The organism is Kitasatospora sp. NPDC087315 (assembly GCF_044744345.1).
Lineage (GTDB): Bacteria > Actinomycetota > Actinomycetes > Streptomycetales > Streptomycetaceae > Kitasatospora.
The window spans coordinates 43001-100671 of sequence record NZ_JBIUYD010000014.1 but is presented as its reverse complement, the minus strand read 5'-3'; the positions used below and the strand labels follow the sequence as shown (position 1 = coordinate 100671).

The following is a 57671-nucleotide window of genomic DNA, read 5'->3' as shown; positions in this document are numbered from 1 at the left end:
CGCCGACGGGCCCGTTCCAGGTCCTCCCAGGTGTCGCAGTCCTCGGTGACGCCGTCCGGATCCGCCAGCCGCAGGGTGCGCAGCCCGCCGGTCAGCCGGCGCAGCGGCAGTCCGGCGGGGTCGCCGACGGCGGCCAGCGCGGTGCGCAGGGCGGCCGCGCGGTAGGCGGCGGCGAGCGGCTGGTCGCGGCCGACCCGGTCCACCAGGACGGCCGCCCCGGTGTCCGGTCCGGCCCCGGTGAGGGCGGTGACCAGGCGGTGCACGGTCCGCCCGTCGAGGAACGGCAGGTCGGCGGCGAGCAGCAGCACCACCTCGGCCGTGGTCTCGGCGAGGCCGGCCGCGACGGCCGCGACCGGGCCGCCACCGGGCGGCTGCTCACGGGTCCAGCGCACCCCGGTGCGGGCGGTGGAGCGTGCGGGGCCGACCACCACGGTGGTACGGGCGTCCGCGCAGGCGGCGAGCACCCGGTCGAGCAGGGTGGCCGCACCGACGGTCAGGCCCGGTTTGTCGGCACCGCCGAGGCGCCGGGCGGCCCCGCCGGCCGGGACGATCGCGTCGTACGGCGTCATGCCGTCAGTATCCCGCCCTAGTCGGCCGGCTCTTCCGCTCCCCCCGGGGCGTCCGCCGCCGGCTCCTCCCCCGCCGGGTCCGCCGGGGCGCCCGCCCGGGCCGTGTTGGCGGCGGCGCTCAGCTCCAGGATGGCTGGCAGGGTCAGCTCCCCGTACCGCTCGCTCATCGCGCCGACCAGCGCCTCCGGGTCGTCCGGGTGCTCGGCCAGCAGCCGGTCGAAGTCCTGCAGGTACTCACCGGTGAAGGCGAGCACCCGGGCCGCCTCGTCGCCCTGTTCGGGCGCCCGGTGGCCGGCGATCACCCGCTCCGCGCCGAGTCCGGCGATCCGCCCGAGGTTGCCCGCCCACGCGGTCCGCTGCCCGGGAGTGGTGTCGGCGGTCCAGACATGGGTGCCGTTGTAGACGAAGTCCCCGGCGATGACCGTCCGGATGCTGGGGACGTGGACCACCGTGGAGGCGCCGCAGTCGCCCTGGCCGAGCAGCAGCACCGGGATCACCTGGCGGTCGATCATCAGCGGCTGGGGCAGCAGCGGGGCGGGCACCAGCGGATGGTCGGGGATGTCGTCGCCGTACACCGGCTTCCACTGGGCGACCTTGGCGGCGGCGGTGCGCAGGATGCCGTCCACCACCGGCGGCGCGGCCAGCAGCTGCGCCTCGGGGAAGAGCCGCAGCACCTCCTCGGCGCCGAAGTAGTGGTCGGGGTGCTGGTGGGTGATCACGATGGCGAGCAGCCGGCGGCCCTTGCCGGCCACCCACTCGGCGAGCTCCCGGCCCGCGCTGCGGGTCAGCTGGGCGTCCACCAGGATCGCCGTGCGCTCACCGAGGATCAGTGTGGAGGTGGCGAAGAAGGCCGACTCGGGGCCGGTGAAGACGGCGGTCTCCAGGGGCCGGACGGGCGGGGCCGGCACGGCGCCCGCGGCCTCGGCAGCCTCCGCGTCCGCACGCTCCGCGCCGGCGCTCTCCTCGGGCGGGGACGACGTCACTGGCTGCTCCCTCTGGTCGGCGGTCGGATTCCCTGCGCCCTACAGCATGGGAGTACGACCCGCCGAATGCGCGGAAGGCGCGCCCGGCGGGGGGCGCCTTCCCGACTGCTCGTACGGAGCGGTCAGCCCCTGCCGGTGCTCAGCGCCGGCCGGCGGTCAGCCGGGCCATCCGGTCGGCGACACCCCAGGAGGTGACGCGCCAGAGTGCCTCGATCACGATGCCGCGGCTCATCTTGGAGGCGCCCAGCTCGCGCTCGACGAAGGTGATCGGGACCTCAGCCACCTTGAAGCCGGCCTTCACCGTCCGCCAGGCCAGGTCGACCTGGAAGCAGTACCCGGCCGAGGCGACCTCGTCCATCCCCAGACCGAGCAGCGTCTCCTTGCGGAACGCCCGGTAGCCGCCGGTGACGTCCCGGATCGGCACCCCCAGCATCAGCCGCGAGTAGGTCGAGCCGCCGCGCGAGAGCAGCAGCCGTGACTTCGGCCAGTTCACCACCCGGCCGCCCGGCACCCAGCGCGAGCCCAGCACCAGGTCGGCGCCGCGCAGCGCGCCCAGCAGCCGGTCCAGCTCCTCGGGCTGGTGCGAGCCGTCCGCGTCCATCTCGACCAGGACGTCGTAGCCCTGGTCGATGCCCCAGCGGAAGCCCGCCAGGTAGGCGGCGCCCAGGCCTTCCTTGCCCTTGCGGTGCAGGACGTGCACGTGCGGGTCGTCGGCGGCCAGCTTGTCGGCCAGCTCCCCGGTGCCGTCCGGGCTGTTGTCGTCGGCCACCAGGACATGTGCCTCGGGCACGGAGGCCCGGACCCGTCCGACGATCCGCTCGACGTTCTCCGCCTCGTTGAACGTCGGAATGATCACCAGCACCCTGCCGAGATCAGCAAAACTCTGCTGGTTCACGGTCACGTACAAACCTCTCGGCCGGTGGCGGGGACCAGTCACCGTTGCCCGCACTCTGAAACGCAGCCCCGGTCGGCATCCCGCCGACGTGGCAACCACGGTGGAAACCACTGCGTCCTGGCATCCTACTACCGCGTCTCCCGACCACCGGTACGACTGCGGCACTCCCCGGGTACGCCCGTCGTTTCCCTGCTGACGGCACCGGTCGGCTAGGGTCGATGCCCAGCCTTTGCCCGGACCGCCCGCAACGCCGGGGCCGTCTCCCGGCGATCCGGCACACCCGCCACAGCAGCAGAGGAGCAGGACCGCGCGCATGGACAGGCTCGTCAACACTGTCCGCCCGTACGCCTGGGGGTCGGTCACCGCAATCCCCGCGCTGCTCGGACGGGAACCCACCGGCGAACCGCAGGCCGAGCTGTGGATGGGCGCCCACCCCGGCGCCCCCTCCCGCGCCGACCGGGGCGACGGACCCCGCCGGCTCGACGAGTTGATCGCCGCCGATCCCGAGGGCGAGCTGGGTGCGGCCACCGTCGCCCGGTTCGGCCCCACGCTGCCGTTCCTGTTCAAGGTCCTCGCCGCCGGTATCCCGCTCTCCATCCAGGCCCACCCCACCCTCGACCAGGCCCGGGCCGGGTTCGCCGCGGAGAACGCCCTCGGCCTCCCGCCGGACGCCCCGGAACGCAACTACCGCGACGCCAACCACAAGCCCGAACTCATCTGCGCGCTCGACGAGTTCGACGGCCTCTGCGGCTTCCGCCCGCCGGCCGGGGCGGCCGCCCTGCTGGCCGGGCTGAAGGTGCCCGCGCTCGACCCGCTGATCGCCCTGCTGCGCACCGGCACCGAGTCCGAGGCGCTGCGCCGGACCCTGGCCGCCGTCCTCACCATGGCCGACGCCGACGCGGCCGCCGCCGTCCGGGACACCGCCGAGGCCGTGGACAAGGCGGCCGCCGACGACCCCGCCGGGCCGTACGCGCCGTACACCCGGATCGCCCGCGACTTCCCCGGCGACCGCGGCCTGATCGCCGGCCTGCTGCTCAACCACATCCGGCTCCGCGCGGGCCAGGCGCTCTACCTCGGCGCGGGCGTTCCGCACGCCTATCTGCACGGCATCTGCGTCGAGTTGATGGCCAACTCCGACAATGTGCTGCGGGCCGGGCTCACCCCCAAGCACATCGACGTCCCCGAGCTGCTGAAGGTGGTCGGCTTCACCGCCGGCGCCCCCGAGGTGCTGCGGCCGGAACCGGTCGCCGGCACCCCCGGCGAGGAGCTGTACCCCGTCCCGATCGACGAGTTCCGGCTCTCCCGCTTCGTCCTGGACGGCCGGGACCGGCTGGTCGACGGCCGTACCCCGCAGATCCTGCTCTGCACCGCCGGCACCGCCCGGCTGACCGCCGCCGACGGCACCGCGCTGGACCTGACCCGCGGCGGGTCGGTCTTCCTGCCCGCCGCCGGCACCGGCACCGTGCTGTCCGGCGCCGGCGCGACGGTCTTCCGCGCCACCGTCACGCTCTGAAGCGCTCCGGGCCACTCCCGGATCCGCAGGCCCGCGACGGCTTGCAGGGCCCGGTTTCCCGGGCCGGCGCCGCCGGACGTGCGGAAGCCACCGTGTCGTCGGTCCAGATCATCGGGGGGCGGTTCCGTCCGGGTGCGGCGACGGGTTCCTCGCCGGGCGTAAACGGTCGGCGAGGGAACATGCCGGCGTACCGGGACCTGCACGGGTCTCCGTCAGTCCCTCGTCATGTCGACGAAGCGCGAGTAATGCCCCTGGAAGGCAACGGTGATGGTGGCGGTCGGGCCGTTTCGGTGCTTGGCGACGATCAGGTCGGCCTCGCCCGCGCGCGGGGACTCCTTCTCGTAGGCGTCCTCGCGGTGGAGCAGGATGACCATGTCGGCGTCCTGCTCGATCGAGCCGGATTCACGCAGGTCGGAGACCATCGGCCGCTTGTCGGTGCGCTGTTCGGGACCACGGTTCAGCTGGGAGAGCGCGATCACCGGCACCTCCAGCTCCTTGGCCAGCAGCTTCAGGTTTCGCGACATGTCCGAGACCTCCTGCTGGCGGTTCTCGGCCCGGCGCGAGCCACCGGACTGCATCAGCTGGAGGTAGTCGATGACCACCAGCCTGATGTCGTTGCGCTGCTTGAGCCGACGGCACTTGGCGCGGATCTCCATCATCGACAGGTTCGGCGAGTCGTCGATGAACAGCGGCGCCTCGCTGACGTCCGGCATCCGGCGGGCGACCCTGGTCCAGTCGTCGTCCGTCATGTTGCCGGAGCGCATGTGGTGCAGCGCCACCCGTGCTTCGGCCGAGAGCAGACGCATGGCGATCTCGTTGCGTCCCATTTCGAGCGAGAAGATCACGCTCGGCAGCTTGTTCTGGATCGAGCAGGCCCGGGCGAAGTCCAGTGCCAGGGTGGACTTACCCATGGCCGGGCGGGCCGCGATGACGATCATCTGGCCGGGGTGCAGGCCGTTGGTCAGCTGGTCGAAGTCGGCGAAGCCGGTCGGCACACCGGACATCTGGCCGTTGCGGGAGCCGATCGCCTCGATCTCGTCGAGGGCGCCCTCCATGATGTCGGAGAGCGGCGCGTAGTCCTCGTTGGTGCGCTGCTCGGTGACGGCGTAGATCTCCGCCTGGGCGGCGTTGACGATCTCGTCGACGTCGCCCTCGGCGGCGTAGCCCATGCCGGCGATCCGGGTACCGGCCTCGACCAGGCGGCGCAGCACCGCGCGCTCGTGGACGATCTCCGCGTAGTACTCGGCGTTGGCGGCGGTCGGAACGGAGTTGACCAGGGTGTGCAGATAGCCCGGGCCGCCGACCCGGGTCAGCTCGCCGCGCTTGGTCAGCTCGCCGGCCACGGTGATCGGGTCGGCCGGCTCGCCACGGGCGTAGAGGTCGAGGATCGCGCCGTGGATCAGCTCGTGCGCGGGCCGGTAGTAGTCGGCCGGCTTGAGCACCTCGACCACGTCGGCGATGGCGTCCTTGGAGAGCAGCATGCCGCCCAGGACGGACTGCTCGGCCGCGAGGTCCTGCGGGGGGACGCGCTCGAAGCCGTCCACGGCCTCGGAGCGCTCGCCCTCGTCCTGACGCTGCTTGCCGCCCTTCTGGAAGCCTCCGCCCGAGCCCTTGCCGCCCTGGAACCCGCCGCCCTTCTGGAAGCCGCCACCCTGGCCGCCGCCCTGGCCGTTGCCCCGACCGCGGGAGACCGGGAGCCGGTCGCCGGGGCCGTCCGGGAAGGGCGTGTCGGCGAAGGCACCGGCCGGGAAAGGGTCGTCAGCGGTCTGCCAGTCATCCTCCGGCGGCGGGGCGTCGTGGTCGTCGTACTGGGGGCCGGTCACGCGTGTTCCCCGATCAGCGAGTGGTGCGAGTTGGAGCGGGCCTTGCCGGTGGCTGGGTGGAGCGGAGCCGCGTCCCTCTTTCTACGCCACCGGGCCGACATATCGGACGCCGGGGCGGATGGGAGTGTCGGCCGGGTGACCCACGCTAAGGCGCCGGGCTCCGTTCAGCCAAGGTGGTTATCCACAGGGGGTGTGGACGACGGGCCCCAGGCTGTGGAGAAGTGCCGCAAACCTGTGGACGCCCCTGTGGAAAGGTCTGTGGATAACCAGACAATCAACCCACCGTCAACCCGCTGACCTGGGAGTACCTCGCCCCGGGGCTGTGCATGAGAAATTCTTCACACACGGCCGGGTGGCCATGGACACACACCGGCCCGCCGCGGTCGCTCAAGATTTCGAGTAATAGGCCTAACCCACTGGCAGTCATTACCTGTGGATGAGTAGCCTTGGGCGCATGACCGCCCCCACCACCGACCGCCGCCGGCACGACCGGGAGATCCTCGCTCTCGCGGTCCCGGCCTTCGGCGCCCTGGTCGCCGAGCCGCTCTTCCTGATGGCCGACTCGGCCATCGTGGGCCACCTCGGCACCCCGCAGCTGGCCGGTGTCGGTGTCGCCTCGGCCGCGCTCACCACCGCCACCGGGGTGTTCGTCTTCCTCGCCTACGCCACCACCGCGGCGGTCGCCCGCCGGATCGGCGCCGGGGACCGCCGGGCCGCCGTCCAGCAGGGCATCGACGGAATCTGGCTCGCCCTGGCACTCTCCGTGGGCGTGGTCGCCCTGACCCTGCTGCTGGCACCCTGGGTGGCCGATGTCCTGGGCGCCTCGGACACCGCGGCGCCCCATGCCGTCACGTATCTGCGCATCAGCGCGCTGGGCATCCCGGCGATGCTGATGGTGATGGCCGCCACCGGCGTGCTGCGCGGACTCCAGGACACCCGGACGCCACTGCTGGTGGCGGTCGCGGGCTTCGCCGCCAACCTCGGCCTGAACATCGGCCTGGTGTACGGCGCCGGGCTCGGCGTGGCCGGCTCGGCCTGGGGCACGGTGCTCGCGCAGACCGGGATGGCCGCCGTCTACCTGGTCGTGGTGGTGCGCGGGGCCCGTCGGGAGCAGGCCTCGCTGCGACCGGACGCGACCGGGATCCGGGCCTGCGCCCGGGCCGGCGGTCCGCTGATGGTCCGCACCCTGAGCCTGCGCGCGGTCCTGATGATCGCCACCGCGGTGGCCGCCCGGCTGGGCGACGACGAGGTGGCCGCGCACCAGATCGCCATGACGCTGTTCAGCTTCCTGGCCTTCGCGCTGGACGCGATCGCGATCGCCGGCCAGGCCATCATCGGGCGCTACCTGGGCGCCGAGGACGTACCGGGGGCGAAGGCGGCCACCCGGCGGATGGTCGAGTGGGGCGTCGGCTCCGGTCTGGTGCTCGGCCTGCTGCTGGTGGCGGCCCGGCCGCTGTACGTCCCGCTGTTCACCCCCGACCCGGCGGTGCAGGCCCAGCTGAACACCGTCCTGCTGCTGCTCGCGCTCTGCCAGCCGGTCTCCGGTCTGGTCTTCGTCCTGGACGGGGTGCTGATGGGCGCAGGGGACGGCCCGTACCTGGCCTGGGCGATGCTCGCCACCCTGGCGGTCTTCGCACCGGCGGCCCTGGCCGTACCGGCGCTCGGCGCCGGGCTGGCCGGGCTCTGGTGGGCGATGAACCTGTTCATGCTGGTCCGCGGGGTCTTCCTGGGCCGGCGCGCCCGCGACGGCAAGTGGCTGGTCACCGGCGCCGTCCGGGCCTGAGCCGAACGGCGCCGGCCCGCGTCCGGCCGGACCAGGCCCGGAAACGACCGAGGGCCGGTCTCCCCCGGAACGGAGGAGACCGGCCCTCGGGCCACTGCTACGGAACTCAGGCAGCGACGACGGCGACGTCGAGGTTGGCCTGGACGTCGGCGTGCAGCTTGACCGAGACCTTGTGGGTGCCCACGGTCTTGATCGGCGAAGCGATCGCGACGGCGCGCTTGTCCACGGCCGGGCCGCCGGCGGCCTTGATGGCCTCGACGACGTCGGACTGGGTCACCGAGCCGAACAGACGGCCGGCCTCGCCCGAACGAACGGCCAGCTTGACCTGGACGCCCTCGAGCTTGCCCTTGACCTCGTTGGCGGCCTCGAGGGTCTGGATCTCGTGGATCTTGCGGGCGCGACGGATCGCGTCGACGTCCTTCTGGCCGCCCTTGGTCCAGCGGATGGCGTAGCCACGCGGGACCAGGTAGTTGCGGCCGTAGCCGTCCTTGACCTCGACGACCTCGCCGGCGGAGCCGAGACCCGGCACCTCGTGCGTGAGGATGATCTTCATTACTTGGTCACCCTCTCTTAGCGCGCGGTGCTGGTGTAGGGCAGCAGCGCCATCTCACGGCTGTTCTTCACGGCCGTGGCGACGTCACGCTGGTGCTGGGTGCAGTTGCCGGTGACCCGGCGGGCACGGATCTTGCCGCGGTCGGAGATGAACTTCCGCAGCAGGTTCGTGTCCTTGTAGTCAACGTAGTTGACCTTGTCCTTGCAGAAGACGCAAACCTTCTTCTTCGGCTTGCGAGCAGGCGGCTTCGCCATTGTGTGCTCCATTTGGGGTTCACGGCCCGGCGGGCGTCTCTCGACGCCCGTGGCCGGGCCGCACGAAATCTGTCAGCTCTTAGAACGGGGGCTCTTCCGAGAAGCCGCCACCGGACGGGGCTCCCCAGCTGCCGCCACCCTGGTTGCCACCAGAGGGAGCGCTGGACGCCCACGGGTCGTCGGACGGGCCGGACTGGCCGCCGCCGGAGTTTCCACCCCAGCCGCCGCCGCCCTGCTGGCCGCCACCGCCGCCCCAGTTGCCGCCCTGGCCGCCGCCCTGCTGGCCGCCGCCGAAGCCGCCGCCACCGGGGGCACCGGACCGGTTGGCCCGGGTGACCTTCGCGGTCGCCGAACGCAGGCTCGGGCCGACCTCGTCGACCTCGACCTCGAAGACCGTCCGCTTCTCGCCTTCCTTGGTCTCGTAAGACCGCTGGCGCAGCCGGCCCTGCACGATGACCCGCATGCCGCGCTGAAGCGACTCGGCCACGTTCTCCGCCGGCTGCCGCCAGACGTTGCACGTGAGGAAGAGGCTCTCGCCGTCCTTCCACTCGTTCGTCTGACGGTCAAAGGTGCGGGGGGTGGACGCGATGCGGAACTTCGCGACCGCCGCACCCGACGGGGTGAAGCGCAGCTCGGGGTCGTCGACGAGATTGCCGACGAGGGTGATGACGGTCTCGCCTGCCATGGTGGTGATGACCTCTCGGGAAGATGTCCGTTCACCGCTGTTTCACGTGAAACAGCGGTCGCGAGCTACCCGAGACCCGAAGGCCTCAGAGGTGGCTCAGTGGGTGTCCGGGCGCAGGACCTTGGTCCGCAGAACCGACTCGCTCAGGCCAAGCTGGCGGTCGAGCTCCTTGACGACCTCAGGCGTGGCCTTCAGGTCGATGACCGAGTAGATGCCCTCGGACTGCTTGTTGATCTCGTAAGCCAGACGGCGGCGACCCCAGGTGTCGACCTTCTCCACCTTGCCGCCGCCATTGCGGACGACGGTGAGGAAGTTCTCGATCAGGGGGGAGACAGCGCGCTCCTCAACCGAGGGGTCGAGGATGACCATCAGCTCGTAGTGACGCATGTGTAACCCACCTCCTTTGGACTCAGCGGCCACGGTCTCTCCGTGGCAGGAGGGTTGTGCAGCGTCGGCACCGGTGTGGTGACGACACCGGCCCACCGTAGCGGCCGGGTCGGACAATCGGGCCCCACCGACCCGGAAGAGGGTGCAAGAGGGGCACAACTACACCAGTGCAGACGGCACAGCCTACCCGCACCCGGACGGCCGAACAAAATGCATAGGGGTTGTGATCCATGCCCAATCCCCGCAATCTGGACGGAACGGGTTTCCTGCCCGTTCGTCTCCCCGCCAGGAGGTGGGATTCATGGCTCTGTCCTTTCACCGGCTCCCCGCCCTCACCCTGAACACCGACGGCCACCGGCACCCCCGCGAGAACACCCTGGTCAGCGTCACCGCCCTGCTGGGCGTGCTGGCCTTCGCCACCTCGTTCTTCCACGATCTGCACCTGGTGAGTTCCTGGAGCGGGCTCTTCGGGATCATCACCGGCTTCTGGGGACAGTTCATCTCCGTCACCACGGCCGAGCGGTTCGTCCTGATGATCGCGCTGGTCGCCTCCGCGGTCGGCTTCTACCTGGGCATCGCCCGCGGCGGGCTCTGGGGCTAGCCCGCGAGCTCCGGGGCCGGCCCGCCCCGTCCGTCCCGGCGGTTCCGGAACCCCCGGCGCCCCCGTCGCGTATCTGGAAGAGACAGGTATGCGCCGGGGGCGCCTGCGCGCCCGCAGCCGCAGGAGCCGGGATCCCGGACGATAAGGTCAGCCCGAGAACCTGGGCCCACCGCAGCCCGACCGACGAGGAGCACCGAGCATGAGCCTGCGCCTGAGGACGATCACCCGCGAGGAGCACCTCGCCTTCATCAGGAGCCGCGCCTCGGCGAGCCACATGCAGGTGCCGTCCTGGGGCGATGTGAAGGCCGAGTGGCGCTCGGAGTCGATCGGCTGGTTCGACGACTCCGGCCAGATCGTCGGCGCCGGCCTGGTGCTCTACCGGCAGCTGCCGAAGCTCAAGCGGTACCTGGCCTACCTGCCCGAGGGCCCGGTCATCGACTGGTTCGACCGCGATCTGGACCGCTGGCTGTCGCCGATGCTGGCGCACCTGAAGTCGCAGGGCGCGTTCTCGGTGAAGATGGGCCCGCCGGTGGTGATCCGCCGCTGGGACGCGCCGACCATCAAGGAGGCCATCGCCGGCAAGCAGGCCAAGCGCCTGCGCGACGTCGAGGCCGACTGGTACGAGGCGCGCGCCTTCGAGGTGGCCGACCGGCTACGCAAGGCCGGCTGGCTGCAGGGCGAGGACGGCGGCGCCGGGTTCGGCGACGTCCAGCCGCGCTACGTCTTCCAGGTGCCACTGGCCAACCGCTCGCTGGACGACATCCAGAAGGGCTTCAACCAGCTCTGGCGCCGCAACATCAAGAAGGCCGAGAAGAGCGGCGTCGAGGTGTTCCAGGGCGGCTACGACGAGCTGCCGATCTTCCACCAGCTGTACCTGGTGACCGCCGAGCGCGACCGCTTCACCCCGCGCCCGCTGTCGTACTTCCAGCGGATGTGGAAGGCCCTCACCGCCGAGGACCCGAACCGGATGCGGCTCTACATCGCCTACCACGACGGCGAGCCGCTCGCCGCGACCACGATGCTGGTCGTCGGCGAGCACGTCTGGTACTCCTACGGCGCCTCGGCCAACCACAAGCGCGAGGTCAAGCCGTCCAACGCCATCCAGTGGCGGATGATGCGCGACTCGTACGCGCTCGGCGGCGGCGTCTACGACCTGCGCGGCATCAGTGACACGCTGGACGAGAACGACCATCTGTTCGGCCTGATCCAGTTCAAGGTCGGCACCGGCGGCCAGGCCGCCGAGTACCTCGGCGAGTGGGACTTCCCGCTCAACAAGCTGCTGCACAAGGCGCTCGACCTCTACATGTCGAGGCGCTGAGCCGCATCCGCTCCGCCGTGCCCAACACCCCCTGGGAGATGACCCGATGACGCTGTCGCTCTACCTCGACACCGACCGCTGGCGGACCCATCAGCGGTCCGTCCTGGCCGAGTTCCCCGGCCTGGTTCCGGTGGCGAAGGGCAACGGCTACGGCCTGGGCAACCACCGGCTCGCCGAGGAGGCGACGCTGCTCGGCACCGGTGTGCTGGCCGTCGGGACCGCGTACGAGGCGGCCGACGCCGCCGACTGGTACGGCGGCGAGCTGCTGGTGCTCACCCCGTACCGGGTCGGCGAGGAGGTGCTCCCGCTGCCGCACGCCCGGGTGATCCGGACGGTCGCCAACCTGGGCGCGCTGCACGCGCTGCACGGCGCCCGGGTGGTGGTGGAGTGCATGACCACCATGCGCCGCCACGGGGTGAGCGCGGCCGACCTCACGGCGGTCGCCGCCGAACTGGACGGCGTCTCCTTCGAGGGCCTGGCGCTGCACCTGCCGATGGACCGGCCGGACGGCAGCAACCCGGTCGACGAGGTGGCGTACTGGGTGGACACCGCCCGGGCGGCCGGCGTGCCGGTGCACACCGTGTTCGTCAGCCACCTCGGCGCGGCGGGCATGGAGCAGCTGGCCCAGCGCTACCCGGACACCGTCTTCCGGGCCCGGATCGGCACCCGGCTCTGGCTGGGCGACCACGACGCGCTGGAGGTCCGGGCGACGGTCCTGGACGTCACCCCGGTCGTCAAGGGCGACCGCTACGGCTACCGCCAGCACCCGGCGCCGACCGACGGCCACCTGCTGGTGGTCGCCGGCGGCACCGCGCACGGCATCGGCCTGGAGGCGCCGAAGTACGTGCAGGGCATGTCCTCCCGGGCCAAGGGCATCGCCCGGGCCGGCCTGGCGACCGTCAACAAGACCAAGTCGCCGTACAACTGGTCCGGCAAGCAGCTCTGGTTCGCCGAGCCGCCGCACATGCAGGTCTCGCTGCTGTTCCTGGACGGCGAGACCAAGCCGCCGGCCGTCGGCGACGAGCTCGGCCTCCAGGTCCGCCACACCACCACGCACTTCGACCGCGTGGTCGACCGGTAGGGCGCGACGGACCGTGGCGCAGGACGGACGGCAGGGCGCCGGGCCGGCCGGCCGCTACTGCGGCCTGCCGCTCTCGGCCGGCTCCGGCTCCTTGAGCCACTCCTCGGGGCCGGCCGGCGCGTACGCGGCGTAGGTCTCCTCCTCGCGCAGCCGCCGGGCGGCGCCGAGGACGAAGACGTCCGGGGCCTGGTCGAGCACCCCGCCGGACGGGTCGTCGCTGCCGTCCCAGCGCACCGGGTCGGACTCCGGCTGCAGGACGTCGCGGATCACCATGCCGCACAGGTAGAGCGTGCCCAGCAGGTGCAGGACGATCGCGAAGTGGTACCAGGACTCGTTGATCCCGTGCTGCTTGGGCCCGGTGACGAAGCCCAGGTGGGACCAGATGCCCAGGGTGTAGAGCACCTCGCAGGACTGCCAGATCAGGAAGTCCCGCCAGCGCGGCCGGGCCAGCACCGCGAGCGGGAGCAGCCAGAGCACGTACTGCGGTGAGTACACCTTGTTGACCAGGACGAACGCGGCCACCACCAGAAAGGCCAGCTGGGCGAAGCGCGGGCGGCGGGGCGCCGAGAAGGCGAGCCACCCTATCCCCAGACAGCTGAGCACCATCAGCACCGCGATGAAGGTGTCGAGGTTCTCCAGGGCCACGCCCCGGCCCTGCATCAGGATCAGCCAGAAGGAGCCGTAGTCCTCCTTGCGGTGCTTGCTGAAGACGTAGAAGGTCGACCAGCCCTGCCAGTTGGCGATCATGATCGGCAGGTCGACCAGCACCCAGGCGGCGACCGCGCCGCCCAGCACCGCCCGGAAGTCGCGCCAGCGGCCGGCCCGCCAGCAGAGCACCAGCAGCGGGCCGAGCAGCAGCAGCGGGTAGAGCTTGGCGGCCGTGGCCAGGCCGATGAAGACGCCCGCCCAGACCGGGCGCGAGCCGGCCCACCAGGCCATCGCGACGGCGGCCAGCGCGACCGCCAGCAGGTCCCAGTTGACCGTGGAGTTCAGCAGCAGGCAGGGGGCGAGCGCGAACAGCAGGGCGTCCCAGGGGCGTCGGCGATGGGTGCGCGACAGCGCCACCACCGCGATCACCGCGCAGGCCATCAGCAGGCCCGCGTTGATCGCCCAGAACCACTGTTCCTGCTGCTGGCTGCTGCCGCCGCCGGGCGTCAGCCAGGCCGAGATCTGCATGAACAGGCCGGTCAGCACCGGGTATTCGAGGTACTGCAGATCACCGGAGGTGCCCGGGATCCGGTCCACGTACGGGTGCAGTCCGGCCGCGAAGCCGCGCCCGGAGAACAGGTGCGGGATGTCGCTGTAGCAGGCGTGGATGTACTGCGGCGAACCCGGCTGGAACCAGGCCTCGTTGTAGCAGGGCAGCTTCTGCACCATGCCGAGCGCCGAGACCACGATCACCAGCAGCGCCAGGAAGCGCGCCGGGATCCACCAGGAGACGCCCAGCAGGGCGCGCCGGCCGGGCGGGCCGCCGATCACCTCGCTGCCGGCCGCCGCCACCGGGTCCTCGTCCGCCGGGACGACCACGGTGTTGGCCGGCGGGGCGGCCGGAGCCGACGGGGCCGCCACGGCGGGCCGGTCGCTCCGAGCGGCTGCCGCGGCCGCCGCGGCGGGGTCCGTCGGGGATGGCCCGGCGGCCTCTTCGGGCCCGGTCCGGCCGACGGTTTCGTCAGGAGCGCTCGACGTCATGCGGGACATCCTGCCGCACCTGTCCCGGCTGGACGAGGAGGCCCCCGCAACGGCCCGGCAGGCGCCCCGCCACGGCCGTGACGAATCGCGCCGAATACGGCGAAACGGCGGTGGCGGCCCTCCGGAGAGGGCCGCCACCGCCGTTGATCACACCGTCAGCCTGCTAGGGAATCGGATTTCCCGATGTACCGCCGGTCGGCGTGGCCGAGGTGCTCGGCCTGCCGGACGGCTTGCCGCCGCCGGTGCCGCCGCCGTTGCCGCCACCCGGGTCCGTGGAGGTCGGGGTCGGCGTCGTACACCCGATGTTCCCGATGATGCAGGTCGGCGAGGCTCCGCCACCGCCGCCACCACCACCGGTCGGGTGCGTCCTGGTCGTCGTCGGGCTCGGCACCGTGCCCGGGCAGTCCGCGCCGGGGACGCAGGCCGGGCCCTGGGTGGTGGTCGGCTGCGGCGGCAGCGGGACTCCCGGCTCCGGGGCGGTGGTCGGCACGGTCTCGGTCGACGAGGGAGAGGTCGTGGCGGTCGCGGTGCTCGGGGCGCCGGAGGAGTCCACCTGGCTGCCGATCGGCTGCGGGGCCGGGAAGTCCATCTTCTTCTCGCTGGCCAGGGCGGCCTTCATGTACCGGGTGAAGATGTCCGTCGGGGTGTCACCACCGTGCACCGAGTCCTTGCCGCCGGTTCCCTTGAGCGACAGCCGCTCGTGCTTGACCGGGTCCTCGCGCCACATCGCGACGCTGGTGGCCAGCTGCGGGGTGTAGCCGACCCACCAGGCCGACTTGTTCTCGTCGGTGGTACCGGTCTTGCCGGCCACCGGGCGGCCGAGCGTGTTGGTCTTGGAACCGGTACCGTTCTTCGCCACGTTCACCAGCACGTCGGTGACGTTGTCCGCGACGGCCGTCTCCAGCGCCTGGTTCAGCGCGGGCTTGGCGAACCCGGGGCGCTCCCTGCCGCTCCACTCGACCTTGGTCACCGAGTAGGGGTCGGCCTCCTTGCCGCTGGCGGCGAGGGTCGCGTACGCCGTCGCCATCCGGATCGGACTGACGGTGGAGGTACCGAGCGCGAAGGTCGGGGTCTTGGGGTCGACGAAGCTCTCCTTGCGCACGCCCATCGCCTCCGCGATGTTGGCCACGTTCTGGCCGCCGACATCCTGGTTGAGCTGGACGAACGGAACGTTGTACGAATTCTGCATGGCCTGCCGCAGCGAAACGTAGCCGCGCTTGCCGGGGTCCTCGTTCCGCTGCCGATACGGCTTGCCGTCGTCGCCGATCACCAGCGAGCCGTCCGGCTTGTGGATCTCGGACATGTCGTCGGAGAGGTAGCGGCTGTCCGCGTTGATCCGCTTCGGCTTGCCCTTGTCGTCGGTCTCGGTCTGCACCCCGATCTGCATCGCCGCGGCCAGCACGAACGGCTTGAAGGTCGAGCCGACCTGGACGCCCTTGGCGTCGGCGTTGTTGTCGAAGTGCTGGTTCTCCACACCGTCGCCGCCGTAGAGGGCGACGATCGCGCCGTCACCGGGCCGGACGGAGGCGGCGCCGAACTGGACCCACTTGTCCTGCTCGGGGCGCTTCTGCAGGTTGAGCGTCTCGCCCTTGACCTCGTCGACGGCCGCCTTCAGGGCGTCGACCTTGTCCTTCTCGAAGGTCGTGTAGATCTTCAGACCGCCCTTGTCGATCACCTGCTGGGTGATCTGGGGGTCCTTGCTCATGACGAACTTGTTGGCGGTGTCGACCAGGTAGCTGATCTCGCCGTTCATGTTGGCCGAGGGCTTGCGCGGGATCGGCTCGGGGAACGCGGTGCACTTGGCCCGTTCCTCGGCCGTGGCGTTCTTGGTGGTGACCATCCGCTCCAGGATCCACTTCCAGCGGCCCTCCGCGCGGTCGTGGTTGGCCGGGTTGGTGGGGTCGTACAGGGTGGCGCCCTTGAGCAGGCCGGCCAGCATGGCGCTCTGGCAGATGTCGAGGTCCTTGGCGTCGACCCCGTAGTACGCCTGGGCGGCGGCCTGGATGCCGGTGGCACCGCGACCGAACCAGCTGATGTTCAGATAGTCCCTCAGGATGTCGTTCTTCTCCATGTCCTGATTGACCTTCAGGGTGATGAAGAACTCCTTCGCCTTGCGGCTGAGGGTCTGCTCCTGGCTGAGGTAGGCGTTCTTGACGTACTGCTGGGTGATCGTCGAGGCGCCCTGGGTCTCGCCGCCGGTCGCCATGTTGTAGACGGCGCGGAGCATGCCCTTGGGGTCGATGCCGCTGTCGGTGCGGAAAGTCTCGTTCTCCGCCGCGATCACCGCGTTCTGCAGGGAGGGGCTGATCTCCGAGAGCTCGACGATCTGCCGGTTGGTCTCGCCCTTGCGGGTCATCTCCGTGCCGTCGGCCCAGTAGTAGATGTTGTTCTGGTCCTTGACCAGGTCGTGGATCTTCGGGATCTCGGTGTTGGCGTACGCGTACCAGACCCCGCCGACGCAGGTCGCGAAGACCACCAGGAAGCCGGTGAGCCACTGCTTCCAGGACGGCAGCCAGCGGCGGACGCCCTGCTTGCCGAAGCGCGGGTAGTCGATGAACCGCTTCTTGCCCGGCTTGCCGGGACCGCCGGGCTTTCCGCCCCGTCCGGCCGGCGGCTCTGCCGCGGCACCACCGCGCCTGCCGCCCTTCTGGGCGGCCTTGCGCAGCTCGGCACGGGTCATCCGGGGCTGCTGCGCGGTCTCCCTGACGCCCGGGGGGCGCCGCCGGCCGGAACCTTCCGGGCCGGGCTCATCGGGTCCGGCTCCGCTCGGGCGGCCGTTGCCGCCCGGGGGCTGCCCACCGCCGCCGTTCGGCGACCTCCGCCGTCGTTCGCTCATGTTTCCAGCTACTCCTCGCCAGGCGGTCGAGCCTGAAGGCAGGGTTCACGTCCGATGCCCGCAACCGCCCTGACCCCGGAGGTTGGTCCTCGTGCACACGCGACAGCGTACGCAGCCGAGATATACAACTAATCGGGCATCAGTTACGTATGACCGCAAAACGGCAGTAGATCATTACACGCCCGTTGCCAAGCCCGCCCGCGCGTCGCCTTGTGATCACATTCACGCGCGCCCCCCTTGCCCCTTCGGAGACCCCGGTTTACTGTTCTCGATATATCGAGCCGATACATCGGAGCGACATACCGCCGGACACGGCGGCCGGAAAACGGCCGGAGGGAAGGAGGACGACAGCAATGGGCAGGCGCTCAGGAGTGCTGGAGTTCGCCGTTCTCGGTCTGCTCCATGACGCCCCGATGCACGGGTACGAGCTGCGCAAGCGGCTCAACGTCCTCCTCGGAACGTTGCGCGCGTTCTCCTACGGAACGCTCTACCCCTGTCTGAAGAGCCTGGTGGCCCAGGGCTTCCTGGTCGAGGACAACCCGGACGTCGAGTACGTCCCGGCCACCGCGCTCAACGGCAAGCGGTCCAAGATCGTCTACCGGCTCTCCCCCGAGGGCAAGCAGCGGTTCGAGGAACTGCTCGCCGACTCCGGCCCCGACGCCTGGGAGGACGAGCACTTCGGCGTCCACTTCGCGTTCTTCGGCCAGACCGACCGCGCGGTACGGATGCGCGTCCTGGAGGGACGCCGCAGCCGGCTGGAGGAGCGCCTGGAGCGCATGCGCAACTCGCTCGCCCGGGCCCGGGAGCGGTTCGACGACTACACCGTCGAGCTGCAGCGGCACGGACTGGAATCGGTGGAGCGCGAGGTCCGGTGGCTCAACGAGCTCATCGAGACCGAGCGGGCCAACCGCACCGGCCGGACCGGGCCGTCCACCGGCGGGCCGAACACCGCAGTATCCGAACAGACTTCGGACGGCCGTGGCCAGGAGGACGGGTCCTCGGACCCGCCCGGGCCACCGTACGACCGCCCGGGGCGCTCCGCCCAGGAGCGCTGACACCGCGTCAGCCCTGTGCCACGCGGCAGGAGTGGGCGCCTCGCGCCCGTCAAGCAGTCATCGAAGAAGCAGGACGAGTGCCGCCGAGCCCCGGCGGCTCTCATGAGATCACAGGGAGCAACCGGAATGGGTTCGGTTCGCGTAGCCATCGTGGGCGTGGGCAACTGCGCCGCGTCGCTGGTGCAGGGTGTCGAGTACTACAAGGACGCCGACCCGGCCGGCAGGGTCCCCGGGCTGATGCACGTCCAGTTCGGTGACTACCACGTCCGTGACGTGGAGTTCGTCGCCGCCTTCGACGTCGATGCCAAGAAGGTCGGCTTCGACCTGGCCGACGCCATCGGCAACAGCGAGAACAACACCATCAAGATCTGCGACGTGCCGCCCACCGGCGTCACCGTCCAGCGTGGTCACACCCTCGACGGCCTGGGCAAGTACTACCTGGAGACCATCGAGGAGTCCGACGAGACCCCGGTCGACGTCGTCCAGGTGCTCAAGGAGCAGCAGGTCGACGTCCTGGTCTGCTACCTGCCGGTCGGCTCCGAGGACGCGGCCAAGTTCTACGCCCAGTGCGCCATCGACGCCAAGGTCGCCTTCGTGAACGCCCTGCCGGTGTTCATCGCGGGCACCAAGGAGTGGGCGGACAAGTTCACCGAGGCCGGCGTGCCGATCGTCGGTGACGACATCAAGTCCCAGGTCGGCGCCACCATCACGCACCGCGTGATGGCCAAGCTGTTCGAGGACCGCGGTGTGATCCTCGAGCGCACCATGCAGCTGAACGTCGGCGGCAACATGGACTTCAAGAACATGCTCGAGCGTGAGCGCCTGGAGTCCAAGAAGATCTCCAAGACCCAGGCCGTCACCTCGCAGATCCGCGACCGCGAGATGGGCGCCAAGAACGTCCACATCGGCCCGTCGGACTACGTGGCCTGGCTGGACGACCGCAAGTGGGCCTACGTCCGCCTCGAGGGCCGCGCGTTCGGCGACGTCCCGCTGAACCTGGAGTACAAGCTCGAGGTCTGGGACTCCCCGAACTCCGCCGGCGTCATCATCGACGCCGTGCGCGCCGCGAAGATCGCCAAGGACCGCGGCATCGGCGGCCCGATCCTGTCGGCGTCCTCGTACTTCATGAAGTCCCCGCCGGTCCAGTACTTCGACGACGAGGCCCGCGAGAACGTCGAGAAGTTCATCCGCGGCGAGGTCGAGCGCTGACCGGCCTCCGGCGCCGCGGGGTTCACGCCCGCTGAGCACTTCACGCCCGCCTGGTGCCGGGGCCCTGGGCCCCGGCACCAGGCGACGGCGGTGCACCACCTCCGTGGAGGGCCCGCGATCGGACGATCGCGGGCCCTCCGGCGTTTCCGGCGAATGTTTCACGTGAAACACCGGCCGGTTCCATGGCAGTCTGGGCGGGTGGCGATCACGGAGAACAGCAGCACCCACCAGTCCGCGCAACGCGCCACACTTCTCGATCTGCTGCGCGGCCGCGACTTCCGCCGGCTGCTGACCGCCCGGGTGCTCTCCCAGCTCTCCGACGGCGTCTTCCAGGTCTCGCTCGCCGCCTATGTGGTGTTCTCCCCGGAGAAGCAGTCCTCTCCCGCCGACATCGCCTCGGTGCTGGCGGTGATGCTGCTGCCGTTCTCGGTGATCGGCCCGTTCGCCGGTGTGCTGCTGGACCGCTGGCGCCGCCGCCAGGTGCTGTACTACGGCAACCTCGCCCGGTTCGGGCTCGGCCTGCTCACCGGCGCCCTCCTCCTGGCCGAGGCCCCGAGTTGGCTGTTCTTCGCCTCCGCGCTGCTGGTCACCGCACTCAACCGGTTCATCCTGGCCGGTCTCTCGGCCGCGCTGCCCCGGGTGGTGCGGCAGGACCAGCTGGTCACCGCCAACGCGCTCTCCCCCACCCTCGGTACGGTCGCGGCGGCCTCCGGCGGCGGCATGGGCTTCCTGCTGCACCAGGTGATGTCCCCCGGGCCGACGGCCGACGCGGCCCTGGTGACCGTCGCCGCGCTGCTCTACCTCTCGGCGGCGCTGGCCGCCCGCCGGATGGACCCCGACCTGCTCGGCCCCGAGCAGCACGCCGGCCACCCGCCGCTCGGCCAGGCCCTGGTCCGGGCCGCCCGCGGGCTGAACTCGGCCCTCCGGCACCTGGTCCGGGACTGCCGGCCCGCGGTGCACGCGCTGACCGCCGTCACCGCGGCCCGGTTCTGCTACGGCGTGCTGATCGTCGTGCTGGTGATGCTCGCCCGCTACACCTTCAACGATCCGGCCGACAGCGCGGCCGGGCTGGTCACCCTGGGGCAGGCGGTCGGCCTCTCCGCCGCCGGGTTCTTCATCGCGGCGGTGATCAGCCCCTGGTGCACCCGCCGGCTCGGGCTGGCCGGATGGATGACGGCCTGTCTGGCGGCGCCGGTGGTCTTCGTGCCCGCGCTCGGCCTGGGCTTCTCACTGGTGCCCTGCCTGATCGCCGCGCTGCTGCTCGGGGTGGTCACCCAGGGCACCAAGATCTGCGCGGACACCATGGTCCAGGAATCGGTCGAGGACGAGTACCGAGGCCGGGTCTTCGCCATCTACGACGTGCTGTTCAACGTCGCCTTCGTCGCCGCCGCGCTGGTGACGGCGCTGGTGCTGCCGCTCTCCGGCCGGTCGGCCGCGGTGGTCTCGGGTGTCGCCCTGGTGTACGCGCTCACCGCCGTCTTCTACCTCCGGGCGGCCCGGCGGACCGGCCCGCTCCCCGGTGACCGGTCCTCCTGAGACCCCGTGCCCCTCAGAACCGGTCGCGTCCGGGCGAGGCGCCAAGGGTCGCTAAGGTACGTCAGAACTGTCGGAGCGACAGCACCCGGTCTCGAGGGACAACCTGATGAGCACTCCACCCCAGCACCCTGGGCAGCCGCCGCAGTTCGGCCCGCCGCAGGGGCCGCCAGGGGCGCAGCCGGTGCCTCCGCAGCACGGTGCTCCGGCTCCGCAGTTCGGCCCGCCACCGGCGTACGGCTATCCCGGCGCGCCCCAGCCCGCCCAGCCCGCGCCCCCGTACGGTCAGCAGCCGTACGGACAGCAGCCGCCGACGTACGGCCCACCGCCCCAGTACGGCTCTCCGACGTACGGCCCGCCGCCCGACCCGGTGCCCGCCGAGCCGACGCCGGGGACCGGCCGGAAGGCCAAGCTGAAGATCGTCGGTGCCGTGCTGGGCGGCCTCGCTCTGATCGTCGGCTACTTCGTCAGCGGGCCGAGCGGCAGCAGCGCCAAGGTCGGCGACTGTGTGAAGGCGACCGGTACGCGCGACGTCGAAATCGTCAAGTGCACTGATTCCCAAGCGAATTACAAGGTCGTGGCGAAGTACAACGACACCACCGACACCGCCCGCTGCCGACAGACGACGGGGTCCACCAGCGCGGTCTCGGGCAAGAGCGGCCGGCGCTGGAACAAGAAGCGGTACGTCCTCTGCCTCGGCCCGCTGACCACCGGCACCGGCGTCCCGCCCGTCAAGAAGTCCTGACCTTCTCAGGCCGCCCACAGCCGACCCGACGCGCTGCGGCGATCGCAGGGGAGTGGCCCCGGAATCCCTCCGGAGCCACCCCCTTTCGCCTGCCCGTCCTCATCGCAGCAGCTCGTCAAGCTCCTCCGGCTCGGCTCCCTCGTCCAGCGCCCGCAGCAGGCGCAGCCGCCGCCGGGCCGCCGCCTTCTCGTCGTCGTCCAGCACGATCCGCTCCAGCCGGTCGACCCGGTCGCCCAGGGCGTCGAGCTTGTGGCTGTTGCGGCCGACCTCGGCCACCAGGGTGTTCAGCAGCGGGGTGACGGAGGTGGCGACGACCTGGCGGACGACCGACTCGGCGATCCGCACCACCGCCGCGTCGATGCTCCCCTCCGGCGGCAGAGGCCCGTCGTCCACAGGCCGGTCGACCGGGTTCTCCACCGGCCCCGGCCGGGCGACCCGCTCGGCGTCCAGCAGGTAGGACCGCACCTGACGTGCGGTTTCGCTGTCCCGCAGGAGCATCGCGACGTTCAGCACGGTGCGCCGGGTGAACAGCGCGAGGGACTTGGCCCGGGTCTTGATTCCACAGACCTCCTTCAAGGAGGCCAGTCGGGCCCCGGTCGCCACCGAGTACCCGTTCATCACCAGCTCGGCGCGGTGATCGATGACGAGCGAGTACACCGCCTTCTCACCCACCCCGAAGTACCGCGCGACGCCCTCCGTCGTCACGTGCACGCCGTCCGGCAGCAGGCTCAGTGCCCGCACCCGGTCCAGCGTCTCCACCCGGTCCGCCACGCTCGCGCGCATCGTGGGGGACTCCAACAGCACCGCTTCGATGGCCATGGCCTCGTCGCTCCTTCCGGAGGGGTACGTCCCCTCCCTCGGACGGAGCAACGAGGCCCTCACCCGAATGCCACGGCCACCCAGACCGAACCACATCTTCGAGTGAATGTGCTAACGGATGCCTGACGGTTCGAGGCCCGGCCGAACCCGACCTCAGCCCTGCTGGACGTCCCACCAGGCACGGAGCGCGGCGACGGCCTCGTCGTGCTCCATCGGGCCGTGTTCGAGGCGGAGCTCCAGCATGTGCTTGTAGGCCTTGCCGACCTGGGGGCCCGGCTTCAGCCCGAGCAGTTCCATGATCTGGTTGCCGTCCAGGGCGGGGCGGACGGCGTCCAGCTCCTCCCGGGCCCTCAGCTCGTCGATCCGCGTCTCCAGCCCGTCGTAGGTGCGGGAGAGCGCGGTGGCCTTCTTGCGGTTGCGGGTGGTGCAGTCGGAGCGGGTGAGCTTGTGCAGGCGCTCCAGCAGCGGCCCGGCGTCGGTGACGTAGCGGCGCACCGCGGAGTCGGTCCACTCGCCGCCGCCGTAACCGTGGAAGCGCAGGTGCAGCTCGACCAGGCGGGAGACGTCCTCGGTGAGCTCCTTGGAGTACTTCAGCTCGCGCATCCGCTTGCGGGTCATCTTGGCGCCTACCACCTCGTGGTGGTGGAAGGAGACCCGGCCGTCCGACTCGAACCGGCGGGTGCGCGGCTTGCCGATGTCGTGCAGCACCGCCGCCAGCCGCAGGGTGAGGTCCGGGCCGTCCTGCTCCAGGTCGATGGCCTGCTCCAGGACGGTCAGCGAGTGCTCGTAGACGTCCTTGTGCCGGTGGTGCTCGTCACGCTCCAGCCGCAGCGCCGGCAGCTCGGGCAGCACGTGGTCGGCGAGCCCGGTGTCGACGAGCAGCCGCAGGCCCTTCACCGGATGGTCGGCGAGCAGCAGCTTGTTGAGCTCGGCCTGGACCCGCTCGGCGGAGACGATCGAGATCCGGTCGGCCATCGCGGTCATCGCGGCGACGACCTCGGGGGCGGGCTCGAAGGCGAGCTGGGCGGCGAAGCGGGCGGCGCGCATCATCCGCAGCGGGTCGTCGGAGAAGGACTCCTCCGGGGTGGCCGGGGTGCGCAGTACCCGCGCCTCCAGGTCCTCCAGTCCGTGGTGCGGGTCGACGAAGCCGCGGCCGGGCAGGTCGACGGCCATCGCGTTGACCGTGAAGTCGCGGCGGACCAGGTCCTGCTCGATGGTGTCGCCGTAGCTGACCTCGGGCTTGCGCGAGGTCCGGTCGTACGCCTCGGAGCGGTAGGTGGTGATCTCGATCAGGAAGGAGCCCTGCGGGGTGTCCTTGCGTGCGCCCACGGTGCCGAAGGCGATGCCGACGTCCCAGACGGCGTCCGCCCAGCCCTTGACCAGCTTGAGCACCTGGTGCGGACGGGCGTCGGTGGTGAAGTCCAGGTCGTTGCCGAGCCGGCCCAGCAGGGCGTCCCGGACGGAGCCGCCGACCAGCGCCAGCCGGTGACCGGCCGCCTCGAAACGGCGGGCGATCTCGTCGGCGACCGGAGAGACCCGCAGCAGTTCTTGCAGCCCGAGGGTCTGCGCCTCGCTCAGGCCTGGGACGACCTGGGTGGCGGTGCTGGAATGATGGGCGCCGGACTCGTGGGCAGTGGGCTCATTGACAGTGGACACGGCTCACAAGGGTACGTGCCCGGGCGGCTCAACCGCCCGCGCGTTTTCGGCGTCTCAGCTCAAGGGCCGCAACACCGCACCCCTGGCAGCATCGTTACCATGCCGGTGGAGCGGGTCGCGGGCACCGGGAAGCGGTTGCCGTGCCGCGTGCCGTCACGGCCGACCGGACGGCGGACGGCCGCGTTCCTCACGGCTACTCCTCACGGCCGCGCGTATCGGCCGGCGGAGCATCCGCAGCACCAAGCAGCGACAGCATCAAGCAGCGAGCGATCGAGAACGGCGAGGGCGAAGCGCGTGGGCGAGCCGGCACGGCACTCGGGCCTGGAGGCGTACGGACAGCCTGGACGGACCGGGCATGCCGCCGACCGGGGGGAGCCGGGGCGCCGCGCGGCGCGCACGGCCCGGCGGTTCGCGGCCGCCGTCGGCGCGGCGCTGGCGCTGCTGTCGGCCGCGCCGGCCGGCGCGCTGCCGAACGGCGGCAACCTCCCGGCCGCCGACTCCACCGTCTCCGCGGAGTACCCGGTGGTGATGACCATCGAGACGATGACCCCCATGGTCACCGCGCAGAACGGCACCGTGACGATCACCGGCCAGGTCACCAACGGTGGCAAGTCGGTGCTCAAGTCCGCGCACGCCGCGGTGCGCAAGCCCTGGTCGGGCAAGCCGCTGACGGCCCGCAGCGAGCTCTTGAACGTGGCCGGCCGGACCAGCCCGACCGGCTCGGACGGCGTCGAGCTGGACAGCCCGCAGTACGCGCTCAACGAGCTGGGACCGGGCCAGACCCAGCAGTACACCCTGGGGGTCGCGGTGAACGACCTCCAGCTCTCCGGAGAGGGCGTGTACGAGCTGGCGGTGGACGTCTGGGGTTCGACCGCGGACAACCAGCGCGACCGGCCGCTCGGCATCGCCCGGACGTTCCTGCCGTACAGCCCGACGCCGGCCGACGCGCAGCCGTCCAAGGTCGCCACCCTGTGGCCGCTGGTGCACGCGCCGGTGCTGGCCGCGCAGACCATCTCCGAGAACGAGCAGACCGTCTCGGTGCTGCGCGACGACAGCCTGGCCGCCGACTTCTCCCCCGGCGGTCGGCTGTACGAGCTGGTGGACACCGGATCCAAGCTGCCGGGGCTGACCTGGGTGGTCGACCCGGACCTGCTGGACACCGCGTTCGCGATGACCAGGCCGTACCGGGTGCAGAAGCCGGGCACCGAGCATCAGGCGGCGAAGGAGGACAACACCGTCCAGGGCACCGGCCAGGCCGCCGCGACGGCCTGGCTGGAGAAGCTGCGCACGGCCGTCGCCAAGCCGACCAGCCAGGTGGTGTCGCTGCCGTACGCCGACCCGGACCTCGCCTCCATCGCGCACAACGGCGCCGACCTGCAGGGCATGGACGCCGCGCTGGGCAAGGCGGCCACGGCGGGCCGGCTGACCGTCGAGGGCCGGCTGGCGGTGGACACCCGCTCCGATGTGGCCTGGCCGTACCAGGGGTATCTGGACCAGCAGATCGCGGGCGTGGCCCAGCGTGCGGGCGCCGGCCTGGTGCTGGTGAACGGGGCGAGCCTGCCGGAGTCGGACGCGCTGAAGTACACGCCGACCGCGGTACGCCCGATCGGCAACGGGCAGACCGGGGTGGTGGCCGACGAGACGATCGCCGGTCTGTTCCAGTCGGACCTGAACACCCCGCAGGCCCAGACCCTGGCGGTGCAGCGCTTCCTGGCCGAGACCTTCGTGATCAGCCGCCAGGAGCCGCAGAACCCCCGTGGCCTGCTGGTGATGCCGCCGCGCGAGCTGACCGCCGACACCGCCAAGGTGCTGGCCACGGCCCTGCAGACGGCGCAGACCGGCAAGTGGGTGGAGCAGGTCAAGCTGGACGTGGTGGCCCAGAGCGCCCCCGACCCGAAGGCGAACGGCTCCGTCCCGGCCGCCGCCGACTACCCGGCCCACGCACGCTCCTCGGAACTGCCGTCCTCGGACCTGACCGGCACCATCAAGATCCAGAGCGATCTGGACCTGCTGATGCGCGTCCTGACCCTGCCGCAGCGGGTGCGCGGTCCGTTCAGCGCGGCCATGGTCCGCTCGATGTCGACGGAGTGGCGGACCCAGGCGCCGGCCGGCAGCACCTACCGCGACGGGGTGTCGACCTACCTCGGCGATCTGACCAAAGCGGTGAAGGTGCCGCAGAAGAACGTCATCACCCTCGCCGGGGACACCGGGGTCCTGCAGGTCAGCGTCCGCAACGACCTCACCCAGCCGGTCACCAATCTCAAGCTGGTGCTGCGCCCGACCCAGCCCAACCGGCTCCGGGTCAGCGATCCGGAGGAGCTGGTCCTGCCCGCCTCGCAGAGCGTCACGCTGCGGTTCCAGGCCGAGGCGCAGAACAACGGGCCCGTCCAGATGACCGCCCAGCTCTGGACCACCGGCCCGGACTCCCGGCCGTACGGCGACGAACAGCGGTTCACCGTGGAGGTCACCTCGGTGACCAACGGCGTGCTGTACGTCTTCGGCGGCGGCCTGGTGCTGCTGCTGCTGGCGGCGCTGCGCTTCTTCCGCCAGCGCAAGCGGCGGGGGACCGACACCGAGGACCCCGACGCACCGCTCTCCGAAGAGCCCGCCCCGGCCGGGGACGCGGGCGACGGGGAGGGGCCCGAACGTGGAGGAGCCGCGCAGACACCGCGCGGCAGCGCCGCAGATGGCCGGGATCAGGCCACCAGTGATGAGAAGGTTGGTCCTTGATACCGCCGACACCCCCCGATTCCGGGGCGGCCTCCCCCACGACAGCGAAGAGGTGACATGACCGGGCGCAGCGAGGAGCGGCCGCCGGGCCGCGGTGAGGGCCGGCCGGCCGCGGAGTCGCCGTCCGGCGACTGGTACGTGGCCGACACCTACGCCCAGGACCCGTACGCGGCCAACGCGTACCAGGGCCACCAGGACGGTCAGGACCCGTACGGTCTGGGGGCCGCCCGGCCCGCCGCGCCGCAGCAGCAGGCCGCCGCCTACGACGTGCCGCCGCAGCTGCCGCCGCAGGGGGGCGGCTACCCGACGCCGGTTCCGCCGGTGCAGCCCGGCTGGGACGCCCCGGCCCAGGCGGGCTGGCAGGAGAACCGGCCCGGCTGGGAGCAGCCGGCCCAGGCCGACAACCAGGCCAACAACCAGGCCGACAGCCAGTCCGGCGCCCAGTGGGGCGGCCAGTGGGGCGGCCAGCCGCAGTGGCAGCCCGGCCCGGCGCACTCGGCGTGGGACTCCGAGACCACCGAGTACGTCGGGGTGGACGCGCTGTTCGGCGGCGGCCATGCCGCGGCGGCCCAGCCCCAGCCGCCGCTGGTCCAGCCCCCCGGGCCCCAGGCCTACGCGGCCCAGCCGCCGATGCCCCAGCCGCCGCTGGTCCAGCCGTTCATGGGACAGCCCCCGCTGGGCCCGCCGCCCGTCGCACCCGCGCCGTTCCCCCCGGGCGGCGGGTACCCGGGACAGCACGGACACCCGCACGACCCGGACGGGCAGCGCCCGTTCGTCCCGCCGATCGAGTTCGACCCGCCGCTCTCCGAGGAGGAGGCCACCAGGCAGGTGGCGGCGGTGCAGCTGCCGCCCGCGGTGGAGCCCCTGGAGGAGCTCGCCGCCGAGGAACGCACCGCCCCGGCGCCCGCGGCCGGTGGCGGCGGCAAGGTCACGAGCCTGCTCAACTCCAGCGCGATCATGGCGGCCGGCACCCTGGTCTCCCGGGGCACCGGCTTCCTGCGCACCATGGTGATCACCAGCGCGATCGGCATCGCCGTGATGGGTGACTCCTACAACGCGGCCTACACCCTGCCGACCCTGCTCTACATCCTGATCGGCGGCGGCGCGCTGAACGCGGTCTTCGTGCCGCAGCTGGTGCGCAGCATGAAGAACGACGAGGACGGCGGAACCGCCTACGCCAGCCGGCTGCTCACCCTGGTGATGGTCGGGCTCGGCGCCGTGGTGCTGCTGGCCGTGGTCGGGGCGCCCCTGCTGGTCCAGCTGATCTCGCACCCGATGATGGAGAACCCGACCCGGGCCGCGACCACCGTGGCGCTGGCCCGGTACTGCCTGCCGACCATCTTCTTCATGGGCATCCATGTGGTGATGGGGCAGATCCTCAACGCCCGCGGCCGCTTCGGCGCGATGATGTGGACCCCGGTCCTCAACAACATCGTGGTGATCTTCACCTTCTCCGCGTACATCTGGGTCTACGGCAGCTTCGGCAGCACCGAGGTCACCCCGGAGACCGTCTCGCCCGAGGGCGTCCGGCTGCTCGGCATCGGCACCATGGTCGGCCTGGTGGTCCAGGCGCTGGCGATGATCCCGTACCTGCGGGCGGCCGGTTTCCGCTTCCGGCCGCGCTTCGACTGGCGTGGCCACGGTCTGGGCAAGGCCGGCCGGCTGGCCAAGTGGACCTTCTTCTTCGTGCTCGCCAACCAGGCCGGCTTCCTGGTCATCACCCAGCTGGCCACCGCCGCCGGCAGCGCCGCCGAGAAGACCGGCCACCGCGGTGTGGGCCTCGCCGCGTTCTCCAACGCGCTGCTGATCTGGCAGCTGCCGCAGGCCGTGATCACCGTCTCGATCATGAGCGCGGTACTTCCCCGGCTCTCCCGGGCCGCCGCCGACGAGGACGCCGGCGCGGTCCGCGACGACCTCTCGCACGGTCTGCGCACCACCGCGGTGGCGGTCGTCCCGGCCGCGTTCCTGTTCCTGGCCCTCGGCCCGGCGATCGGCCGCGCGATCTACGCGGTGGGCGGCGACCGGACCGTCCTGCTCAGCGCCACCAACGTCGGTCTGATGCTCTCCGCCTTCGCACTGGGCCTGATCCCTTACTCGGCGCAGTACGTGATGCTGCGCGGCTTCTACGCCTACGAGGACACCCGCACGCCGTTCTCCAACACCGTCTGGGTGGCGGCCTGCCAGGCCGTCTTCTCGGTGCTCTGCTGGTTCGTGCTGCCGCCCGAGTGGACGGTGACGGGCATGGCGTTCGGGTACGGTCTGGCGTACGCCATCGGAGTGATGGTGGCCGTACCGAAGCTGAAGCGGAAGATCGGCGGCCTGGACACCAAGCGGATCGGCAGGACCTACAGCCGGCTGGCGGCCGCCTGTGTGCCCGCCGCCGTGGTCGGCCTGGCCGTCAGCCTGGCGGTCCAGCGCGTTCTCGGCGGCTGGCCGGGCAGCGTGCTCTCGGTCGTCCTGGCCGGCGGGCTCCAGCTGGCCGTCTTCGTGCTGATCGCGAAGCGGCTGCGGATCGAGGAACTGAACGCCATGCTGGGGATGGTCCGCGGCCGACTGGGCCGCTGACCACACGTACCAACCGGCCGCACCGGCCGCCGCCCTGACCGGGCGTCAACCGGACGGACGGGGTTCTCCGCCCCACCGGGGCGGGCACTGGGCCGCCATCGGCTCCCGGGTCGTCCCGGGCTCCGCGATGGCGGCCCAGTGCCGGATCCGCACCACATCTCTCCACCACCGCGCAACCGCCCGGACCTTTCAGCGGTCGTACCCGGTGGAGAAGAGTGGGCACAATTGTCCTGGAGCGCTGGGCCTGCCCGCCCGCGTGCTCCAGCGACTCTCTCAGGCCGGGGCGACACAAGGGGAGGCAGGACCACGGTGGCTGATGGCACCAAGGCGGTCGTCGACACGTCAGCGGCTGACGGGACGACGGACGAGGCCGCGCTGGCCGCCGCGATCGACGAGCTCGCGGTCGACACGGCCGCCGGGACGGACGACGCCGACGACACCGCCGACCGCTCCCCCGAAACCGCCTCCAGCGGCGAGGAGACCTCGGAGATCACCGCACCGCTGTCGGCCGACGAGATCGCCGCCGAGCTGGCCGCGGGCGCCGCGCGCGCCGCCGCCGCGGACCGGCGCCGAACGGGCCAGGGGGCGGCGAAGCCGTCCGCGGGTGCGCCCTCGGGACACCCCGCCGGCCGCCCTCCGCAGGACCCGCAGCCCACCGTCGACCCCCGCGCCACCGGCACCCTCCCGCGTACCCTGCCGGCCCCCCTGCGGCACAGCGGCGACAAGATCGGCAACCGGTACCGGCTGGAGGAGTGCATCTCCCAGACCGAGACCTTCAGCAGCTGGCGGGCGGTCGACGAGAAGCTGCGCCGGGCCGTCGGCGTCCATCTGATGGCCTCCGGGCACCAGCGGGCCCGCGCCGTCCTGGCCGCCGCCAAGTCCGCCGCGCTGCTCGGCGACCCGCGCTTCGTCCAGGTCCTGGACGCCGTCCAGGAGGGCGAGCTGGTCTACGTCGTGCGGGAGTGGCTGCCGCACGCCTCCGACCTCGCCAAGCTGCTCGCCGACGGCCCGATGGAGCCGCACGAGGCCTACCAGATGGTCCGCCAGGTCACCGATGCCGTGGCCGCCGCCCACCAGCGCGGCCAGGCCCATCTGCGGCTCACCCCGCGCTGTGTGCTGCGCACCGACAGCGGCCAGTACCGGATCAACGGCATCGCGGTGGACGCCGCCCTGCGCGGCCTGCCCGCCGAGGACACCGCCGAGGACACCGCCGAGGACACCGAGCGCACCGACACCCGGGCCATCGGCGCCCTGCTGTACGCCGCGCTCACCCACCGCTGGCCGTTCCCCGAGGACCGCTACGACCTCCAGGGGCTGCCGAAGAACCTCCGCGAGGTGCCGCCGGACCAGGTCAGGGCCGGGGTCCACAAGGGTCTGTCCGAGCTGGCCGCCCGCGCCTTCTTCGACCACCCGCCGCACCACGCCGAGCCGATCACCACCCCCGAGCAGCTGGCCAGGGCCATCGCGCTGATGCCCCGCATCCGCCAGCCCGAGCCGGAGCTGCCGGCCTTCACCGCCCCGCCCCGGCACAACACGCACGCGCTGCCCACCGCGCCCAACCCGACCCGGGTGGTCGCCGCCCCCGGCATCGCCCAGCCGCCGGCCGGTCCCCGCCCGGTCCCCGCCCGGCGCACCCGGCGGCGGCTGCGCCGGGTGCTCAAGGTGACGGCCTGGACGGTCGCCCTCGGCGCGATCGGCGTCGCCTCCTGGCAGCTGGTCGACAGCCTGCGCAACAACCAGCCCGCCGTGGCGACCTCCCCGTCCGCGACCGTCACCTCACCGACGACACACGCCACCACCCACACACCGGTGCCGATCCCGGTCAAGGACGCGCAGTCGTACAACCCGCAGGGCGATGGCCCGGAAGGCGCCTACTCGACCGCCAAGGCCTTCGACGGGGACCCGAACACCGCCTGGGTCCCGCAGTGGTACAACGACCCGTTCGGTCCCAAGCCCCTCCTCAAGGAGGGCACCGGTCTGCTGATCGACCTCGGCACGCCGCAGGCGGTCAGCTCGGTGAACGTCCAGTTCCTCGGCTCCACCACGGCGGAGCTGCGGGTGCCGAACGCCCAGGCCGCCGCCGCCCCGCTGAAGGCGCAGCCGGGGGACTACACGGTGCTCGGCAAGCACAGCGGCCCCACGGCCGACTACACCCTGGAGAGCCCGGTCACCACGCGCTACCTCCTGATCTGGATCACCAGCCTGCCGAAGGATCCATCGGACGGCAGGTACCGCGGCGGGATCGCCGAGGTCAAGGTCTCCGGCTGACCGGACCGGCACGGCGGGGGCAGGGCCTGGCACACCGGAGCGCAGGACACGGGAGGGGTGGCGGTGGCGGACGGCGTGGACCGGACGGACGACGACGCGGCGCTGCTCGCCCGGCACGTCGCCGGCGACCGGGACGCCTTCGGCCTGCTGGTCAGCCGCCACCGCGACCGGCTCTGGGCGGTCGCGGTGCGCACCCTCGGCGACCGTGAGGAGGCCGCCGACGCCCTCCAGGACGCGCTGGTCTCCGCGCTCCGCTCCGCCCACACGTTCCAGGGCCGCTCGGCCGTCACCACCTGGCTGCACCGGATCGTGGTCAACGCCTGCCTGGACCGGGCCCGCCGCACCGCCACCCGCCGCACCGGACCGCTCGACGACGACCCCCGGCGGCTGGACGCCCTGGTCGGCTCCGCCGAACCGGCCGACAGCCCGGTGGTCCGCGCCGAGGTGCACCGGGAACTCACCGCCGCGCTGGCCGAGCTGCCGGTCGAGCAGCGGGCCGCCCTGGTCCTGGTCGACATGCAGGGCTATCCGGTCGCCGAGGCGGCCGAACTGCTGGGCGTGCCGGTCGGGACGGTGAAGAGCCGCTGCGCCCGGGGCCGGGCCCGGCTGCTCCCGCTGGTCCGCCATCTGCGCGGCGACGGCGGCGCACCCGCCGTTTCACGTGAAACAGCGCCCGCTCCCGGGACGACGGCACCGGCGGAACGGGGCGCCGCCGCCCCGCCGGGGAACCCCTCGGGGCCCCGTACCGTCCCAGGGACAGGCCTGGACACCGGCCGACCGATCCTGGAAGGAGACGCGAGCGCGCGATGACGGCCCCCCTCTCCTCCCCCGACCCCACCGGACCGCACCCCGACCCGGACGAGCTCGCCGACCTCGCCGAGGGGCTGGTCGAGTCCGCCGCCACCGCCGGGGCCCTGCGACGGCACCTGGACGGCTGCGCCGAGTGCCGCGAGACGGCCGACGCGCTCGCCGAGGTCCAGGCACTGCTGGGCGCCGTCGAACCGCCGCCGATGCCCGCCGACCTCGCGGGGCGGCTCGACGCCGCCCTGGCCGCCGCGGTCGCCGAGGCCGTGGAGGGCCCCCAGGAGGCCGCTGCGGCCGACGACGGGGCCGGGCCCCCGGCCCGGCCGTCCCGCCCTGCCGCGGCGCCGTCCACGGCGCCCGCACCCCCACTCGCACCGCCGCCCGGCCGTCCGTCCGCGGCCACGGCGCCCGCCGGTCCCGGCGCCACCGGAGCGGGCCGCTCCCGCCCCCGCCGACGACGGGCCGGCCTGCTGCTCGGCTCGGCCGCCGCCCTGCTCGCGATCGGCCTCGGCGGCGTCCTGCTGCTGCGCCCCGCGGACCGGCAGTCCGTCGACGGCACCATGGCGAAGGCCGACGCCCCGGCCGCCGCCGCTGCCACCACCGACGGCAGGGCGGAGCACGCCGCCGGCGGCACCGTCTACCGGGACGACCGGCTCGCGGCCCAGATCCAGCAGTTGCTCGCCCGGACCACCGCCACCCCCGCTCCCCCGGCGGCCAAGCCCTCCGTCCCCTCCGGGCCCGCCGACGGAACGCCCGCCGACGGGCCGCCCGCCGACGGAACGCAGGGGCTCGGCGGTGGCGGCCGCTCCGCCCCGGCCTGCCCGGCGCCCGCCGACGGACCGCCGCTGGCCACCGACCGCGGCAGCTACGCCGGCGCCCCGGTCGAGGTCCTGGTGTACCCGGTGCCGGACCGGTCCGGGCTGCTCGACGTCTATCTGCGCTCCCCCGGCTGCGGGCCGGTCCTGCTGCACCGCACGGTCCCGGCCCGCTGACCGGCCGTTCCCGAGCGATCCACGCCCAGCACGGCCCGGCGCTCCCGGACTGCGGGCACCTGGTACTGATCCGCCTGGGAATGCGAGACACTGGTCAGTCGTTGTCCCGGGCGGCGGAGCAGGACCGCCCTCCCCGCACCTAACGCGGGTCGCGATGCGAACCAGGAGATGCAGTGAGCGACGTCCGTAACGTGATCATCATCGGTTCCGGCCCGGCCGGCTACACGGCCGCGCTCTACACCGCCCGTGCCTCCCTCAAGCCTCTGGTCTTCGAGGGGGCCGTCACCGCCGGTGGCGCGCTGATGAACACCACCGAGGTGGAGAACTTCCCCGGTTTCCGGGACGGCATCATGGGTCCCGAGCTGATGGACAACATGCGGGCGCAGGCCGAGCGGTTCGGCGCCGAGCTGATCCCGGACGACATCGTCGCGGTGGACCTCACCGGCGACATCAAGACCGTCACCGACTCCGAGGGCAACGTCCACAAGGCCCGCGCGGTGATCGTCACCACCGGCTCCCAGCACCGCAAGCTGGGCCTGCCGAACGAGGACAAGCTCTCCGGTCGCGGCGTCTCCTGGTGCGCCACCTGCGACGGCTTCTTCTTCCGCGACCAGGACATCGCGGTGGTCGGCGGCGGTGACACCGCGCTGGAGGAGGCGACCTTCCTCTCCCGCTTCGCCCGCAGCGTCACGATCATCCACCGCCGTGACACCCTGCGCGCCTCCAAGGCGATGCAGGAGCGCGCCTTCGCCGACGAGAAGATCCGCTTCGAGTGGGACAGCGCGGTCGAGGCCATCCACGGGGACCCGAAGCTGACCGGCGTCACCCTGCGCGACACCACCACCGGCGAGACCCGCGAGCTGGCCGTCACCGGCCTGTTCATCGCCATCGGCCACGACCCGCGGACCGACCTCTTCACGGGCCAGCTGGACCTCGACGCCGAGGGCTACCTCAAGGTCGAGGCCCCCTCGACCCGGACCAGCATCCCCGGCGTCTTCGGCGCGGGCGACGTGGTCGACCACACCTACCGCCAGGCCATCACCGCCGCCGGCACCGGCTGCTCCGCCGCGCTGGACGCCGAGCGCTACCTGGCCGCGCTGGCCGACCTCGAGGCCCAGGCCGCCACCGTCGCGGTCTGACCTCCGCACCACCGACCGCCCCCGGCGGGGGTGTTCCACGTGAAACACCCCCGCCCCGGCCAGGCAGAAACAGAACGGGCCCGCCCGTTGTTCTTCTGGCAGCAGCCCTCTCCGTTCGATCCCGAGGAGTTCCCGTGGCCGGCGCCACCACCACCGTCACCGACGCGACGTTCAAGGCCGACGTCCTGGACAGCGACAAGCCCGTTCTGGTCGACTTCTGGGCCACCTGGTGCGGCCCGTGCCGCCAGGTCGCCCCGATCCTGGAGGAGATCGCGGCCGAGCACGGCGACAAGCTGACCATCGCCAAGCTCGACGTCGACAACAACCAGCAGACCGCGGCTCAGTACAACGTGATCTCCATCCCGACGCTGATCGTCTACAAGGGCGGCGAGCCGGTGAAGTCGATCACCGGCGCCCGTCCGAAGGCCGCGCTGCTGCGCGAGCTGGCCGAGTTCATCTAGGTCCGGCCCGACCGGCACGACGAGGGCGGGGCTCCCCCATCGGGAGCCCCGCCCTCGTCGTGTTCCTCCCCCTCGGCCCGGCTCCGGGCGAGCGGCCGGGAACGGTCGGCCGGCTCAGAACGGCCGCAGCGCCGGCTCCTTGCGCGCCCCGCCCAGGAGCCGCTCCAGAGCCCCCTCCACATCGCCCCGCCAGGACAGCGTGGTCCGCGCCTCCAGCCGCAGCCTCGGGTAGCGGGGGTGCGGACGAACGGTCTTGAAGCCGACCGCGAGCAGATGGTCGACCGGCAGCACACAGCTCGGCGGCTGCCGTCCGACCGCGCCGAAGGCCTCGACCGCCCGGACCCCGCGGCCCAGCAGATCCTTGGCCACCGTCTGCACCAGCACCCGACCGATCCCCTGCCGTTGATAGCCCGGCAGTACCCGGCTGATCATCAGCTGGACGGCGTCCGGAGAGACCGGACTGGTCGGGAACGACTGCGAGCGGGGCACATAGGCGGGCGGGGCGTAGAGCACGAACCCGGCGGGCTGGTCGTCCACATAGACGATCCGGCCGCAGGACCCCCACTCCAGCAGCACCGCGGAGATCCACGCCTCCTTCTCCTGCTCGGGCTTGCCGGACTCGACCGCCGCCCGCCCGCTGACCGGGTCCAGCTCCCAGAACACACAGGACCGGCAGGTCGTCGGCAGATCTCCGAGGTTGTCCAGCGTCAGCGGAACGATCCGGCGTCCCATACCCCGCACCTCCTCGTCCACTCCACAGTCGAGCATTCCCCCCGAACGCCGATGGGTGCATGTTTCACGTGAAACACCGCTCACGTGGAACATGCACCCATCGGGATTCGCCTTCGGCCCGGCTCAGCCCTGCGACAGCCGTAGCCCGTCCTCGCCCGGGGCCAGGCTGTCCAGGATCCGGTTCAGGTCCTCGACCGAGCCGAACTCCAGCACCACCTTGCCCTTGCCCAGCTTGCCGCCGCGCTGCGAGACCTCGACCTTGACCCGGGTGTCGAAGCGGTCCGACAGCCGGCTCGCCAGATCGTTGACGGCCGGGGAGATCAGCTTGCCCGCCTTCGGCCCGGACTGGCGCTGCGGCTTCTCCTCGTGGTTCATCACCGTGACGATCTCCTCGGTGGTCCGCACCGAGAGGCCCTCCTCGACGATCCGCCTGGCCAGCCGCTCCTGCCGCTTGCTGTCCGGCACGCCGACCAGGGCCCGGGCGTGCCCGGCGGTCAGCACCCCGGCGGCGACCCGCCGCTGGACCGGCGGCGACAGCCTCAGCAGCCGCAGGGTGTTGGAGACATGCGGACGCGAGCGGCCGATCCGGTCCGCCAGCTCGTCATGGGTGCAGGAGAAGTCCCGCAGCAGCTGATCGTAGGCGGCGGCCTCCTCCAGCGGGTTCAGCTCCGCCCGGTGCAGGTTCTCCAGCAGGGCGTCCAGCAGCAGCTTGTCGTCCTCGGTGGCCCGGATGATCGCCGGGATCTGCTCCAGCCCGGCCTCCCGGGAGGCCCGCCAACGCCGCTCGCCCATGATGAGCTCGAAGCGCTCCGGACCGACCTGGCGCACCACCACCGGCTGCAGCAGGCCCACCTCCTTGATGGAGGCGACCAGCTCGTCCAGCTTCTTCTCGTCGAAGACCTCGCGCGGCTGGCGCGGGTTGGGCGTGATCGCGTCCAGCGGCAGCTCGGCGAACCGCGCACCGGTCACCTGGGCGAGGTCCGCCCCGACGAGCTCAGCCGCCGCCTCGCGCTCCCGGACCGCCTGCTCCCGCAGGCTCTCCGCGGCGGCCTTCGCCGCCACCGTGCCGCGGCCGGTCGGCAGCACCGGCACCGCCGTCGGCGACACCGTCCCCGCGGCCACCACCGAGGCCGGGGCGGACGGGACCACCGCGGGCTCTGCCGCCGCCCCGCCGGCCCCCGGCGTGGCGGCCGGGATCAACGCCCCGAGCCCTCGTCCCAGACCCCTGCGACCACTCACCGATTGTCCTCCGTCGTACCGTGCTGTGCCGTTGGGGCGCCTTGCCCCGTACCGCCGTCGCGCTGCTGGCCCACCGTCGAGCCACCGACCCCGATGCCCACCGCGCGCAGCGCCAGCTCCCTGGCCGCCTCCAGGTAGGAGAGCGCACCCGTCGAGCCCGGGTCGTAGGTGAGCACCGTCTGGCCGTAGCTGGGTGCCTCCGAGATCCGGACCGAACGGGGGATCGCGGTGTGCAGCACCTCCTCGTGGAAGTGCGTCCGGACCTCCTCGGCCACCTGGGCGGCCAGCCTGGTCCGGGCGTCGTACATGGTGAGCAGAATGGTGGAGACGTGCAGCGTGGGGTTCAGGTGCGCCCGGACCAGCTCGACGTTGCGCAGCAGCTGGCCGAGACCCTCCAGCGCGTAGTACTCGCACTGGATCGGGATCAGCACCTCCTGACCGGCGACCAGGGCGTTGACCGTCAGCAGCCCGAGCGAGGGCGGACAGTCGATCAGGATGTAGTCCAGCGGCTGCTCGTACGCGGTGATGGCGCGCTGGAGCCGGCTCTCCCGGGCGACCAGCGAGACCAGCTCGATCTCCGCGCCGGCCAGGTCGATGGTGGCCGGGACGCAGAACAGCCCCTCGACGTCCACCACCGGCTGCACCACATCGGCCAGCGGCTTGCCCTCCACCAGGACGTCGTAGATCGACGGGACCTCCGCGTGGTGGTCGATGCCGAGTGCGGTGGAGGCGTTTCCCTGCGGGTCGAGGTCGACCACGAGGACGCGCAGTCCGTGCATGGCGAGCGAGGCGGCCATGTTGACGGTGGTGGTGGTCTTGCCCACCCCGCCCTTCTGGTTGGCCACCACGATCACCCGGGTGGCGGCGGGCCGGGGAAGGCCCTCGCCCGCTCGTCCGATCGCTCGGACCGCAGCCTGGGCAGCACGCGCGATGGGCGTGTCATCGATCTGGTCGATGGTCTCCGAGTCCTGCATGGGGGTCAGTGTTTCACGTGAAACCGGAGCGGCAACAGTTGCCGCCCGGATAAGGCCGAGCCCGCGGCGGAGCCGGAGGTCAAGACCGTCGGAGAGCAGGGAGCGACGTTTCACGTGAAACACCATGCCCGCTATGTCGGAATTCTGACGGTGCGACACTCCGTCGCGAAGCAGAACGGGCGGGCGGCCCGAAGAGGCCGCCCGCCCGTTCCCACGCGTCCGCTCAGCGGCCGCGGCGCCGTCCGCCGCGGCCCCGCTCGCCGACCCGCGAGGCGTTCGCGTTCCGCCCGGCCCGGGCCGCCTTGGCCCGCCGGGTCGCCGCCTTCACCCCGCCGGGGCTCTCCCCCGCCTTCACCTGGATCACCCGGGTGGAGGTCTCCAGGGTGCCCTCGCCCACCGAGATCACCGACCACTCCACGGCGCCCAGCTTGGTCAGCCCGGCCCGCGAGTCCGCCAGCTCCTGCTCCGCGCTGTCGCCCTTGAGCGCCAGCATCTGCCCGTGCGGGCGGAGCAGCGGCAGGCCCCAGCCGGCCAGCCGGTCCAGCGGTGCCACCGCCCGGGCGGTGACCACGTCCACCGCGAGCTTGCCGACCATCTCCTCGGCCCGCCCGCGCAGGACGGTGACGTTCTCCAGGTTCAGCTCGCGGACCACCTCCTCCAGGAAGGTGGTCCGGCGCAGCAGCGGCTCCAGCAGCGTCACCGAGACGTCCGGGCGGGCCAGGGCCACCGGGATGCCGGGCAGGCCGGCTCCGGAGCCGACGTCGCACAGGGTCGATCCGGGCGGCAGCAGCTCGGCGAGCACCGCGCAGTTCAGCACATGGCGGTCCCAGAGCCGGGGCACCTCGCGGGGGCCGATCAGCCCGCGCTGGACACCCGCCGTGGCCAGCAGCTCGGTGTACCGGACGGCGGCGTCGAAGCGGTCGCCGAAGACCTCCCGGGCCACGGCCGGCGCCTCGGTCAGCCCCTCGGCGGCCGGCCCCTCGACCGCCGGACCCTCAGCGGCCGAATTGCCGGCACCCGTCGCCGGCTCACCGGCAGCCGCGTTCTCCGTGTCCATCTCGACCTCTCCGCTCCCCGGATCCACCGACCCGCGCATCGCACCGTTTCACGTGAAACATCTCTCGCCGGGCTCTCGGCCCGGCGGCCCCGCAGAGGGACAACGACCCCGCCCGCACAAGGCGGACGGGGTCTGTCAGTCGCCATCCGGACAGTCCCGGCGCACCGGCCGTCTCGGCCGGGCACCGCTCTGCCGGTCTCAGGCCGGCAGCACGACCACACACCGCTGGGGCTCTTCGCCCTCCGACTCGCTGCGCAGACCGGCCGCGGCCACCGCGTCATGGACGACCTTGCGCTCGAACGGCGTCATCGGCCGCAGCTTGACCTGCTCCCCCGTGCTCTTCACCTGCTCCGCCGCCTCGGCGCCGAGCGCGGCCAGCTCCGACCGCTTGCGGGCCCGGAAGCCGGCAATGTCCAGCATGAGGCGGCTGCGCTCGCCGGTCTCCCGGTGGACAGCCAACCGGGTCAGCTCCTGCAGCGCCTCCAGCACCTCGCCGTCCTGGCCGACCAGGCGCTGGAGCGCACGGTCGTTGCCATCACTGACGATGGACACCAGGGCACGGTCGCCCTCCACGTCCATGTCGATGTCACCGTCGAGGTCGGCGATGTCGAGCAGACCCTCCAGGTAGTCCGCCGCGATGTCGCCCTCCTGCTCCAGGCGGGTGATGAGGCTCTCGTCGGCGCTGGCGACGGCCTCGGCCTCGATGGCGGAGGTGGTGCCTTCCGTCACTGATGGACTCCTTCGGAGATGGGGCCCAGGTGGTGGGCCGGGAACGAAGCTCTGTGCGCTGCCTTGACAGTCCGGGGGCGGGTCAGGACTTCTTCTTCGGGCGCTGGCCGCCCTGTCCGCCACCGCGCTTCGGCTGCTGCCGGGCGCCCTGCTGCCGGACGGTGCCCGGCTTGGCTCCGGCGGGCTTGGCCGCGCCCTGCTTGGCCGCGGCCGGCTGGTCGGCACCGGACTCGACGGTCTCCTCGGCCGGGGCCGGGGCGTCCTTGGTCAGGCTGGTCGTCTGACCGCCGTGCTGGCGCTGTGCCTTGGTCTGCTTGCGCGGCTGCTGGCGTCGCACCTGCACCGCGTCCTCGACGACGGCCTCGGCGGTCGTGGCCGTCTTCTTCGGGGGAAGCAGGCCCCACATACCGCCCTTGATCACCGAGCCGTCCGGGTTCAGCCGGCCCGCCTTCTTCAGCCGCACCTGGCGCTCGTCCCACGCCTTGCTGCCCGGCGTCGGGTTGTTGCGGATGACGACCAGCTGCTGGCCCATCGACCAGACGTTGGTGGTCAGCCAGTAGACCAGGACACCGACCGGGAAGTTGATGCCCATCACGGCGAACATGATCGGGAAGACGTACATCAGCATCTTCTGCTGCTGCATGAACGGCGTCTTGACCGTGAGGTCCATGTTCTTGGTCATCAGCTGGCGCTGCGTGATGAACTGCGACAGCGACATCAGGATGATCATGACCGCGACGACGATCTTGACGCTGGTCTCGGGGCTGCTCACGAAGGTCGCGGAGAGCGGGGCACCGAAGATGTGCGCCTTGCCCGCGCTGGTCAGCAGGGTGCCGTCGATGACCCCGATCGGCTCGCTCTTGGCGACCTTGGCGAGCACGCCGTAGAGCGCGGTGAAGAACGGCGCCTGCACGATGATGGGAAGGCAGCTGGAGAACGGGTTGGTACCCGCCTCCTTGTACAGCTTCATCATCTCTTCGGACTGGCGCTGCTTGTCGTTCTTGTAGCGCTCCTGGATGGCCTTCATCTTCGGCTGGATCGCCTGCATGGCCCGGGTCGCCTTGATCTGCTTCACGAAGAGCGGGATCAGGCAGATCCGGATGACGACCACCATGGACGCGATGGCCAGACCCCAGGCCCAGCCACCGTCCGGATCGAAGATGTGGCTGTACAGCGAGTGGAACTGGACGATGATCCAGGACACCGCTGTGTACAGGGGGTTCAGGAAGGAGAAGGTCACCGGTCAGGCTCCTTGGACATTGGGATTGGCCCCACAGAGCCAATGGTCGCCGGGCCCTCGGGGTCCGGACCGGCGGGGGGTGCGGTCACCGGCCGGTCGGCGGCGGACCTGCGGTTCAGCAGATCGCGCAGCCGGCGGTGCCACACCGGGTGCTTGCGCGGCGGAACATGATCGACCCCGCCGGGCGTCCACGGATTGCAGCGCAGGATGCGCCACACGGTCAGGCCGCCGCCCTTGACCGCCCCGTGCACCTTCACGGCCTCGTAGCCGTAGTGCGAGCAGGAGGGGTAATAACGGCAGACCGGACCGAGCAGTGGGCTGATGGTCCACTGGTAGACCCTGATCAGACCCATCAGCAGGTACTTCATCGACCTGCTCCCGTCGGCGCCGAGGCGGCGGGCTCCACCTTCAGCAGCCGCTTGAGCGCCGCGTCCAGGTCACGTTCGAGATCCTGGTACGAGGCGGACGCGGCCTGGGGCAGCGCACGCACCACTATCAGGCTACCGGCGGGCAGCCTGAACAGGCGATCACGGACAAGATGGCGCAGGCGGCGCTTGACCAGGTTACGGACGACCGCCGGACCGACGGCCTTGCTCACGACGAAACCCGCACGCGCCGAAGGAGTCCCCTCGGCGACGTGCGGGCGGGAGTCGCTGGTCCGGTCGGCCTGCCCCTTGGGGTCACCGTCTCTGCTGAGATGGACGACCAGAAGGGGCCGGCCGGCCCGGCGACCGCGTTTCACCGCGGTCGCGAAGTCCTGGCGCCGCCGCAGCCGATTCTCGGAGGGCAGCACAACAGACTCTGGCGCGGATCAGGCGGACAGGCTGGTGCGGCCCTTGCCACGGCGGGCGGCCAGGATGGCGCGGCCGGCGCGGGTACGCATCCGCAGCCGGAAGCCGTGGGTCTTCGCGCGACGACGGTTGTTCGGCTGGAAGGTGCGCTTGCTCACTCGGGGGCTCCTGAGGTGAATCGTAGGATGACGGGGGGTCGCTTGGCCGTCACCGTGCGTCCGCGTGATCTCCCCTGATACGGAAATCCGGCCCATCGCCCCAGTTCGGCTGGGGTCTGAGGCAATCCACGGCGCCCGTGCTGCGCGCCTTATGGAGCGGGCGGACCCGCGGACATGCGGCAGCGGCCATCGACAACTCGACCTGGTTACGGTACGCGGGACGGGGCGCGAGGGTCAAACCGGCCGTTCGCGTCCGCCCCCGCCGGGGACCTCACGCCTCCGCCGTTGCCCACAGCCTGTGGACAACGACTTGATCCGGCCCTGTTCGCTGACTACCGTTGCAGGACTTGTCTGGTTTGTTCTTCACAACCGACCCATCGATCCACAGTCTCTTGATCCACCACCCCCTGCTGGAGCCGCGGGGAACCGAGAAAGCGTGCACCAGTGGCTGATGTCAACAGCGACCTCGTCCCGGTCTGGGCGAGAGTCGTCGAGCGGCTGGTCAACGACCCGGATGTCGGGGAGATGGACAAGCAGTGGGTGCAGCGCACCCAGCCGATGTGGATGATGCACGACACCGCCCTGCTGGCGACCCCCAACGAGCGGGCCAAGCAGGTGCTGGAGGGCCGGCTGCTGCCGCAGCTGACCGAGGCCCTCAGCCGCGAGCTGAACCGGCCGGTGCGGATCGCCGTGATGGTCGACGCCAACGCCGTGCCCACCACCCCGATGCCCGCCGCACCGGCCGAGCCGTACCCGGGCCCGGGCGGCGAGGACGCCGGCGAGTACGGGGAGCCGTCGTACGAGCGCCCCTACGAGCAGGACTACGAGCGCGGCCGCTACGGCGGCTACGAGCAGCGCCCCGCGCCCTACGGTGGCCCGGGCGGAGCACCGGGCTGGCCGGGCGGCGGCGAGAGCGCCCCGTCCTGGGAGAACCACCCCGGTCACCCCGGCCACTCCGGCTACGGCGAGCAGGGCCCCGGCTACCCCGAGTCCGCGCCCGGCTACCGCGAGCCGGCCGAGCCCGACCGCCCGGCGCCGCGCGAGAACCGCCCGCTGCCCGGGCCGCCGGCGACCACCCAGGGCGACCTCTTCGGCGGCGCGTACGGCCCCGGGCCGGGCGAGCAGCCGCGGGCCGGGGCCGGCCGCCGCTCCCCCGCCCCGCGCCCGGCCCCCGGCCGCCCCGCGGAGAAGTCCGGCGCCGAGCGCGCCACCGACCGCCAGGCCGTCCCCGGTGTACCGGCCCCGCCCGGCGCTCCCCCGGCCGGCGGCTCCCGCAAGGACGAGCCGGCCGCCCGGCTGAACCCCAAGTACCTCTTCGACACCTTCGTCATCGGCGCGAGCAACCGCTTCGCGCACGCGGCGGCGGTGGCGGTCGCCGAGGCCCCGGCCAAGGCGTACAACCCGCTCTTCATCTACGGCGAGTCCGGGCTGGGCAAGACCCACCTGCTGCACGCCATCGGGCACTACTCGCGCAGCCTCTTCCCGGGCACCCGGGTGCGCTACGTGTCCTCGGAGGAGTTCACCAACGAGTTCATCAACTCGATCCGCGACGGCAAGGCGGACGCGTTCCGCAAGCGCTACCGGGACATGGACATCCTGCTCGTGGACGACGTGCAGTTCCTGGCGAGCAAGGAGTCCACGCAGGAGGAGTTCTTCCACACTTTCAACACCCTGCACAACGCGAACAAGCAGATCGTCCTCTCCTCGGACCGGCCGCCCAAGCAACTGATCACGCTGGAGGACCGGTTGCGCAACCGCTTCGAGTGGGGGCTGATCACCGACGTCACCCCGCCGGAGCTGGAGACCCGGATCGCGATCCTGCGCAAGAAGGCGATCCAGGAGCAACTGAACGCCCCGGCGGATGTGTTGGAGTTCATCGCGTCCCGAATCACCCGCAACATCCGGGAGTTGGAGGGCGCCCTGATCCGGGTCACCGCCTTCGCCAACCTCAACCGGGCGCCGGTGGACCTGGAGTTGGCCGGCATCGTCCTCAAGGACCTGATTCCGGGCGGGGACGAGGATGCCGGACCGGAGATCACCGCGCAGGTCATCATGCAGCAGACCGCGGCCTACTTCGGGCTGGGCGTGGACGACCTCTGCGGATCCTCGCGCAGCCGGGTGCTGGTGACGGCTCGTCAGATCGCCATGTACCTCTGCCGGGAGCTGACCGACCTCTCACTGCCGAAGATCGGCGCCCAGTTCGGCGGACGCGACCACACCACGGTGATGCACGCGGACCGCAAGATCCGCTCGCTGATGGCCGAGCGTCGCTCGATCTACAACCAGGTCACCGAACTGACCAACCGCATCAAGAGCTAGGCCGTCCACGGCCGTTGGAGGGCGTCAGGAGCGGTCCTGACGCCCTTTTCGCGTATCCACAGGTGTGTACCGCCGTCCGGCTGGGCAGGGATGCCTGCGACGGACGCTCCGCCAGCCCGCAGGCCGCGCCGAACATCTGACCGGGGATTCGAACCGCCCCGGCGCGCAGGGCCGAAATCCACAGGCTGGACCGGTTCCCCGCCGTCCACAGGGCGGGGAACCGGAAGTTATCCAGAATTCCTCCACAGGCTGAGCGCCGCTACGCTCTTCCGCGCAGGTCAGGTGCCTGTGGACTTGTGCACAACCGTTATCCACAGGGTGTGGACAGTTGGCGGCCCGTCAGTGGGCCGTCCGGGTTATCCACCGGTTGTCCCCAGGGAGGGCGGGGTTATCCCCAGGTTGTCCACAGGCGCGTCCACAGTTCGACAAGCGTGTACCCACGTTCATGCCCTGGTGTGAAAGGCGTCACGAAATGTTGACCGGCGCCCGTGGATAACCGGGGCCGGATCTGGGGACAGCACTGGGGATAACCTGTGGATACCCAGCGTGCCCTGTGGGTAACGCTCCGCCGTCCACAGCGGGCCGTGTTCGTCCACAGCCGCCGTCCACACATCCTGTGGACAAAAAACCCGGCCTGACCTGCGCGAACGGGGTTATCCACGGTTTCCACAGGCCCTACTACTACTGCTACACCTATAGACCCATCGACTCGTTCAAAAGCGGGTGGGGCCAAAATCTGTGGACAACGGATCCCCGACATCTGTTCGGGTTGCTTCCGCCCGTCTGCCCCGTCTGTCGGTGGAGTACGTCAGACTGTCCTCGGCGACTGGAAGCGGAGCGGCAGAGCTCGGCGGCCAGCCGAACCGACGATCAAGACCAGACGAACCAGACTTGCGAGCGGGAGCGCTCGATCCAGGAGGCGGTTACCGGTGAAGTTCCGGGTGGAGCGTGACGTCCTCGCGGAGGCGGTGGCCTGGGCTGCCCGCAGCCTCCCGGCACGGCCGCCGGTGCCGGTGCTGGCCGGCCTGCTGCTGACGGCGCAGGAGGGCAGCCTGGCGCTGTCCGGCTTCGACTACGAGGTCTCGGCCCGGGTCGAGCTGGAGGCCGACATCGAGGAGGCCGGCACCGTCCTGGTCTCCGGCCGGCTGCTCAACGACATCTCGCGCAACCTTCCCAACAGGCCTGTGGAGATCTCCACCGACGGCCAGCGGGTCAGCGTGGTCTGCGGCAGCTCGCGGTTCACCCTCCCCACCCTCCCGGTGGACGAGTACCCGGCCCTGCCCCAGATGCCGACCGCGACCGGCACCGTCTCCGGAGACGTCTTCGCCTCCGCGGTCAGCCAGGCCGCGGTGGCCGCCGGCCGTGACGACACCCTGCCGGTGCTCACCGGTGTGCGGGTCGAGATCGAGGGCGACCGGATCACCCTGGCCGCCACCGACCGCTACCGCTTCGCCGTCCGCGAGCTGCTCTGGAAGCCCGAGCAGCCGGACATCTCCGCGGTCGCCCTGGTGCCCGCCAAGACCCTGCAGGACATCGCCAAGTCGCTGGGCAGCGGCGACAACGTCTCGATCGCGCTCTCCTCGGGCGGCGCGGGCGAGGGCCTGGTCGGCTTCGAGGGCGCGGGCCGCCGGACCACCACCCGGCTGCTGGAGGGCGAGTTCCCGAAGTTCCGCAGCCTCTTCCCGACCGAGTTCAACGCCATCGCGGCGATCCAGACCCAGCCCTTCCTGGAGGCGCTCAAGCGCGTCTCGCTGGTCGCGGAGCGCAACACCCCGGTCCGGCTGAACTTCGAGGAGGGCGTCCTCACCCTGGAGGCCGGTTCGGGCGACGACGCCCAGGCCACCGAGCGGATCGACGCCTCCCTGGAGGGCGACTCCATCTCGATCGCCTTCAACCCGGGCTACCTGGAGGAGGGCCTCAAGGCCATCGACTCCGCCTACGCCCAGCTGAGCTTCACCACGCCGACCAAGCCGGCCCTGCTCAGCGGCAAGGCCTCGGTGGGCGCCGAGGCGGACGAGGCGTACCAGTACCTGATCATGCCGGTCCGCCTCTCCGGCTGATCCCCGCCGGCGCCGCACGCGTTACCCACAGGCTGTGTACAGCCTGTGGAAGGCCTCCCCCGGTCGGCCCGACCGCGGGGAGGCCCTGTCGCTTCAGCGCGTAGGCTCAGGACAGCGCGGCAAGGGCGCCGCCGGCAGGCACGTCACCACAGGTAAGGACTTGGTCATGGAGCTCGGCCTCATCGGTCTCGGCAAGATGGGCGGCAACATGCGCGAGCGGATCCGCCGCGCCGGCCACACCGTCATCGGCTACGACCGCAACCCGGACATCTCCGACGTCGAGAGCCTCCAGGAGCTCGTCACCAAGCTTCAGGGCCCGCGTGTGGTCTGGGTCATGGTCCCGGCCGGGGCCGCCACCCAGGCGACCGTCGACGAGCTCGCCGAGCTGCTCTCCCCCGGCGACGTGGTGGTCGACGGCGGCAACTCCCGCTGGACCGACGACATCAAGCACGCCGAGGCGCTGGCCGCCAAGGGCATCGGCTTCGTGGACTGCGGCGTCTCCGGCGGCGTCTGGGGCCTGGAGAACGGCTACGCGCTGATGTACGGCGGCGACGCCGAGCACGTCGCCAAGGTCCAGCCGGTCTTCGACGCGCTCAAGCCCGAGGGCGACTTCGGCTCCGTCCACGCGGGCGCGGTCGGTGCCGGCCACTTCGCGAAGATGGTCCACAACGGCATCGAGTACGCGATGATGCAGGCCTTCGCCGAGGGCTGGGAGCTGCTGGAGGCCGCCCCCGAGGTGACCGACGTGCGCGAGGTCTTCCGCAGCTGGCAGGAGGGCACCGTGATCCGCTCCTGGCTGCTCGACCTGGCCGTCCGCGCCCTGGACGACGACGAGCACCTGGCCAAGCTCAAGGGCTGGGCCGCCGACTCCGGCGAGGGCCGCTGGACCGTCGAGGCCGCGATCGACCACGCCGTGCCGCTGCCGGCGATCACCGCCTCGCTGTTCGCCCGGTTCGCCTCCCGCCAGGACGACTCGCCGCAGATGAAGATGATCGCCGCGCTGCGCAACCAGTTCGGCGGCCACGCGGTCGAGTCCAAGTAGTCCCACCGGTTTTTCCACAGAAGGCGAGCGCAGTCCACAGCCATGCACGTCGCGCATCTGTCGCTCGCCGACTTCCGTTCCTACGCCCGGGCCGAGGTACCCCTCGACCCGGGCGTGACGGCCTTCGTCGGCCCCAACGGCCAGGGCAAGACCAATCTGGTGGAGGCGATCGGCTACATCGCCACCCTGGGCAGCCACCGGGTGGCCACCGACGCCCCGTTGATCCGGCTCGGCGCGGACCGGGCGGTGATCCGCGCCTCGGTGCTGGCCGGCGCCCGCAGCACCCTGGTCGAGCTGGAGATCACCCCCGGCAAGGCCAACCGGGCCCGGATCAACCGCTCCGACAACGTCCGCCCGCGCGACGTGCTGGGCCTGCTGCGCACCGTGCTGTTCGCCCCCGAGGACCTCAGCCTGGTCAAGGGGGACCCGGGCGAGCGCCGGCGCTTCCTGGACGAGCTGCTGACCGCCCGGGCCCCCCGGCTGGCCGGGGTCCGGCAGGACTACGAGCGGGTGCTCAAGCAGCGCAACGCCCTGCTGAAGACCGCCGCGATGGCCCGCCGGGCCGGTGGCGGCAAGGGTGCCGACCTCTCCACCCTGGAGGTCTGGGACGGCCATCTGGCGCGCGCCGGAGCGGAGTTGACCGCCTTCCGGATCCAGCTGGTGGCTGCCCTGCAGCCGCTGGTGGCGGCCGCGTACGGGCAGCTCGCGCCGGCCGGCGGCGAGATCGGGCTGGAGTACCGGAGCTCCTTCGAGGGCGAGCTGCCGGGCAGCCGGGAGCAGGCCGAGGAACAGCTGCTGCGGGCCCTCCAGGCCGCCCGTAAGCAGGAGGTCGAGCGCGGGCTGACGCTGGTCGGGCCGCACCGCGACGAACTGGTGCTCAAGCTCGGCCCGCTGCCGGCCAAGGGCTACGCGAGCCACGGCGAGTCCTGGTCGTTCGCGCTGGCGTTGCGGCTGGCCTCGTACGAGCTGCTGCGCGCCGACGGCGGGGAGCCGGTGCTGATCCTGGACGACGTCTTCGCCGAGCTGGACGCCTCCCGCCGGGACCGGCTGGCCGAGCTGGTCGCCGGCGGCGAGCAGGTGCTGGTCACCGCGGCCGTCGCCGAGGACGTGCCGAAGGCGCTGGCCGGGGCCCGTTACACGGTGGCGGACGGCGCGGTGCGCCGGGTCGACGCCTGAGGTCCGGCCGCTCCCGTACGCTGGACGGCTCACCGGCGCGCGACCGCGACGGTTGTCCACAGGCTGGGGAAAGGAGATCGCCGTGAGCGAGCCGGCGGAGCACTTCCCGAAGCCCTCCGGCCCGGTGCCGGCCGGCGCCCGGCTGACCGGTGCCGACCTGGCCCGCTCGGCGCTGCGGGCGGCCCGGGCGCAGGCCCGCGAGCGCGGCGAGCAGGTCCGGGAGAAGCGCGAGGCGAAGCGGCACGGGCTGCGCAGCGGAGCGCGCTCGGACGGCCGCGACCCGGTGCCGCTGGGCGCCGCGCTGAACCGGCTGCTGACCGAGCGCGGCTGGGAGTCCTCGGCGGCGGTCGGCGGGGTGATGGGCCGGTGGAGCCAGATCGTCGGCCCGGACATCGCGGCGCACTGTGAGCCCACCTCCTACGACGACGCGGCAGCGGTGCTCACCGTGCAGTGCGACTCCACCGCATGGGCAACTCAACTGCGCTGGCTGGCCAGGCAGTTGGTGGCCCGCCTGAACCACGAGCTGGGCCATGGCACGGTCAAGGTGATCAAGGTGCTGGGCCCCGTCGCCCCGGTACGCGGTTACGGACGGCTGCGCGCGCCGGGGAGCAAGGGGCCGGGCGACACCTGGGGCTGAGTCCGGCCGGCCGGGTCGCGAGCGGACCGGGATCCTCCGGAACCCCTGACGGCCCTTCCAGGCGGTCTGGGCCCCCGGGGCGAGTATCGGGACACGTGCAGAGGGGATTCAGGGCGGCGTATCTGCCCTCAGAGGCTGCCAAACGCCCATCTATGTCAGTCGTACCGGTAGACTGAAGGCCAAACACTGTTGCTAGTGGCAACCGAGTCGAAACGCCGTGGTCGCACGCCCGCCCACACGGGGTGGGGATGCGGCCCGTGCTGTGCCAGAGAGGGCGCTTCGTGGCCGATTCCGGCAACCCCAGCCAGACCCCAGACCAGACCGACCAGGCGACCGAGAGCACCTACACCGGTAGCAACATCCAGGTGCTGGAAGGCCTCGACGCCGTCCGCAAGCGCCCCGGCATGTACATCGGTTCGACCGGTGAGCGCGGGCTGCACCACCTGGTGCAGGAGGTCGTGGACAACTCCGTCGACGAGGCGATGGCCGGGTACGCCGACACCATCGACGTCACGCTCCTCGCCGACGGCGCGGTCCGGGTGGTCGACAACGGCCGCGGCATCCCGGTGGACATCGTCCCAGGTCAGGACAAGCCGGCCGTCGAGGTCGTGCTCACCGTCCTGCACGCCGGCGGCAAGTTCGGCGGCGGCGGCTACGCCGTCTCCGGCGGTCTGCACGGTGTCGGCGTCTCCGTGGTGAACGCGCTGTCCACCAGGCTCTCCGTGGAGATCCACAAGGACGGCAGCATCTGGACCCAGGACTACAAGATGGGTGCCCCGACCGGTCCGCTGGTCAAGGGCGAGCCGACCGACCGGACCGGCACCACGGTCACGTTCTGGGCCGACGGGGACATCTTCGAGACCACCGTCTACTCCTTCGAGACGCTCTCCCGGCGCTTCCAGGAGATGGCCTTCCTCAACAAGGGCCTGTCCATCTCGCTGATCGACGAGCGCCCCGAGCACGCGGACGAGGAGGGCAGGCCGCTCTCCGTCACGTACAAGTACGACGGCGGCATCGCCGACTTCGTCGCCCACCTCAACTCCCGCAAGGGCGAGGTCATCCACCCCTCGGTGATCGACTTCGAGGCGGAGGACAAGGACAAGGCGATCTCGGTGGAGATCGCGATGCAGTGGAACTCCTCCTACACCGAGGGGGTCTACAGCTTCGCCAACACCATCCACACGCACGGCGGCGGTACCCACGAGGAGGGCTTCCGCGCCGCGCTGACCGGCCTGGTCAACCGCTACGCGCGGGACAAGAAGCTGCTCCGCGAGAAGGACGACAACCTCTCCGGCGAGGACATCCGCGAGGGTCTGACCGCGATCATCTCGGTCAAGCTCGGCGAGCCGCAGTTCGAGGGCCAGACCAAGGACAAGCTCGGCAACACCGAGGCGAAGACCTTCGTCCAGCGGGTGGTCCACGAGCAGCTGAACGACTGGCTGGACCGCAACCCCAACGAGGCCGCGGACATCATCCGCAAGTCCATCCAGGCCGCCACCGCGCGCGTCGCCGCTCGCAAGGCCCGTGACCTGACCCGCCGCAAGGGCCTGCTGGAGAGCGCCTCGCTGCCGGGCAAGCTCAGCGACTGCCAGTCCAAGGACCCGGCCGAATGCGAGATCTTCATCGTCGAGGGTGACTCCGCCGGCGGCTCGGCCAAGCAGGGCCGCGACCCGCGGATCCAGGCCATCCTCCCGATCCGCGGCAAGATCCTGAACGTCGAGAAGGCCCGGATCGACAAGGTGCTGCAGAACACCGAGGTCCAGGCGCTGATCTCGGCCTTCGGCTGCGGCATCCAGGAGGACTACGACGAGTCCAAGCTCCGCTATCACAAGATCGTCCTGATGGCGGACGCCGACGTCGACGGACAGCACATCCGCACCCTGCTGCTGACCCTGCTGTTCCGCTTCATGCGGCCGCTGGTCGAGTCCGGGTACGTGTACCTGGCGATGCCGCCGCTGTACAAGATCAAGTGGGGCAAGGACGACTTCGACTACGTCTACTCCGACCGCGAGCGGGACGCCACCATCGCGGCCGGCGTCGCGGCCGGCCGACGGCTGCCGAAGGACGACGCGATCCAGCGCTTCAAGGGTCTCGGCGAGATGAACGCCGAGGAGCTCCGGGTCACCACCATGGACCAGGCCCACCGGCTGCTCATGCAGGTCACCCTGGAGGACGCGGCCCGTGCCGACGACCTGTTCTCGGTCCTGATGGGCGAGGACGTCGAGGCCCGCCGCTCCTTCATCCAGCGCAACGCCAAGGACGTCCGCTTCCTGGACGTGTGACCGGGGCCCTCCCCGCCAGCACAGTCCAGTCACGCGTGAAAGGAAACTGACCACCAGTGGTCGACGACAACCGTCCCGACGGCGAGCAGCCGGACGCCAGCACCGCCACCGACACCTTCGTGTCCCGGGTCGAGCCGATCGAGCTCGAGACCGAGATGCAGCGCTCCTACCTCGACTACGCGATGAGCGTGATCGTCAGCCGGGCGCTCCCCGAGGTCCGCGACGGCCTCAAGCCGGTGCACCGGCGCGTGCTCTACGCGATGTACGACGGCGGGTACCGCCCCGAGAAGGGCTACTACAAGTGCGCCCGCGTCGTCGGCGACGTCATGGGCAACTACCACCCGCACGGCGACACCTCGATCTACGACACCGTGGTCCGGCTGGCCCAGCCGTGGTCGCTGCGGATGCCGCTGGTCGACGGCAACGGCAACTTCGGCTCCCCGGGCAACGACCCGGCCGCGGCCATGCGCTACACCGAGTGCAAGATGATGCCGCTGGCCATGGAGATGATGCGGGACATCGACGAGGAGACCGTCGACTTCGCCGCCAACTACGACGGCCGCTCGCAGGAGCCCACCGTCCTGCCCGCGCGCATCCCCAACCTGCTGATCAACGGTGCCACCGGCATCGCGGTCGGCATGGCCACCAACATCCCGCCGCACAACCTCCGCGAGGTCGCCTCCGGCGCGCTCTGGGCGCTGGAGCACCCGGACGCCTCCAACGAGGAGCTGCTGGAGGCCCTGATCGAGCGGATCAAGGGCCCGGACTTCCCGACCGGCGCCCTGATCGTCGGCCGCCGCGGGATCGAGGAGGCGTACCGCACCGGGCGCGGCTCGATCACCATGCGCGCCGTGGTCGAGGTCGAGGAGATCCAGGGCCGCCAGTGCCTGGTGATCACCGAGCTGCCGTACCAGGTCAACCCGGACAACCTCGCGCTGAAGATCGCCGACCTGGTCAAGGACGGCAAGGTCGCCGGCATCGCCGACGTCCGCGACGAGTCCTCCTCGCGCACCGGCCAGCGCCTGGTGATCGTGCTCAAGCGCGACGCCGTCGCCAAGGTCGTGCTGAACAACCTCTACAAGCACACCGACCTGCAGACCAACTTCGGCGCCAACATGCTGGCCCTGGTCGACGGCGTGCCGCGCACGCTCTCGCTGGACGCCTTCATCCGGCACTGGGTCAACCACCAGGTCGAGGTCATCGTCCGGCGCACCACCTTCCGGCTGCGCAAGGCCGAGGAGCGGGCGCACATCCTGCGCGCCCTGCTGCGCGCCCTGGACGTGATCGACGAGGTCATCGCGCTGATCCGGGCCTCGGAGAGTGCCGACGCCGCCCGCACCGGCCTGATGGGCCTGCTCTCCATCGACGAGCTCCAGGCCAACGCGATCCTCGAGATGCAGCTGCGCCGCCTGGCTGCCCTGGAGCGCCAGCGGATCACCGACGAGCACGACGAGCTGCAGCGCAAGATCGACGAGTACAACGCGATCCTGCGTTCGCCGGGCCGCCAGCGCGAGATCATCTCCGAGGAGCTCACCGCGATCGTCGAGAAGTACGGCGACGAGCGGCGCTCCACCCTGATCCCGTCCGACGGCGACCTCTCCATCGAGGACCTCATCGCCGAGGAGGACATCGTCGTCACCATCACCCGTGGTGGCTACGTCAAGCGGACCCGCTCCGACCTCTACCGCTCGCAGAAGCGCGGCGGCAAGGGCGTGCGCGGCGCCCAGCTGAAGCAGGACGACCTCGTCGACCACTTCTTCGTGACGACGACCCACAACTGGATCCTGTTCTTCACCAACAAGGGCCGGGTCTACCGCGCCAAGGGCTACGAGCTGCCGGACGCCGGGCGCGACGCCCGCGGCCAGCACGTGGCCAACCTGCTGGCCTTCCAGCCGGAGGAGCACATCACCCAGGTGATGGCGGTGCGCACCTACGAGGACAAGCCGTACCTGGTCCTCGCGACCCGGGCCGGTCTGGTGAAGAAGTCCCAGCTGAAGGACTACGACTCCCCGCGCTCCGGCGGCCTGATCGCGATCAACCTGCGCCAGGACGACCAGGGCCGGGACGACGAGCTGATCGGTGCCGAGCTGGTCTCCGCCGAGGACGACCTGCTGCTGGTCTCCAAGAAGGCCCAGTCGATCCGGTTCACCGCCACCGACGACGCGCTGCGGCCCACCGGCCGCGCGACCTCGGGCGTCAAGGGCATGTCCTTCCGCGAGGACGACGAACTGCTCTCGATGAACGTGGTGCGTCCAGGGACGTACGTCTTCACCGCCACCGACGGCGGTTACGCCAAGCGCACCGGGGTGGACGAGTACCGTGTCCAGGGACGCGGCGGCTACGGCACCAAGGCGGCGAAGATCGTCGAGGGCCGGGGCTCGCTGGTCGGCGCTCTGGTGGTGGACGACACCGACGAGATCATGGCGATCACCCTCTCGGGTGGGGTGATTCGTACAAGGGTTTCCGAGGTTCGTGAAACCGGACGTGACACCATGGGCGTCCAACTGATCAACCTCGGAAAGCGCGACGCGGTGGTGGGCATGGCCCGCAACGCGGAGGCCGAGGACGAGGAGGGCACGGAGGACGAGGCGGCGGGTACCGAGTCCGCCGAGTCCACCGGGTCGGCCGAGGGTATCGAGGGTGTGGAGACGGCGCCGGGCGGCGAGGACGCCCAGGCCTGATCCCGATCGCGTCGGCCGGTACCGCCGCGTCCGTACAGGGCGCGGCGGTACCGGCCGCCGACCAGTTCCGGGCAATCCCGCCGGGCGCTGGGGTGACGAGTGACGAAGCAGGCCGGCGCAGCCGTCCTGGCGGGAAGTGCGGGAGGACCAGGTGAGTGGAGCCACGGGTGCTGCGGGAGGAGCCACCGGCGGCCGTCCGGGCGCAGCACAGGGCGGCGGGGGGTACGGCGGGCCGCAGCCGCCGGCCGAGCACCCGGCCGCGTCCACCTCGCTGATGCCACCGGTCGGTGCGGCGGGTCAGGGCGGCGGGGGGACCTACGGCGGTCAGCCGACACCGCCGGCTTCGGGTGCGCCGGGGCAGGGCGGGTTTTCGCAGCCGACCACGTACGCCAAGGGGCAGCCGACGCCGCCCCGGGGGACCAGGGTGGGCAACACCCCGCCCGGCGGTACGCCCGTTCCCGGCGGGGCCGCCGCGCGTCGGCCGGCCGGCGCACCGGCCCCGGCCGGAGCGGGCCTGGGCCGGACCCGCAAGGCCCGGCTGAGGGTGACCAAGGCCGACCCCTGGTCGGTCATGAAGGTCAGTTTCCTGCTGTCGCTGGCGGTCGGGATCATCATCATCGTCGCGGCCGCGGTGCTGTGGATGACGCTGGACTCGCTCGGCGTCTTCGACTCGCTGACCAAGACCCTGAAGGACGTCACCGGCTCGGACACCACCGGCGGCCTCAACCTGATGGACTACGTCGGCTTCGGCAAGGTGATGACCTTCACCTCGCTGATCGCGGTGGTCGACGTGGTGCTGCTGACCGCGCTGTCCACGCTCTCCGCGTTCATCTACAACGCGGCGGCCGGCTTCACCGGCGGCATCGAGCTGACCCTGGCCGAGGAGGACTGATCCCGGCCACACCGGCCGGTTTCTGATCCCGGGTCAGATTTCCGTCCGCGGACGGAATGGGCGGGCCCCGCAGGCTGTTGCAGCCTGCGGGGCCCGCTGGCATTCGGGTGACAGCCGACTCCCGCGGCGTGCCGCCCGATTTGGGGCCGGGCGCGGTGGGATTAGCTGGGTGCGCCCGTTCCGGGCTCCGACTGCCGCAGGCCGCCCCCCGGTCCGACTGGCCGGGGCTGGTACGGCTGTGCAGGTACGGCTGGACGGAGGCGCGCGATGGCTCAGCTCGCAAGTCAACTGGTCGAGGCCCTGGAGGGGCTACTGGGGATCCCGGTGCCGCTGCGGGTGCAGGCGTGGGACGGCAGTGTCGCCGGGCCACCGGGGGCGCCCACCGTGGTGCTGCGCGGCCGCCGGGCACTGCGCCGCCTGCTCTGGCAGCCGGGCGAACTGGGCCTGGCCCGCGCCTATGTCTCGGGGGACCTGGAGCTCGCCCCCGGCGCCGACCTCTACGAGGTGCTGGCGGCCGTGGCGCTCTTCGCCGAGCGGCCCGAGATCCGCCGGCTGCGGCTCGGCCCGGCCGATGTGCTCGGCCCCAAGGGCCGCCGGGTGCTCGCGGCCCTGCTGCGGGCCGGTGCGCTGGGCCCGCGGCCCGTCCCGCCGCCGGAGGAGGCCAGGGCCGTCCAGGGGCGGCTGCACAGCCGCAGCCGGGACCGCGCGGCCATCAGCCACCACTACGACGTCGGGAACGACTTCTACGCCCTCGTACTGGGCCCGTCGATGGTGTACTCCTGCGCGTACTGGGTGCCCGCCGCCAAGAGCCTGGAGGCGGCCCAGGAGGCCAAGCTCGACCTGATCTGCCGCAAGCTCGGCCTGCGGCCCGGGATGCGGCTGCTGGACGTCGGCTGCGGCTGGGGCTCGCTGCTGCTGCACGCGGCGGAGCACTACGGGGTCACCGCGGTCGGCGTCTCCATCTCGACCGAGCAGGTCGCGCTGGCCCGGCGGCGGATCGAGGAGGCCGGTCTCTCCGGGCGGGTCGAGGTCCGCCTCCAGGACTACCGGGAGATCCAGGACGGCCCCTTCGACGCGATCTCCAGCGTCGGCATGGCCGAGCACGTCGGCGCCGAGCAGTACCGCGTCTACGCCGAGGGCCTGCACGGGCTGCTGGTGCCCGGCGGCCGGCTGCTCAACCACCAGATCGCCCGCCGCCCCGACCACCCCGGTGAGCCGCACCGCACCAGCCCGTTCATCGACCGCTACGTCTTCCCCGACGGGGAGCTCTCCCCGGTCGGCAGCACGGTGGCCCGGCTGGAGGAGGCCGGTTTCGAGGTCCGCGACGTCGAGTCGCTGCGGGAGCACTACGGCCTGACCCTGCGCGAGTGGGTGGCCAACCTGGAGGCGCGCTGGACGGAGGCGGTCGGTCTGGCCGGTCGCGGCCGGGCCAGGGTCTGGCGGCTGTACATGGCGGCGTCCGCGCTGGCCTTCGAGCAGAACCGCATCGGGGTCAACCAGATCCTCGCCGTCCGTACCGGCCCCGAGGGCGAGGCCCGGTTCCCCGCCACCCGCGAGGAGTGGCTGCTGCGCCCGGCCGACACCCCCCACCTGCGGCCCTTCGCCACCGGTCCCGAACCCGCCGCCGCGACCCCCGCCGACCCGGATTTGGGAGATCGGCCATCGGTCCGCTAATCTTTCAGTGCGGCAAGGGCCTATAGCTCAGACGGTTAGAGCGCTTCCCTGATAAGGAAGAGGCCACAGGTTCAAGTCCTGTTAGGCCCACCGGCGCGAAGGGCCCGGAGTGATCTCACTCCGGGCCCTTCGACGTTTTCTTGGCCGCCGCCGGAACTGCGCGCCGTCCCCGGGTGTTGTCGGGGGTAGGGCGAGTGGAGGGATGGTGGCGGTATGGCGCTGTTCTGGGCGATGAGCATTCCGGGGCTGGTCTGTGCGCTGGTGGCCCTGGCCTTTCTCGATCAGCTGGCGCTGCGGGCGCGGAAGTCGCGCTGGGTGCCCTGGCGGGGGACGGGCCGGGAGGGGCAGGTCTCGGCGACGGGGTTCGAGCAGCTGCACGCGCAGTTCGCGGCCGGAAAGCAGCACGAACTGGACGAGCGGCGGAGCACGCTGATGCTGCGCGACGAGGAGGGCGAGGGGGCGCCGCCCAGGACCAGGGTGGACCTGGCGGCCGGTACGGCGGTGGTGGTGCCGACGACGCGCCGGTAGCGGTTCGGGCGGCGGTCCCGGGGTGTCGTGGGCGGGCCGGCCGCAGGGCAGAAGGTGTGGCGTCAATCCTCCGGCCGGACCGGTTGGTTGGAGGCAGCGGCGGCTGGTCACGATTGGGACACCGGTGTGTATCATCGGCCGCAAGGGCAGTCCGGCACCCGACAGCCCGTTCGCACTCGAAACAACTCATGGACTCGTCGGCCCGGCCAATCCGGCCGGAGCACGGCTGTTGAGTCCGCAACGCAAGAAGGACGAGGTCCCGCGGTGAAGAAGCTTCTCCTGGTCGCCCTGGTCGCCCTCGGCGGCTTCTTTGTCTACCGTCAGGTCCAGGCGGACCGCGCCGAGCAGGACCTGTGGACCGAGGCCACCGACCCGGTCCCGGCCGGTCGCTGAGGCCCCGGACGATCTGACGATCGACGATCTTCGGAGGCGCCGGGCGGCGCCTCCCGGGTCGGGGGGGCCCCGGCGTGGCCCGCGGCCGCCCCCCGACCGCCCAACCCCCCCCCGCGGGGGA

Annotated in this window: 47 protein-coding genes, 1 tRNA gene and 1 pseudogene (1 of these 49 cut by a window edge); 28 read left to right on the top strand and 21 right to left on the bottom strand. The window is 71.7% G+C overall.

All coding sequences use genetic code 11. From position 1 onward, the window contains the following. The 3 genes and pseudogenes from ACIO5D_RS21215 to ACIO5D_RS21205 all read right to left on the bottom strand — a co-directional run. A pseudogene (locus ACIO5D_RS21215) lies at positions 1 to 569 on the bottom strand (NTP transferase domain-containing protein) (it extends 370 nt beyond the left edge of the window). 17 nt (positions 570 to 586) lie between these two features. Then, positions 587 to 1552 (bottom strand): MBL fold metallo-hydrolase, encoded by a 966-nt coding sequence (locus ACIO5D_RS21210; protein WP_363613773.1) that lies wholly within the window; start codon positions 1550 to 1552, stop codon positions 587 to 589. A gap of 139 nt (positions 1553 to 1691) precedes the next feature. Next, entirely contained in the window at positions 1692 to 2453 is a 762-nt protein-coding gene (locus ACIO5D_RS21205; protein ID WP_363613775.1) for a polyprenol monophosphomannose synthase, read from the bottom strand. A 307-nt stretch (positions 2454 to 2760) separates the two neighbouring features. Here ACIO5D_RS21205 and manA point away from each other — a divergent pair, with 307 nt between their 5' ends. Next, complete coding sequence (manA, locus tag ACIO5D_RS21200) at positions 2761 to 3960, top strand: mannose-6-phosphate isomerase, class I (RefSeq protein WP_363613777.1); 1200 nt, start codon at positions 2761 to 2763, stop codon at positions 3958 to 3960. Between the two features lie 212 nt (positions 3961 to 4172). Here the strand turns inward: manA and dnaB are convergent, their stop codons facing one another. Further along, a complete protein-coding gene (gene dnaB / locus ACIO5D_RS21195; RefSeq protein WP_363613779.1) occupies positions 4173 to 5783 on the bottom strand; it encodes a replicative DNA helicase in 1611 nt (536 codons plus the stop codon). 454 nt (positions 5784 to 6237) lie between these two features. Here dnaB and ACIO5D_RS21190 point away from each other — a divergent pair, with 454 nt between their 5' ends. After that, a complete protein-coding gene (locus tag ACIO5D_RS21190) occupies positions 6238 to 7566 on the top strand; it encodes an MATE family efflux transporter (protein ID WP_400796966.1) in 1329 nt (442 codons plus the stop codon). Between the two features lie 106 nt (positions 7567 to 7672). Here ACIO5D_RS21190 and rplI read toward each other — a convergent pair whose 3' ends face one another. From rplI to rpsF, 4 genes are all read right to left on the bottom strand, one after another. After that, on the bottom strand, positions 7673 to 8119 hold the full coding sequence (rplI, locus tag ACIO5D_RS21185; protein ID WP_363613783.1) for a 50S ribosomal protein L9: 447 nt from the start codon (positions 8117 to 8119) through the stop codon (positions 7673 to 7675). Between the two features lie 17 nt (positions 8120 to 8136). Beyond that, a complete protein-coding gene (gene rpsR / locus ACIO5D_RS21180; RefSeq protein ID WP_030304537.1) occupies positions 8137 to 8373 on the bottom strand; it encodes a 30S ribosomal protein S18 in 237 nt (78 codons plus the stop codon). 79 nt (positions 8374 to 8452) lie between these two features. Beyond that, positions 8453 to 9058: a single-stranded DNA-binding protein gene (locus ACIO5D_RS21175; protein WP_363613785.1), complete on the bottom strand. Its 606-nt coding sequence runs from the start codon at positions 9056 to 9058 to the stop codon at positions 8453 to 8455. 96 nt (positions 9059 to 9154) lie between these two features. After that, entirely contained in the window at positions 9155 to 9445 is a 291-nt protein-coding gene (gene rpsF, locus ACIO5D_RS21170) for a 30S ribosomal protein S6 (RefSeq protein ID WP_329488774.1), read from the bottom strand. A 301-nt stretch (positions 9446 to 9746) separates the two neighbouring features. On the opposite strand from rpsF, the gene ACIO5D_RS21165 reads away from it, so the two are divergent. The 3 genes from ACIO5D_RS21165 to ACIO5D_RS21155 all read left to right on the top strand — a co-directional run bounded on the left by ACIO5D_RS21165 (position 9747) and on the right by ACIO5D_RS21155 (position 12445). Then, positions 9747 to 10046: a hypothetical protein gene (locus ACIO5D_RS21165; protein ID WP_363613789.1), complete on the top strand. Its 300-nt coding sequence runs from the start codon at positions 9747 to 9749 to the stop codon at positions 10044 to 10046. A 199-nt stretch (positions 10047 to 10245) separates the two neighbouring features. Further along, the gene (locus tag ACIO5D_RS21160) at positions 10246 to 11364 is read left to right on the top strand and encodes a peptidoglycan bridge formation glycyltransferase FemA/FemB family protein (RefSeq protein WP_363613791.1); all 1119 of its coding nucleotides are present in this window, start codon (positions 10246 to 10248) and stop codon (positions 11362 to 11364) included. 46 nt (positions 11365 to 11410) lie between these two features. Then, positions 11411 to 12445, top strand: coding sequence for an alanine racemase (locus ACIO5D_RS21155; RefSeq protein WP_400796964.1), 1035 nt, complete (start codon positions 11411 to 11413; stop codon positions 12443 to 12445). 54 nt (positions 12446 to 12499) lie between these two features. On the opposite strand, the gene ACIO5D_RS21150 is transcribed toward ACIO5D_RS21155, so the two are convergent. Beyond that, positions 12500 to 14134, bottom strand: a complete 1635-nt coding sequence (locus ACIO5D_RS21150; protein ID WP_363613795.1) for a glycosyltransferase 87 family protein — start codon at positions 14132 to 14134, stop codon at positions 12500 to 12502. 163 nt (positions 14135 to 14297) lie between these two features. Next, on the bottom strand, positions 14298 to 16814 hold the full coding sequence (locus ACIO5D_RS21145; RefSeq protein ID WP_400796961.1) for a transglycosylase domain-containing protein: 2517 nt from the start codon (positions 16812 to 16814) through the stop codon (positions 14298 to 14300). Between the two features lie 509 nt (positions 16815 to 17323). On the opposite strand from ACIO5D_RS21145, the gene ACIO5D_RS21140 reads away from it, so the two are divergent. The 4 genes from ACIO5D_RS21140 to ACIO5D_RS21125 all read left to right on the top strand — a co-directional run bounded on the left by ACIO5D_RS21140 (position 17324) and on the right by ACIO5D_RS21125 (position 21512). Continuing rightward, positions 17324 to 18025 carry a PadR family transcriptional regulator gene (locus ACIO5D_RS21140; RefSeq protein WP_363613799.1) on the top strand — a complete coding sequence of 234 codons (702 nt, stop codon included), beginning with the start codon at positions 17324 to 17326 and terminating at the stop codon, positions 18023 to 18025. Positions 18026 to 18151: 126 nt separating this feature from the next. Next, complete coding sequence (locus tag ACIO5D_RS21135; protein ID WP_363613801.1) at positions 18152 to 19234, top strand: inositol-3-phosphate synthase; 1083 nt, start codon at positions 18152 to 18154, stop codon at positions 19232 to 19234. A gap of 198 nt (positions 19235 to 19432) precedes the next feature. Continuing rightward, complete coding sequence (locus ACIO5D_RS21130; RefSeq protein ID WP_400761058.1) at positions 19433 to 20770, top strand: MFS transporter; 1338 nt, start codon at positions 19433 to 19435, stop codon at positions 20768 to 20770. A gap of 106 nt (positions 20771 to 20876) precedes the next feature. After that, positions 20877 to 21512: a hypothetical protein gene (locus ACIO5D_RS21125; protein ID WP_363613021.1), complete on the top strand. Its 636-nt coding sequence runs from the start codon at positions 20877 to 20879 to the stop codon at positions 21510 to 21512. A gap of 99 nt (positions 21513 to 21611) precedes the next feature. Here ACIO5D_RS21125 and ACIO5D_RS21120 read toward each other — a convergent pair whose 3' ends face one another. Further along, positions 21612 to 22331, bottom strand: coding sequence for a restriction endonuclease (locus ACIO5D_RS21120; RefSeq protein WP_363613023.1), 720 nt, complete (start codon positions 22329 to 22331; stop codon positions 21612 to 21614). 153 nt (positions 22332 to 22484) lie between these two features. After that, positions 22485 to 23909, bottom strand: a complete 1425-nt coding sequence (locus ACIO5D_RS21115) for a CCA tRNA nucleotidyltransferase (RefSeq protein WP_400797096.1) — start codon at positions 23907 to 23909, stop codon at positions 22485 to 22487. A gap of 372 nt (positions 23910 to 24281) precedes the next feature. Here ACIO5D_RS21115 and ACIO5D_RS21110 point away from each other — a divergent pair, with 372 nt between their 5' ends. The 7 genes from ACIO5D_RS21110 to trxA all read left to right on the top strand — a co-directional run bounded on the left by ACIO5D_RS21110 (position 24282) and on the right by trxA (position 34946). Then, positions 24282 to 26717, top strand: a complete 2436-nt coding sequence (locus ACIO5D_RS21110) for a DUF6049 family protein (RefSeq protein ID WP_400796957.1) — start codon at positions 24282 to 24284, stop codon at positions 26715 to 26717. Positions 26718 to 26774: 57 nt separating this feature from the next. Continuing rightward, positions 26775 to 29282, top strand: a complete 2508-nt coding sequence (gene murJ / locus ACIO5D_RS21105) for a murein biosynthesis integral membrane protein MurJ (protein ID WP_400796954.1) — start codon at positions 26775 to 26777, stop codon at positions 29280 to 29282. A 309-nt stretch (positions 29283 to 29591) separates the two neighbouring features. Beyond that, a complete protein-coding gene (locus ACIO5D_RS21100; protein WP_400796951.1) occupies positions 29592 to 31550 on the top strand; it encodes a protein kinase family protein in 1959 nt (652 codons plus the stop codon). 63 nt (positions 31551 to 31613) lie between these two features. After that, on the top strand, positions 31614 to 32360 hold the full coding sequence (sigM, locus tag ACIO5D_RS21095) for an RNA polymerase sigma factor SigM (RefSeq protein ID WP_400796948.1): 747 nt from the start codon (positions 31614 to 31616) through the stop codon (positions 32358 to 32360). Next, complete coding sequence (locus ACIO5D_RS21090) at positions 32357 to 33346, top strand: hypothetical protein (RefSeq protein ID WP_400796945.1); 990 nt, start codon at positions 32357 to 32359, stop codon at positions 33344 to 33346. The genes sigM and ACIO5D_RS21090 overlap by 4 nt, the downstream gene beginning before the upstream one ends. 173 nt (positions 33347 to 33519) lie before the next feature. Further along, complete coding sequence (gene trxB, locus ACIO5D_RS21085; protein WP_363613035.1) at positions 33520 to 34485, top strand: thioredoxin-disulfide reductase; 966 nt, start codon at positions 33520 to 33522, stop codon at positions 34483 to 34485. Positions 34486 to 34619: 134 nt separating this feature from the next. Next, positions 34620 to 34946 (top strand): thioredoxin, encoded by a 327-nt coding sequence (gene trxA / locus ACIO5D_RS21080; RefSeq protein ID WP_363613037.1) that lies wholly within the window; start codon positions 34620 to 34622, stop codon positions 34944 to 34946. 114 nt (positions 34947 to 35060) lie between these two features. Here trxA and ACIO5D_RS21075 read toward each other — a convergent pair whose 3' ends face one another. The 9 genes from ACIO5D_RS21075 to rpmH form a co-directional block, all read right to left on the bottom strand. Beyond that, positions 35061 to 35678, bottom strand: a complete 618-nt coding sequence (locus tag ACIO5D_RS21075; RefSeq protein WP_363613039.1) for a GNAT family N-acetyltransferase — start codon at positions 35676 to 35678, stop codon at positions 35061 to 35063. A gap of 123 nt (positions 35679 to 35801) precedes the next feature. Then, positions 35802 to 36917, bottom strand: coding sequence for a ParB/RepB/Spo0J family partition protein (locus tag ACIO5D_RS21070; protein ID WP_363613041.1), 1116 nt, complete (start codon positions 36915 to 36917; stop codon positions 35802 to 35804). Next, the gene (locus ACIO5D_RS21065) at positions 36914 to 37864 is read right to left on the bottom strand and encodes a ParA family protein (protein WP_400654280.1); all 951 of its coding nucleotides are present in this window, start codon (positions 37862 to 37864) and stop codon (positions 36914 to 36916) included. The genes ACIO5D_RS21070 and ACIO5D_RS21065 overlap by 4 nt, the downstream gene beginning before the upstream one ends. Positions 37865 to 38114: 250 nt before the next feature. Next, complete coding sequence (gene rsmG / locus ACIO5D_RS21060) at positions 38115 to 38948, bottom strand: 16S rRNA (guanine(527)-N(7))-methyltransferase RsmG (protein ID WP_363613045.1); 834 nt, start codon at positions 38946 to 38948, stop codon at positions 38115 to 38117. Positions 38949 to 39146: 198 nt separating this feature from the next. Then, on the bottom strand, positions 39147 to 39677 hold the full coding sequence (locus ACIO5D_RS21055; RefSeq protein ID WP_363613047.1) for a R3H domain-containing nucleic acid-binding protein: 531 nt from the start codon (positions 39675 to 39677) through the stop codon (positions 39147 to 39149). A gap of 82 nt (positions 39678 to 39759) precedes the next feature. Then, positions 39760 to 40917, bottom strand: coding sequence for a membrane protein insertase YidC (yidC, locus tag ACIO5D_RS21050; RefSeq protein WP_363613049.1), 1158 nt, complete (start codon positions 40915 to 40917; stop codon positions 39760 to 39762). After that, a complete protein-coding gene (gene yidD / locus ACIO5D_RS21045; protein ID WP_363613051.1) occupies positions 40914 to 41285 on the bottom strand; it encodes a membrane protein insertion efficiency factor YidD in 372 nt (123 codons plus the stop codon). The genes yidC and yidD overlap by 4 nt, the downstream gene beginning before the upstream one ends. Then, complete coding sequence (rnpA, locus tag ACIO5D_RS21040; protein ID WP_363613053.1) at positions 41282 to 41710, bottom strand: ribonuclease P protein component; 429 nt, start codon at positions 41708 to 41710, stop codon at positions 41282 to 41284. The genes yidD and rnpA overlap by 4 nt, the downstream gene beginning before the upstream one ends. A gap of 18 nt (positions 41711 to 41728) precedes the next feature. Further along, entirely contained in the window at positions 41729 to 41866 is a 138-nt protein-coding gene (gene rpmH, locus ACIO5D_RS21035; RefSeq protein ID WP_030392420.1) for a 50S ribosomal protein L34, read from the bottom strand. A 444-nt stretch (positions 41867 to 42310) separates the two neighbouring features. Here rpmH and dnaA point away from each other — a divergent pair, with 444 nt between their 5' ends. The 12 genes from dnaA to ACIO5D_RS20975 all read left to right on the top strand — a co-directional run bounded on the left by dnaA (position 42311) and on the right by ACIO5D_RS20975 (position 57550). After that, positions 42311 to 44185, top strand: coding sequence for a chromosomal replication initiator protein DnaA (gene dnaA, locus ACIO5D_RS21030; RefSeq protein ID WP_363613055.1), 1875 nt, complete (start codon positions 42311 to 42313; stop codon positions 44183 to 44185). Positions 44186 to 45114: 929 nt separating this feature from the next. Further along, complete coding sequence (gene dnaN / locus ACIO5D_RS21025; protein WP_400796943.1) at positions 45115 to 46245, top strand: DNA polymerase III subunit beta; 1131 nt, start codon at positions 45115 to 45117, stop codon at positions 46243 to 46245. A gap of 166 nt (positions 46246 to 46411) precedes the next feature. After that, positions 46412 to 47287: a phosphogluconate dehydrogenase (NAD(+)-dependent, decarboxylating) gene (gnd, locus tag ACIO5D_RS21020; RefSeq protein ID WP_363613059.1), complete on the top strand. Its 876-nt coding sequence runs from the start codon at positions 46412 to 46414 to the stop codon at positions 47285 to 47287. A 42-nt stretch (positions 47288 to 47329) separates the two neighbouring features. After that, the gene (recF, locus tag ACIO5D_RS21015; RefSeq protein WP_400796940.1) at positions 47330 to 48463 is read left to right on the top strand and encodes a DNA replication/repair protein RecF; all 1134 of its coding nucleotides are present in this window, start codon (positions 47330 to 47332) and stop codon (positions 48461 to 48463) included. A gap of 124 nt (positions 48464 to 48587) precedes the next feature. Next, positions 48588 to 49100, top strand: coding sequence for a DUF721 domain-containing protein (locus ACIO5D_RS21010; protein ID WP_400797093.1), 513 nt, complete (start codon positions 48588 to 48590; stop codon positions 49098 to 49100). Positions 49101 to 49357: 257 nt separating this feature from the next. Further along, positions 49358 to 51382 (top strand): DNA topoisomerase (ATP-hydrolyzing) subunit B, encoded by a 2025-nt coding sequence (gene gyrB, locus ACIO5D_RS21005; protein WP_363613063.1) that lies wholly within the window; start codon positions 49358 to 49360, stop codon positions 51380 to 51382. 56 nt (positions 51383 to 51438) lie between these two features. Further along, entirely contained in the window at positions 51439 to 54063 is a 2625-nt protein-coding gene (gene gyrA / locus ACIO5D_RS21000) for a DNA gyrase subunit A (protein WP_400654097.1), read from the top strand. Positions 54064 to 54487: 424 nt separating this feature from the next. After that, a complete protein-coding gene (locus ACIO5D_RS20995; RefSeq protein ID WP_363613065.1) occupies positions 54488 to 54955 on the top strand; it encodes a DUF3566 domain-containing protein in 468 nt (155 codons plus the stop codon). A 267-nt stretch (positions 54956 to 55222) separates the two neighbouring features. Continuing rightward, positions 55223 to 56629 carry a class I SAM-dependent methyltransferase gene (locus ACIO5D_RS20990; RefSeq protein WP_400796937.1) on the top strand — a complete coding sequence of 469 codons (1407 nt, stop codon included), beginning with the start codon at positions 55223 to 55225 and terminating at the stop codon, positions 56627 to 56629. A gap of 16 nt (positions 56630 to 56645) precedes the next feature. Next, positions 56646 to 56719 (top strand) — tRNA-Ile (locus ACIO5D_RS20985). Positions 56720 to 56842: 123 nt separating this feature from the next. Further along, the gene (locus ACIO5D_RS20980; protein WP_363613069.1) at positions 56843 to 57157 is read left to right on the top strand and encodes a DUF6191 domain-containing protein; all 315 of its coding nucleotides are present in this window, start codon (positions 56843 to 56845) and stop codon (positions 57155 to 57157) included. 264 nt (positions 57158 to 57421) lie between these two features. Then, complete coding sequence (locus ACIO5D_RS20975; protein ID WP_014137031.1) at positions 57422 to 57550, top strand: DLW-39 family protein; 129 nt, start codon at positions 57422 to 57424, stop codon at positions 57548 to 57550. The last annotated feature ends 121 nt before the right edge of the window (positions 57551 to 57671 follow it).

Excerpts from the sequence above, each read along its gene's own strand:
- ACIO5D_RS21075 (WP_363613039.1), bottom strand. The coding sequence starts at position 35,678 with ATGGGACGCCGGATCGTTCCGCTGACGCTGGACAACCTCGGAGATCTG.
- ACIO5D_RS21175 (WP_363613785.1), bottom strand. The coding sequence starts at position 9,058 with ATGGCAGGCGAGACCGTCATCACCCTCGTCGGCAATCTCGTCGACGAC.
- ACIO5D_RS21125 (WP_363613021.1), top strand. The coding sequence starts at position 20,877 with ATGAGCACTCCACCCCAGCACCCTGGGCAGCCGCCGCAGTTCGGCCCG.
- ACIO5D_RS21160 (WP_363613791.1), top strand. The coding sequence starts at position 10,246 with ATGAGCCTGCGCCTGAGGACGATCACCCGCGAGGAGCACCTCGCCTTC.
- rpsR (WP_030304537.1), bottom strand. The coding sequence starts at position 8,373 with ATGGCGAAGCCGCCTGCTCGCAAGCCGAAGAAGAAGGTTTGCGTCTTC.
- ACIO5D_RS21140 (WP_363613799.1), top strand. The coding sequence starts at position 17,324 with ATGGGCAGGCGCTCAGGAGTGCTGGAGTTCGCCGTTCTCGGTCTGCTC.
- ACIO5D_RS21155 (WP_400796964.1), top strand. The coding sequence starts at position 11,411 with ATGACGCTGTCGCTCTACCTCGACACCGACCGCTGGCGGACCCATCAG.
- ACIO5D_RS20990 (WP_400796937.1), top strand. The coding sequence starts at position 55,223 with ATGGCTCAGCTCGCAAGTCAACTGGTCGAGGCCCTGGAGGGGCTACTG.
- ACIO5D_RS21150 (WP_363613795.1), bottom strand. The coding sequence starts at position 14,134 with ATGACGTCGAGCGCTCCTGACGAAACCGTCGGCCGGACCGGGCCCGAA.
- ACIO5D_RS21135 (WP_363613801.1), top strand. The coding sequence starts at position 18,152 with ATGGGTTCGGTTCGCGTAGCCATCGTGGGCGTGGGCAACTGCGCCGCG.
- rplI (WP_363613783.1), bottom strand. The coding sequence starts at position 8,119 with ATGAAGATCATCCTCACGCACGAGGTGCCGGGTCTCGGCTCCGCCGGC.
- ACIO5D_RS20980 (WP_363613069.1), top strand. The coding sequence starts at position 56,843 with ATGGCGCTGTTCTGGGCGATGAGCATTCCGGGGCTGGTCTGTGCGCTG.
- gnd (WP_363613059.1), top strand. The coding sequence starts at position 46,412 with ATGGAGCTCGGCCTCATCGGTCTCGGCAAGATGGGCGGCAACATGCGC.
- yidD (WP_363613051.1), bottom strand. The coding sequence starts at position 41,285 with ATGAAGTACCTGCTGATGGGTCTGATCAGGGTCTACCAGTGGACCATC.
- ACIO5D_RS21090 (WP_400796945.1), top strand. The coding sequence starts at position 32,357 with ATGACGGCCCCCCTCTCCTCCCCCGACCCCACCGGACCGCACCCCGAC.
- recF (WP_400796940.1), top strand. The coding sequence starts at position 47,330 with ATGCACGTCGCGCATCTGTCGCTCGCCGACTTCCGTTCCTACGCCCGG.
- ACIO5D_RS21190 (WP_400796966.1), top strand. The coding sequence starts at position 6,238 with ATGACCGCCCCCACCACCGACCGCCGCCGGCACGACCGGGAGATCCTC.
- ACIO5D_RS21120 (WP_363613023.1), bottom strand. The coding sequence starts at position 22,331 with ATGGCCATCGAAGCGGTGCTGTTGGAGTCCCCCACGATGCGCGCGAGC.
- ACIO5D_RS21145 (WP_400796961.1), bottom strand. The coding sequence starts at position 16,814 with ATGACCCGTGCCGAGCTGCGCAAGGCCGCCCAGAAGGGCGGCAGGCGC.
- rpsF (WP_329488774.1), bottom strand. The coding sequence starts at position 9,445 with ATGCGTCACTACGAGCTGATGGTCATCCTCGACCCCTCGGTTGAGGAG.
- murJ (WP_400796954.1), top strand. The coding sequence starts at position 26,775 with ATGACCGGGCGCAGCGAGGAGCGGCCGCCGGGCCGCGGTGAGGGCCGG.
- ACIO5D_RS21165 (WP_363613789.1), top strand. The coding sequence starts at position 9,747 with ATGGCTCTGTCCTTTCACCGGCTCCCCGCCCTCACCCTGAACACCGAC.
- rsmG (WP_363613045.1), bottom strand. The coding sequence starts at position 38,948 with ATGGACACGGAGAACGCGGCTGCCGGTGAGCCGGCGACGGGTGCCGGC.
- manA (WP_363613777.1), top strand. The coding sequence starts at position 2,761 with ATGGACAGGCTCGTCAACACTGTCCGCCCGTACGCCTGGGGGTCGGTC.